The sequence below is a fragment of the Desulfosarcina ovata subsp. ovata genome (assembly GCF_009689005.1).
Taxonomy (GTDB): domain Bacteria; phylum Desulfobacterota; class Desulfobacteria; order Desulfobacterales; family Desulfosarcinaceae; genus Desulfosarcina; species Desulfosarcina ovata.
This window is the reverse complement of the sequence record NZ_AP021879.1, coordinates 288,357-345,440: the sequence shown is the minus strand read 5'-3', so window position 1 is coordinate 345,440 and position 57,084 is coordinate 288,357. Positions and strand designations below refer to the sequence as shown.

General features: G+C 51.3%; 54 protein-coding genes and 1 pseudogene (1 of these 55 cut by a window edge). 26 read left to right on the top strand and 29 right to left on the bottom strand.

Annotated elements, in window-relative coordinates; genetic code table 11:
* The first annotated feature begins 791 nt into the window (after positions 1 to 791).
* From GN112_RS01635 to GN112_RS01625, 3 genes are all read left to right on the top strand, one after another.
* Positions 792 to 1,454: a hypothetical protein gene (locus GN112_RS01635; RefSeq protein WP_155308627.1), complete on the top strand. Its 663-nt coding sequence runs from the start codon at positions 792 to 794 to the stop codon at positions 1,452 to 1,454.
* 110 nt (positions 1,455 to 1,564) lie between these two features.
* Positions 1,565 to 3,019, top strand: coding sequence for a DUF262 domain-containing protein (locus tag GN112_RS01630; protein ID WP_155308626.1), 1,455 nt, complete (start codon positions 1,565 to 1,567; stop codon positions 3,017 to 3,019).
* Positions 3,016 to 5,001, top strand: coding sequence for a DUF262 domain-containing protein (locus GN112_RS01625; protein WP_155308625.1), 1,986 nt, complete (start codon positions 3,016 to 3,018; stop codon positions 4,999 to 5,001). The genes GN112_RS01630 and GN112_RS01625 overlap by 4 nt, the downstream gene beginning before the upstream one ends.
* Positions 5,002 to 5,866: 865 nt before the next feature.
* Here the strand turns inward: GN112_RS01625 and GN112_RS01620 are convergent.
* Positions 5,867 to 6,181, bottom strand: coding sequence for an EF-hand domain-containing protein (locus GN112_RS01620; protein WP_155308624.1), 315 nt, complete (start codon positions 6,179 to 6,181; stop codon positions 5,867 to 5,869).
* 445 nt (positions 6,182 to 6,626) lie between these two features.
* Between GN112_RS01620 and GN112_RS33515 the strand changes: the two are divergent.
* Both GN112_RS33515 and GN112_RS01615 read left to right on the top strand, forming a co-directional pair.
* Positions 6,627 to 6,794 (top strand): annotated as a pseudogene (locus tag GN112_RS33515) (IS1595 family transposase); the annotation flags it as partial.
* 272 nt (positions 6,795 to 7,066) lie between these two features.
* A complete protein-coding gene (locus GN112_RS01615; RefSeq protein ID WP_155308529.1) occupies positions 7,067 to 8,398 on the top strand; it encodes an IS701 family transposase in 1,332 nt (443 codons plus the stop codon).
* Positions 8,399 to 8,732: 334 nt separating this feature from the next.
* Here GN112_RS01615 and GN112_RS01610 read toward each other — a convergent pair whose 3' ends face one another.
* From GN112_RS01610 to GN112_RS01600, 3 genes are all read right to left on the bottom strand, one after another.
* A complete protein-coding gene (locus GN112_RS01610; RefSeq protein ID WP_155308623.1) occupies positions 8,733 to 9,821 on the bottom strand; it encodes an NADH-ubiquinone oxidoreductase chain 4L in 1,089 nt (362 codons plus the stop codon).
* Positions 9,822 to 9,891: 70 nt separating this feature from the next.
* Positions 9,892 to 10,191 carry a type II toxin-antitoxin system RelE/ParE family toxin gene (locus tag GN112_RS01605; RefSeq protein WP_155308622.1) on the bottom strand — a complete coding sequence of 100 codons (300 nt, stop codon included), beginning with the start codon at positions 10,189 to 10,191 and terminating at the stop codon, positions 9,892 to 9,894.
* Between the two features lie 8 nt (positions 10,192 to 10,199).
* Positions 10,200 to 10,460: a type II toxin-antitoxin system ParD family antitoxin gene (locus tag GN112_RS01600; protein WP_155308621.1), complete on the bottom strand. Its 261-nt coding sequence runs from the start codon at positions 10,458 to 10,460 to the stop codon at positions 10,200 to 10,202.
* A gap of 268 nt (positions 10,461 to 10,728) precedes the next feature.
* Between GN112_RS01600 and GN112_RS01595 the strand changes: the two genes are divergently transcribed.
* The 3 genes from GN112_RS01595 to GN112_RS01585 all read left to right on the top strand — a co-directional run bounded on the left by GN112_RS01595 (position 10,729) and on the right by GN112_RS01585 (position 15,681).
* Entirely contained in the window at positions 10,729 to 11,136 is a 408-nt protein-coding gene (locus GN112_RS01595; RefSeq protein ID WP_155308620.1) for an AbrB/MazE/SpoVT family DNA-binding domain-containing protein, read from the top strand.
* 582 nt (positions 11,137 to 11,718) lie between these two features.
* Positions 11,719 to 12,477: a substrate-binding periplasmic protein gene (locus tag GN112_RS01590; protein ID WP_162458731.1), complete on the top strand. Its 759-nt coding sequence runs from the start codon at positions 11,719 to 11,721 to the stop codon at positions 12,475 to 12,477.
* 24 nt (positions 12,478 to 12,501) lie between these two features.
* A complete protein-coding gene (locus GN112_RS01585) occupies positions 12,502 to 15,681 on the top strand; it encodes a hybrid sensor histidine kinase/response regulator (RefSeq protein WP_155308618.1) in 3,180 nt (1,059 codons plus the stop codon).
* Positions 15,682 to 15,768: 87 nt separating this feature from the next.
* Here the strand turns inward: GN112_RS01585 and GN112_RS01580 are convergent, their stop codons facing one another.
* The 9 genes from GN112_RS01580 to GN112_RS01540 all read right to left on the bottom strand — a co-directional run bounded on the left by GN112_RS01580 (position 15,769) and on the right by GN112_RS01540 (position 20,948).
* Complete coding sequence (locus GN112_RS01580) at positions 15,769 to 16,446, bottom strand: COG3415 family protein (protein WP_155308617.1); 678 nt, start codon at positions 16,444 to 16,446, stop codon at positions 15,769 to 15,771.
* 68 nt (positions 16,447 to 16,514) lie between these two features.
* The gene (locus GN112_RS01575) at positions 16,515 to 16,889 is read right to left on the bottom strand and encodes a hypothetical protein (RefSeq protein WP_231716906.1); all 375 of its coding nucleotides are present in this window, start codon (positions 16,887 to 16,889) and stop codon (positions 16,515 to 16,517) included.
* Positions 16,890 to 17,435, bottom strand: a complete 546-nt coding sequence (locus tag GN112_RS01570) for a cereblon family protein (RefSeq protein ID WP_155308616.1) — start codon at positions 17,433 to 17,435, stop codon at positions 16,890 to 16,892.
* A 68-nt stretch (positions 17,436 to 17,503) separates the two neighbouring features.
* Positions 17,504 to 17,788 (bottom strand): HU family DNA-binding protein, encoded by a 285-nt coding sequence (locus GN112_RS01565; RefSeq protein WP_155308615.1) that lies wholly within the window; start codon positions 17,786 to 17,788, stop codon positions 17,504 to 17,506.
* Between the two features lie 286 nt (positions 17,789 to 18,074).
* The gene (locus GN112_RS01560) at positions 18,075 to 18,263 is read right to left on the bottom strand and encodes a hypothetical protein (protein ID WP_155308614.1); all 189 of its coding nucleotides are present in this window, start codon (positions 18,261 to 18,263) and stop codon (positions 18,075 to 18,077) included.
* Positions 18,264 to 18,578: 315 nt separating this feature from the next.
* The gene (locus GN112_RS01555; RefSeq protein ID WP_155308613.1) at positions 18,579 to 19,040 is read right to left on the bottom strand and encodes a hypothetical protein; all 462 of its coding nucleotides are present in this window, start codon (positions 19,038 to 19,040) and stop codon (positions 18,579 to 18,581) included.
* Complete coding sequence (locus GN112_RS01550) at positions 19,030 to 19,524, bottom strand: anti-sigma factor family protein (RefSeq protein ID WP_155308612.1); 495 nt, start codon at positions 19,522 to 19,524, stop codon at positions 19,030 to 19,032. The genes GN112_RS01555 and GN112_RS01550 overlap by 11 nt, the downstream gene beginning before the upstream one ends.
* Complete coding sequence (locus GN112_RS01545) at positions 19,521 to 20,072, bottom strand: RNA polymerase sigma factor (RefSeq protein ID WP_162458730.1); 552 nt, start codon at positions 20,070 to 20,072, stop codon at positions 19,521 to 19,523. The genes GN112_RS01550 and GN112_RS01545 overlap by 4 nt, the downstream gene beginning before the upstream one ends.
* 219 nt (positions 20,073 to 20,291) lie before the next feature.
* The gene (locus GN112_RS01540) at positions 20,292 to 20,948 is read right to left on the bottom strand and encodes a YiaD family glycine zipper/OmpA-like lipoprotein (protein ID WP_155308610.1); all 657 of its coding nucleotides are present in this window, start codon (positions 20,946 to 20,948) and stop codon (positions 20,292 to 20,294) included.
* Between the two features lie 475 nt (positions 20,949 to 21,423).
* Here GN112_RS01540 and GN112_RS01535 point away from each other — a divergent pair, with 475 nt between their 5' ends.
* On the top strand, positions 21,424 to 22,308 hold the full coding sequence (locus GN112_RS01535) for an NAD(P)-dependent oxidoreductase (protein ID WP_155308609.1): 885 nt from the start codon (positions 21,424 to 21,426) through the stop codon (positions 22,306 to 22,308).
* A gap of 52 nt (positions 22,309 to 22,360) precedes the next feature.
* Here the strand turns inward: GN112_RS01535 and GN112_RS01530 are convergent, their stop codons facing one another.
* Positions 22,361 to 22,864 carry a dihydrofolate reductase family protein gene (locus tag GN112_RS01530; protein ID WP_155308608.1) on the bottom strand — a complete coding sequence of 168 codons (504 nt, stop codon included), beginning with the start codon at positions 22,862 to 22,864 and terminating at the stop codon, positions 22,361 to 22,363.
* Positions 22,865 to 23,197: 333 nt separating this feature from the next.
* Here GN112_RS01530 and GN112_RS01525 point away from each other — a divergent pair, with 333 nt between their 5' ends.
* Both GN112_RS01525 and GN112_RS01520 read left to right on the top strand, forming a co-directional pair.
* Entirely contained in the window at positions 23,198 to 24,181 is a 984-nt protein-coding gene (locus GN112_RS01525) for an HDOD domain-containing protein (RefSeq protein ID WP_162458729.1), read from the top strand.
* A 77-nt stretch (positions 24,182 to 24,258) separates the two neighbouring features.
* Positions 24,259 to 24,657 carry a helix-turn-helix domain-containing protein gene (locus GN112_RS01520; RefSeq protein WP_155308606.1) on the top strand — a complete coding sequence of 133 codons (399 nt, stop codon included), beginning with the start codon at positions 24,259 to 24,261 and terminating at the stop codon, positions 24,655 to 24,657.
* A 219-nt stretch (positions 24,658 to 24,876) separates the two neighbouring features.
* Here GN112_RS01520 and hpf read toward each other — a convergent pair whose 3' ends face one another.
* Both hpf and GN112_RS01510 read right to left on the bottom strand, forming a co-directional pair.
* On the bottom strand, positions 24,877 to 25,194 hold the full coding sequence (hpf, locus tag GN112_RS01515) for a ribosome hibernation-promoting factor, HPF/YfiA family (RefSeq protein WP_155308605.1): 318 nt from the start codon (positions 25,192 to 25,194) through the stop codon (positions 24,877 to 24,879).
* 185 nt (positions 25,195 to 25,379) lie between these two features.
* A complete protein-coding gene (locus GN112_RS01510) occupies positions 25,380 to 26,186 on the bottom strand; it encodes a DnaJ domain-containing protein (protein WP_155308604.1) in 807 nt (268 codons plus the stop codon).
* A gap of 86 nt (positions 26,187 to 26,272) precedes the next feature.
* On the opposite strand from GN112_RS01510, the gene GN112_RS01505 reads away from it, so the two are divergent.
* The 3 genes from GN112_RS01505 to GN112_RS01495 all read left to right on the top strand — a co-directional run bounded on the left by GN112_RS01505 (position 26,273) and on the right by GN112_RS01495 (position 29,303).
* On the top strand, positions 26,273 to 27,418 hold the full coding sequence (locus GN112_RS01505) for a glycosyltransferase family 4 protein (RefSeq protein ID WP_155308603.1): 1,146 nt from the start codon (positions 26,273 to 26,275) through the stop codon (positions 27,416 to 27,418).
* Positions 27,378 to 28,739: an ISNCY family transposase gene (locus GN112_RS01500; protein ID WP_414736118.1), complete on the top strand. Its 1,362-nt coding sequence runs from the start codon at positions 27,378 to 27,380 to the stop codon at positions 28,737 to 28,739. Before GN112_RS01505 ends, GN112_RS01500 begins: the two co-directional genes overlap by 41 nt.
* 183 nt (positions 28,740 to 28,922) lie before the next feature.
* Positions 28,923 to 29,303, top strand: coding sequence for a glycosyltransferase (locus tag GN112_RS01495; RefSeq protein WP_155308602.1), 381 nt, complete (start codon positions 28,923 to 28,925; stop codon positions 29,301 to 29,303).
* Between the two features lie 10 nt (positions 29,304 to 29,313).
* Here GN112_RS01495 and speE read toward each other — a convergent pair whose 3' ends face one another.
* Positions 29,314 to 30,174: a polyamine aminopropyltransferase gene (gene speE, locus GN112_RS01490; RefSeq protein WP_155308601.1), complete on the bottom strand. Its 861-nt coding sequence runs from the start codon at positions 30,172 to 30,174 to the stop codon at positions 29,314 to 29,316.
* Positions 30,164 to 30,652 carry an adenosylmethionine decarboxylase gene (speD, locus tag GN112_RS01485; protein WP_155308600.1) on the bottom strand — a complete coding sequence of 163 codons (489 nt, stop codon included), beginning with the start codon at positions 30,650 to 30,652 and terminating at the stop codon, positions 30,164 to 30,166. The genes speE and speD overlap by 11 nt, the downstream gene beginning before the upstream one ends.
* Positions 30,653 to 31,128: 476 nt before the next feature.
* On the opposite strand from speD, the gene GN112_RS01480 reads away from it, so the two are divergent.
* Positions 31,129 to 32,832, top strand: coding sequence for an FAD-dependent oxidoreductase (locus GN112_RS01480; RefSeq protein WP_155308599.1), 1,704 nt, complete (start codon positions 31,129 to 31,131; stop codon positions 32,830 to 32,832).
* A 21-nt stretch (positions 32,833 to 32,853) separates the two neighbouring features.
* Positions 32,854 to 33,270 carry a hypothetical protein gene (locus GN112_RS01475; RefSeq protein ID WP_155308598.1) on the top strand — a complete coding sequence of 139 codons (417 nt, stop codon included), beginning with the start codon at positions 32,854 to 32,856 and terminating at the stop codon, positions 33,268 to 33,270.
* A 142-nt stretch (positions 33,271 to 33,412) separates the two neighbouring features.
* Here the strand turns inward: GN112_RS01475 and GN112_RS01470 are convergent, their stop codons facing one another.
* Positions 33,413 to 34,000 carry an FmdE family protein gene (locus GN112_RS01470; RefSeq protein WP_162458728.1) on the bottom strand — a complete coding sequence of 196 codons (588 nt, stop codon included), beginning with the start codon at positions 33,998 to 34,000 and terminating at the stop codon, positions 33,413 to 33,415.
* Between the two features lie 222 nt (positions 34,001 to 34,222).
* On the opposite strand from GN112_RS01470, the gene GN112_RS01465 reads away from it, so the two are divergent.
* Genes GN112_RS01465 through GN112_RS01450 form a run of 4 tightly spaced genes read left to right on the top strand, consistent with a single transcriptional unit; the run spans position 34,223 to position 40,848 of the window.
* Positions 34,223 to 35,656, top strand: a complete 1,434-nt coding sequence (locus GN112_RS01465) for a DUF3375 domain-containing protein (protein ID WP_162458727.1) — start codon at positions 34,223 to 34,225, stop codon at positions 35,654 to 35,656.
* A 32-nt stretch (positions 35,657 to 35,688) separates the two neighbouring features.
* The gene (locus GN112_RS01460; protein ID WP_155308595.1) at positions 35,689 to 36,303 is read left to right on the top strand and encodes a DUF4194 domain-containing protein; all 615 of its coding nucleotides are present in this window, start codon (positions 35,689 to 35,691) and stop codon (positions 36,301 to 36,303) included.
* A complete protein-coding gene (locus GN112_RS01455) occupies positions 36,287 to 39,661 on the top strand; it encodes an ATP-binding protein (RefSeq protein ID WP_155308594.1) in 3,375 nt (1,124 codons plus the stop codon). The genes GN112_RS01460 and GN112_RS01455 overlap by 17 nt, the downstream gene beginning before the upstream one ends.
* Complete coding sequence (locus GN112_RS01450) at positions 39,658 to 40,848, top strand: Wadjet anti-phage system protein JetD domain-containing protein (RefSeq protein WP_162458726.1); 1,191 nt, start codon at positions 39,658 to 39,660, stop codon at positions 40,846 to 40,848. Before GN112_RS01455 ends, GN112_RS01450 begins: the two co-directional genes overlap by 4 nt.
* 63 nt (positions 40,849 to 40,911) lie before the next feature.
* On the opposite strand, the gene GN112_RS01445 is transcribed toward GN112_RS01450, so the two are convergent.
* Positions 40,912 to 41,367: a tellurite resistance TerB family protein gene (locus GN112_RS01445; protein ID WP_162458725.1), complete on the bottom strand. Its 456-nt coding sequence runs from the start codon at positions 41,365 to 41,367 to the stop codon at positions 40,912 to 40,914.
* Between the two features lie 591 nt (positions 41,368 to 41,958).
* Between GN112_RS01445 and GN112_RS01440 the strand changes: the two genes are divergently transcribed.
* Positions 41,959 to 42,156, top strand: a complete 198-nt coding sequence (locus GN112_RS01440; protein WP_155308591.1) for a hypothetical protein — start codon at positions 41,959 to 41,961, stop codon at positions 42,154 to 42,156.
* A gap of 228 nt (positions 42,157 to 42,384) precedes the next feature.
* Here GN112_RS01440 and GN112_RS01435 read toward each other — a convergent pair whose 3' ends face one another.
* Positions 42,385 to 43,794, bottom strand: a complete 1,410-nt coding sequence (locus GN112_RS01435) for an MFS transporter (RefSeq protein ID WP_155308590.1) — start codon at positions 43,792 to 43,794, stop codon at positions 42,385 to 42,387.
* A gap of 172 nt (positions 43,795 to 43,966) precedes the next feature.
* Here GN112_RS01435 and GN112_RS01430 point away from each other — a divergent pair, with 172 nt between their 5' ends.
* Entirely contained in the window at positions 43,967 to 45,091 is a 1,125-nt protein-coding gene (locus GN112_RS01430; protein WP_155308589.1) for a DNA-methyltransferase, read from the top strand.
* 18 nt (positions 45,092 to 45,109) lie between these two features.
* On the opposite strand, the gene GN112_RS01425 is transcribed toward GN112_RS01430, so the two are convergent.
* A complete protein-coding gene (locus GN112_RS01425) occupies positions 45,110 to 45,376 on the bottom strand; it encodes an EscU/YscU/HrcU family type III secretion system export apparatus switch protein (protein WP_155308588.1) in 267 nt (88 codons plus the stop codon).
* Entirely contained in the window at positions 45,373 to 46,875 is a 1,503-nt protein-coding gene (locus GN112_RS01420; protein ID WP_155308587.1) for a hypothetical protein, read from the bottom strand. The genes GN112_RS01425 and GN112_RS01420 overlap by 4 nt, the downstream gene beginning before the upstream one ends.
* Positions 46,876 to 47,037: 162 nt before the next feature.
* Here GN112_RS01420 and GN112_RS01415 point away from each other — a divergent pair, with 162 nt between their 5' ends.
* Positions 47,038 to 47,340, top strand: coding sequence for a hypothetical protein (locus GN112_RS01415; protein WP_155308586.1), 303 nt, complete (start codon positions 47,038 to 47,040; stop codon positions 47,338 to 47,340).
* A gap of 93 nt (positions 47,341 to 47,433) precedes the next feature.
* On the top strand, positions 47,434 to 47,868 hold the full coding sequence (locus tag GN112_RS01410; protein ID WP_155308585.1) for a hypothetical protein: 435 nt from the start codon (positions 47,434 to 47,436) through the stop codon (positions 47,866 to 47,868).
* A 16-nt stretch (positions 47,869 to 47,884) separates the two neighbouring features.
* Here the strand turns inward: GN112_RS01410 and yjgA are convergent, their stop codons facing one another.
* From yjgA to rlmD, 3 genes are all read right to left on the bottom strand, one after another.
* Positions 47,885 to 48,379: a ribosome biogenesis factor YjgA gene (gene yjgA / locus GN112_RS01405; RefSeq protein WP_155308584.1), complete on the bottom strand. Its 495-nt coding sequence runs from the start codon at positions 48,377 to 48,379 to the stop codon at positions 47,885 to 47,887.
* A 20-nt stretch (positions 48,380 to 48,399) separates the two neighbouring features.
* Positions 48,400 to 49,011: a TetR/AcrR family transcriptional regulator gene (locus GN112_RS01400; protein WP_155308583.1), complete on the bottom strand. Its 612-nt coding sequence runs from the start codon at positions 49,009 to 49,011 to the stop codon at positions 48,400 to 48,402.
* 324 nt (positions 49,012 to 49,335) lie between these two features.
* The gene (gene rlmD, locus GN112_RS01395; protein ID WP_155308582.1) at positions 49,336 to 50,721 is read right to left on the bottom strand and encodes a 23S rRNA (uracil(1939)-C(5))-methyltransferase RlmD; all 1,386 of its coding nucleotides are present in this window, start codon (positions 50,719 to 50,721) and stop codon (positions 49,336 to 49,338) included.
* A 179-nt stretch (positions 50,722 to 50,900) separates the two neighbouring features.
* On the opposite strand from rlmD, the gene acnA reads away from it, so the two are divergent.
* Positions 50,901 to 53,648 (top strand): aconitate hydratase AcnA, encoded by a 2,748-nt coding sequence (gene acnA / locus GN112_RS01390; RefSeq protein ID WP_155308581.1) that lies wholly within the window; start codon positions 50,901 to 50,903, stop codon positions 53,646 to 53,648.
* 13 nt (positions 53,649 to 53,661) lie between these two features.
* Here acnA and GN112_RS01385 read toward each other — a convergent pair whose 3' ends face one another.
* The 3 genes from GN112_RS01385 to GN112_RS01375 all read right to left on the bottom strand — a co-directional run bounded on the left by GN112_RS01385 (position 53,662) and on the right by GN112_RS01375 (position 55,586).
* Complete coding sequence (locus GN112_RS01385; RefSeq protein ID WP_155308580.1) at positions 53,662 to 54,306, bottom strand: hypothetical protein; 645 nt, start codon at positions 54,304 to 54,306, stop codon at positions 53,662 to 53,664.
* 287 nt (positions 54,307 to 54,593) lie between these two features.
* Complete coding sequence (ilvN, locus tag GN112_RS01380; protein WP_155308579.1) at positions 54,594 to 55,082, bottom strand: acetolactate synthase small subunit; 489 nt, start codon at positions 55,080 to 55,082, stop codon at positions 54,594 to 54,596.
* 66 nt (positions 55,083 to 55,148) lie between these two features.
* On the bottom strand, positions 55,149 to 55,586 hold the full coding sequence (locus tag GN112_RS01375; RefSeq protein ID WP_155308578.1) for a DUF3783 domain-containing protein: 438 nt from the start codon (positions 55,584 to 55,586) through the stop codon (positions 55,149 to 55,151).
* 494 nt (positions 55,587 to 56,080) lie between these two features.
* Between GN112_RS01375 and GN112_RS01370 the strand changes: the two genes are divergently transcribed.
* Positions 56,081 to 57,084: the 5' portion of a proton-conducting transporter transmembrane domain-containing protein gene (locus tag GN112_RS01370; RefSeq protein ID WP_155308577.1), read on the top strand. 952 nt of this gene lie beyond the right edge of the window; the window shows 1,004 of its 1,956 coding nt (coding positions 1–1,004); its start codon is at positions 56,081 to 56,083; its stop codon lies off the right edge, out of view.

Here is a 57,084-nt window from a genome sequence, read left to right as displayed (position 1 = left end):
GGCAATGCCGACATTTTTTCCGCTTTATCCTGGACATTGGGCACGCTCCTCCTACGTGCCAATGTAACAAAAGTTGATATTATTTGGGGGCCCGGATTTAGGCAAGAAAATTGGTGAAGAAAAAGAGAAGAAGATAGGTTTTAAACCTATTGTGGAAGAAAATTAAGGCGGGGATAACCTGACATTTTCAGATCGTCAGGAAGAAGACAAAATCAGATTATCGCTGGCATTCAAGCCTAAAGATGCTTTTGAGTTCGAAAACTACGTCAGAGGACTCATGAGTGAACCAGAACATCCTGTGATCATTGAAATGCATAGGAGATTCAGTGAAGGTGAAAATTCGGACGAGGTTCTGAACGATTTAGTTGAGAGAAATTTGATCACTAGAAATGGAAACATTATCCAAATAATCGGAGAATAAAAAATGTTTGACCAGATAACCGATCCGGCATTTATCGACTTTGAGATCAGTAACCTTGTAGACTACGATGCTGCCTCAAGCTATAACAGATGATACGGACGAGATTTGGGAAGAAATCAGTGAAATAATCATTGGTGGTGAACCCGAAGACGAGGTTTACGCTGATATCGTGAAACAAGGTTTGATTAAGCTCTTCAGTACTAAAAACGCAGAAATCTACGAGGTTCGCAAATAGCTTTCCCATGCAATAGCTCTCTGAACATTTTAGTTTGGTATAATTGATCGATTTATGCAGCTATTAAGTTAGGCATTATACCGATAATTTGGAAATTATTCGATTAAAAGATACTCACATAGACGAAAAGACAACATGCAAAAAATCGAGATTATCATACAAGGCTCCATAACAGAACTATCGATACTCTCTGTTCCCGATGATCATCAATTGGATCTCGAAGGATTTTCACGTGGTTGGATTGAAAACTTTAATGGAAAAAAAGTATTCCGTCCTCCATATACAATTGAAAAAGTTTGGCATGAGATCATATTTGATTCTGCCGATTTCGATCCAAAGAAATGGGGGACTAAAGAGTATGAAATTATTGGTACTTCATTTTCAAATATGAATGAACTTTGTAAGGCATTTAATGATGAAAGATTTGGTCCAGACATTACAATATACGCCAATGATAAAGAAATAGATTTAACTAAATATAGAATAAATTTCAAATTTGATAATTTTAACAAATTTCAAATTAAATCATCCAAATTATTTTTGATTTCTGCGATTAATTGGGAGGGAGAGTACTCAATAAAATTCACTACAAATGATACTTTTAATATCCAAAAATTATTATTTCTATACTCATATCTTGGGGCATATGGAATGATTTTAAAAAATGTATATTATGACGATGAAATCATTAATTTCAACGATAATTATGAAATTACAGGTATAGTTGAGTATTTAAATTTACAATACTTTAATCCACCATTATTGTTGAGAGAGTCGCCTATTGTCGCTCTTTGGTAATTGGGTGATGAACATAACATGTCATGCAAAGGAATTTATATGGAGAATGCCAACCGCAACATCTTGTGGTTGGCATTTCATGTTAAGAAAACGTGATTAAGGTCAAAGAAATGGAAATTAAAGAAAAAAACAAAATTGTAGCCGGAACCACCCTGTTTAAAAGCATATTTGCTTTTGAAGGGGGTTACTCTATCAAAATTCCCGACTATCAGCGACCGTATGTGTGGAATGCCGAAAAGGTAGATACCCTTATTAATGACCTACAATACCACGTTGAACACAATAGCGGGCAAATTTACTATATGGGTAGCATCTTGTTTTTTTGTCAAAATGGCGGTTACGAAATAATAGACGGGCAACAACGGCTTACATCACTGCTTATTTTAGACAAAATTGCCAACAATGGGCAAAGTATTTTGGCAAAACATACCGATAAGGTTCAATTCTTTTTCAATTCACCTATTTCAAAAAAGAATATTGTAGAAGTTAAAAACTTTGTAAATTACTATAAAACCGATTGGTTGCAAAATAATTGGAACATAGTAGTGACTGATTTGGCTTTTTCGGTAATAGTTACCAATAGACAAGACGATGCCTTTTCGTTTTTCGAAACGCAAAACAACCGAGGTGTAAAATTGGGTGCAGCCGATTATCTGAAATCGTTCCACCTTTGTGAACTCAGAGAAGAAGAAGGGAAACAGGTGGCTTTTGCTAAGCAATGGGATACCAATAACACCAATCAGTTTTTAAACTATCTATTCAATAAGGTAATATGGCGAGGTCGCTCGTGGAAAGGCAGCAATGTGTGGTACGAATCACAAGACGATGTATTGCTGGAATTTCAAAGAAAAACTCGCACCCCTGAAATAAAAAATCAAGTTCAGATTTTCCCAACGGTAAAAAACAAAATAGCCCACGCTATTCGGTACGATGAATATGACGGCATTTTGCTCGATACTTCGCCCATAGCATTAAAATCGCACGCCATCAATTATCCTTTTTCCTTGCGTCAACCCATTGAAAAAGGAATTGGTTTTTTTCTTTATTCCGAAAGATATGCAGCAATGTATCATTTTTTGTTTAATACTGAACATTCGAAAAATAGCGAGTTATTTAAGTTCAAGGAATTTTATAAAGCCGTTTACAGCCATAGTGGAATGTCGGAGTATTTGAAATCGCTATATCGCTTGTGCATGGTATTGTATTACGACAAGTTCGAATCAAAAGATATTGACAAGTTTGCGAAGTATCTCGATTATTATATTGGCGTGTATCGTGTTGAATTGAGCAGTATTTATGATAAAACTGCCATCCGTATTTTAAGGGATAAAAAGCAAAATTTGCTTGATATTATTTCACAGGCATTTATACCCGAACAAGTCTTTGATTTTATAATAGAAAACACCAACGATACGGTATTCAGGGACGAAACCATTCCACTGTTAAATGAAAATGGACAACTTATTAATGCTGTAAGAAGTAACTATAAAAGAGCCTTGCTTAAATATTACGAAAAAGAAGACCAAACAAGTTTAAAAGCACTAAAAGAGTGGATCAAATTATGATTGAAGATTTAATAGTTACACGCAATCTATCAATAAAATCGGATTTAATTACATTAAAAGATGTAGTTGAAAACGAACGCTTTTATTCCATTCCAATTTATCAACGCTTGTATGTATGGGGCGAAGACCAGGTTACTACTTTGCTCGAAGATTTGGAAAGAGCCACCAAAACACCTGATAATTACTATTTCTTGGGTGGTACAATTATTATTAGCAATCAAAGCAAATACGATTTAATTGATGGACAGCAACGATTTACCACGCTTTGGTTGCTGAGTTATGAGTTGAAAAATGAGTTGGAAGACTTTGCCTATGCTCATATTAACAAGATTTATGTAAAACGAATTTCGTTTACCATCAGAGATTTTGCCAATCAATATTTTTCAAATCCTGATAATTATTCACAGCTTACAAAAGAAGAAAAATTGCAGCTCGAAGGAATTACCCAAGCACAAAAAACGATACAAACATTTTTAAATGCCAAAGAAAGAGGAAACTCGATTGAGTTTAAGAAAAGACTAACAATGTTTCTTTATGAAAAAGTTGCTTTTATAGAAACTGAAATGCCTTCCGGGATTGATGAAAACAGATTATTTGAGGTTCTAAATAACAGGGGTGTTCAGCTTCAACATCACGAAATAATAAAATCAAAACTTATTCAATACCTACCTGATTATGAAAAAAGAAAATACGCTCAGATTTGGGAAGCCTGTTCCATTATGGACAACTATATTGAAAAGAATATCAAAGACGTTTGTGGCTTCAAATGGGGCGATATAACTCAAAAAGAAACAGAAGAAGATAATGAAATTGGTTTGCCCGCAGATATAATAAACCGTATTGCCAAATCAACATCAGATTTTGAAGACAAGCATTTGAACGAAATACTTGAGTTGGATAAATATAGTTTGAAAGAAGATAATGAAGAGTACGACTACGACTCGGGCAAGGTAAGGAGCATTATTAGTTTTCCAATGTTTTTGCAACACTCCTTAAGAATTTTCATATTTAACACTAAATACGAAGGTTTTACATCAGACAAAGTTGCGGAGGTCAACGAAAAGAAATTAATTGAAACATTTGAAAACCATTTTTATCCCTATTATCTTAACCAAACCGATGTAAAAGCATTTATTGAATTACTCTTGAAACTTCGAATAAATTTCGATAAACACGTTATTAAGTGGATTGAAAAAGAAGCAAATCAGGAAATTCATCTTATAAAAAGACTATATCAAAACAAAAAGGTACTACAACGAAAAGAGCCATTAAGTAATGAAGGTCTTGCTTTGTTGCAAAGTATGCTTTATCACTCGCAACAGATAACTACTTTATACTGGCTGACTCCATTTTTAAACAAAACTTTACAAGAAGATAATACGGAAAATTTATACAAGTACCTTTTAAAACTCGATAACCTAATGTTTTGCTCTGAACTATCAGAGGATTTAAGTTTAAGGAGCTGGAATTTGATTGATAATAAATTAAATGTTTTTAACCCCGATATTAAGGCACTAAGCAGACCAAGCGGTACTGTCTTTTGGAGTTATTGGTTTTACAAAACAGATTTTATACTTTGGTATTTAAAAGCAAGTGAACAAGGCGATGACTGGAAAAATTACCGAATGACGAAGAAAAATTCGGTTGAGCATATTTCGCCACAAAACAGAAGGGAGTATGACGAAAACATACTTTGGGATGAAAACGAAACTCTTTCTGATGAAGAAAAAAAGAAACGTCTCGATGATTTTGGTAACTTGGTTTTATTGTCAATTGGTATGAACTCTGAATATTCCAATAAAAGTTTTGCAGAAAAACGCACATCATTTTTTGAAAAGAAAAGATTAGATTCATTGAAATCTGCTTTAATCTTTGAAAATCGGAAATGGAATTGGGCTTTGTGCGAACAACATAGAAATGAAATGATTACTCTTTTTAAAGAATATTTTATAAAAACGATGAAAAGCTGGACAAATGAATGAACACCAGTTGCCAACATTGTATATAAAACATTTGGTAGTCAGTGAGTTATCGAACGTTTCAGTTCGTATCAAAAGTGGTTGTAACTTGACAGGAATGTGCTTCGAAATGCCAAACATTTCATATACATAACCGTTGAGAAGGATAATAATAAGTGTATAATCGTTGCACCTGACATTTTTCCGCTGCGCTTCAAAATGCAGGTGAACTCGAGCGTTATATACAAATTATCTCTTCTAATCTTTCTACCTGGTATGAAAATGGAAATTCCAGATACGTAAATGGGTATCTGGAATCTTGGGGCTACCCAAAATTCGTGGGATAGCTCCAACATATCTGTCGATCAGGAAAACCTGTGATACGGTCGATCAATCTGTATGGAATAACAGATTCGGGAATTGCAGATTAATGAAAATTTTCATCGAGGGGAAACGAGTACAGATACATTAAATTTCCTTCGCCTTTTTTTCATTCCGCTCTGCAGATTATAGAGTCATATCTTGAGTTGCCGCGGACGCCAGATTAATGGCTGATTATCACACGGGTGGCTCGCGTTGTGCTATGTACAGGAAATCTGTAAAGCAATGTAATACCAGATAGTTGGGATATTGTGGTCTATCCCCACGCGTAACAATCCTGTACGAAGGCTGGTAGCTACCGGGAGTACGTAAGTTGCTCTATCAAAAAGATGGGTGCCACGAATTGCTTAATATCGAATAGTTCTGGCCGAGGATTTATGATTCCAGGCCAAGTAACGAATAAAGCTGGCCTATTATCGATTATTCCTGGCCAGGGGCAATTTTTAGAAACGGTTAATCTTGTCCCGGATGGTGCCTTGATATCAGGCCGCTACAGTTAGCCTTCATTTTAATAAGTTCTTTTTCCCTGGCCATAACCCTTGCCACTTTTTTGTCCTTGTCTCTGTCCCTTGCGAGGTTTATCTTTAAAATTATACCACTCGTCATGAGAAATTTTTCCATCATTGTTTGTATCCGCTGATTTGAAGCTTTTTTCATCCATTTCTGGGTAAGACTTCTGTAATTCCTCTAAAGACACTGATCCATCTTTGTTTTGATCCATTTGGATGAATTGTCCGGATACCTTTTGTGAATATCCTGATGAAACACTTAAAACCATAAGAAAAACTGCCAACAAAAGAATTGAAAATAATCTGTTCATCATTTCCACCTCATCGATATTGTAAACAAAATATGAAGTGGCTTGTTGCGGAACTTATTGCAGCCACTTCGTTATGGGGGCAGATTAACCATTTTTAAGCCCAAATCAATTGTGGAGGTACTTCAAATCTTAATTACTGGTGCATTGTTATTTTTTTATGTTACAAAACTATTATATTTTGCTTCAAATTGATTGTATGCCGGATAGGCATGATTGATTGAATCGTTGTTACTTCGTCATAGCGAGATAGAAACCTATTCGGCACTGCAAATTGAGAGCGTCGGATGACTTGGGACCAATATTCAATGGTTTTAAGATCCTGCTCAGAGAACTCGACTTTTATCATTGTTTTCTCCCTGGTCAATTTATGGTTCAATGCGTTCAGGGTAGTATAAAAAAAACGGGGTATCCACTTGACGCAAGCTGATACAATATATAGTACCAGTGCTCTGTTGTAGGTGACCATCTTGATTATTATCTGGATGAATACACGTTCCGTTTCAACCGCCGTAAATCAAAGTCGAGAGGGCTTCTTTTTTTCCGCCTAATGGAGCAGGCAGTATTAACGACACCTTCGCGGTACCGAGATATTGTAAATGGCAAGCGCAATATTTAGGGTTACTTGCGTTAAGTGGACTAAAGTTTCCCCTTTTTGAAAGCAGCCCGGCGGGGTGAGTACTACTGAAGAATATTAATATTTCCTGTAATAACAGATGGTTAGCAAAATGGCGGTCGCCTGTAACCTATTGAAATCATTACAGATATCGGGACCGATTTTTGGCAATATGATCAAATATTTAGTTAATACAGTATGTTAATGTTGATTGCGAGGCTCGGTTGTGGTATGTTTCTTCTTCCACAAACAAACAACCCAACCGGAGGCCTCGCATGCTTATCCTACACGACATCCTTGAAAAACTCAAAAACGAATTTGCTCAGTCCAGTAAAGGTCAGGAACGGGGAATATGGTTCGTATACACGATCGTGGCGATCATTGTTCCTTTCGCCTCATCGAGGACCTCAAACATTCTACGGTGCTTGAAGACGGTGTTCGGCTTTTCCGGGATCAGTCGTAAAAAGTTCTATACCTTCATGGCATCCCCACGGATTCCATGGCAACGGTTATGGCCCACGCTGTGGAAATTGATTCCGCTGCCAACGACCGGTGGGCGGTTAATGCTGGCTCTGGATGACAGTATCAACGCCAAGACAGGCAAGAAGATTTTCGCCTGCGACAAGGTTTTCGATCATGCTGCCAAGCAAAACCAGTCCAGGTATCCGTGGGCCCAGAACATCGTTGCTGTGGGGTTGTTGAAGATGATCAAGGGACGTTGGGCCTGTCTGCCGCTGAGTTATCGTTTCTACCTCCTGAAGAAAACCATCGAACGAATGAACCGTGACAGCAATGGACCGGAAGTGACATTCAAGAGCAAGCTTGCCATGGCGGTCGACATGATCGGTGAGATTGCCGCGGTGTTTCCCAGAAAACGGATTGTCATCATCACCGACTCATGGTTCGGCAATGGCGGCCTGTGGAAGCCATTGAAAAAACAGTTGGGCATATGGGTGGATATGATTTCCAGGCTTCGATCCAACAGCACAATATTTGAACTGCCGCCACCTCCGACCGGACGACAAGGCCGCCCGCGTAAATATGGCCGCAAGCTGGGGAATGCGGCAGCGTTGGCCGTTCGATTCAAATCGCTGGCAAAAGAATACATCGTCAACCTGTATGGCCGCAACCGGAACATCGTAGCCTATGAACGCGTGGTGATGCTCAAGACCATCCGATGTGCGGTCAAGGTGGTCTGGGTCTATCGTAAGACACAGTGGGTGGCACTTTATTCCACCGACCTGTCCCTTTCGGCTGAGCAGATTATCGAATACTATGGGGCCCGCTGGAAGATCGAAGCCTTATTCAAGGAATTGAAAAACGACATCGGCAGCGCTGACACGCAAAGCCGTCATCCGCAGGCCGTCAGCAACCATCTGCACTTTTGCATGCTGGCGACCACCGTCGCCTGGATTTACGCCAGCCGGGTCGAGAAAACGCCATCTCGCCGGCATGCCGTCGGCGGCCGCCGTCATTTTGCCTTTTCGGATGTCCGCCGATCCGTTACAAAGGCCGCGATGGACAAGGATTTTGGTAGGCTCTTCCCGGTGCCACGCAAATCCGTCTTTAATTCTCTCGTGGACGTACTGCTGCGCATGGCGGCTTGATTGAATTTAGGAAACTTTAGGTTAAGTGGATACCCCGTTAAGAAAATAAAAGCCCAATTTCGGACAACTATAGCGGCTATCTGAAATAGTGCAAGATAAGATTATTTTTTTTAAAAATATTAATATGTTGTATCTTTCTACGGTCTTTCGGCGTTTATTCACGTCACTCGTACTTGTGATTTAGTAACCACCGGGAATTCGAAACATAGCCCACCTATCGATTGCTGAGCCAACTCGACAAGGCTTAGAATCCCATAAAACCATTACCGGTGATGAAAATAAAAAGTGGCAACGCTCAGAGAAAAAGCGCCGCCACTTTTATGATTGAGTGTTTCTATCCATTCGGTCTTGTTGTCGATACGACCGAAGCCTTAATCCATTTTTCAGCGGCAGTTTTTATTTGATCCTCCATCAGGCGATCGTCCTTATCAAAAGGATGGCGATATTGTATTTCGAGAATACACTTGTTGTCAGTTTTGTCTGCTGTTGTGACAACTTGCACATTTTCAATATACACATAATCACTTCCGATCGATTGCTGCAACGCTTCATGCAACTGTCGAATTTTTTCTTGTGAACAAGCCATCCACTCCAGATATTTATTATGATGCTTGTCAAACGTCAGTTGTACGATGTTTCCGACAGTTGGCTTTCCCTGAATTCTCAAGCCCGGACGCCCGAAGGCAACTTCCTGGAAAGGCAGCGCGTGTTTGCTGTCGTTGATTCCTTCCACCACCAGCCTTAGGGCGATGGCCTCATCAATGATATTGAGGCCCTCTACTTTTTCAATCAGCCCTTTTTGATACAGAAGGCGATATCCTTCGCTGGTTTGCTCAGGCGTACAACCGATATCCGTTGGCAAGAAATTCTTGTTCAGAACCGCGATATCTGTATATTCGGACGCGCCGAGATTGAAAAGCGCCCAGGCCAGTAAGGATTTCGCCGGGTCATTAAGGCCACCATATAACATTTGATATGCCATATGATGGTGAATTTCCAGTTCAAGCGTTAAGCTGTGTTCGTAGTCATTTGTTAAAATGGTCGGCTCAACGGCTTGGCGTTTTTCGGTGGTTTCGTCCCCGTCTCTTTTGCTGGCGGTTACACTTTCAGAAAAATGATAAGGGTTGGCAACCTTCCACTGGCGGCACCATTTGGTAAGCGCGAAAGTGCCTTTTTCCACAATACCTTTCCATTGGTCGAGTTCGACTGCTTTGGCTTCAGTACCGTGCAATAGCGCCGTCATTGGTAACAGACGAGCAATCAGGTGCTCTGCCATGCGCTTCAAATTTTTTTCATACCAGGTGGTTGTGTCGGGTTCGTTGGCAAGATCAACAAGTTTTACAGCGATTTCAAGAGCCGCCAAGGACTTTTCCCGCATCCAGTCAGTAGGATCAAATCCTGATGTCCGATCGAAAATCGACATATGACCTCTCTTTTATTCTTAGTTGCGGTGGTTCAAAAACGGGGCAATGCACACCAAGTGCTCCTGTTTATCATTCCCCAAATATGCTTGGAATATCACGGGCCCCGTGCAGGATGCGTTCTATCCGGACGCTGTCGCTGACCGTGTAGAAAACCAGATAATGACGAAATGCAACCATTCGAATATCTTTGCCAAGCTCCCGGCGTAACGGGAAGGCTTCCGGTGCTGCCGTTATTTTGAAACACAGCTCCCGAATTTCCTGAATAAAAGAAATAATAAAAGAAATCGCTCGGGAAGGATTGTCACGGGCGATATAATCGCCAATCTCCTCAAGGTCCAATTCCGCGCGAGGGGAAAAGGCGCATTGCATGGTGTGGTCTATGATTCTTTTTCTAAGCGGCTGTATTTGGTTTCAAGCCGATTGAAGACATCGGCCGCCAGCGTTCCCGGACCGCTGTTTTTGCCCTCGTTGATTTGTCGGCGAAGCTGTTCGATCCTGACGGCGCGCAGTTCTTCTTGTTCCTCAAACAGACGCAAAGCATCCCGAATGACTTCGCTGGCACTGCTATAGCGGCCGCTTGCAATTTGACGTTTTATGAGGTCCTCAAAATGAGTCCCGATGACATAACTGGATGGCATGACGCCCCCCCTGCTATTAATAACTGATAATTATTGATAGCTCAACGAAAAGCGATATGCAATCCTTTGTTTGAGGTAACCCCGATATTTGTGTACCAACCGCTCGCTGTTACATGTGTTAACATATGATTATCTGAAGATAATGAACAATCATCAACCGGGATATTGAAAGTAAAGGCGGGATGATTAAATTTTTAAGGGGGAAAGATTCTTTCCGCAACCCATTCTTATAAAAATGTTTACCAATCGATTTCGAAAAGGAATTTCTGTGGCACGAAAAAAACTGGTGGAGCATAATGCCCTGGTTCAGGCTGTCGAAATGGGCACACCACAAGGCGAGATAATGGAAAAACACGGTTTTAAAACCGTGTCCGCCTTAAAAACGGCGTATTACAATGGACTGGTGGCCTTGGGAAAGATTGAAGATGTGAATACCAAGCGCAAAAAAAAGAACGTTGATACGAAAATATGTGTCAACGGCAGAGGAAGCCTGGTCATTCCCAAAAAGCTGGTCGATCATTTGGGGATCGATCCAGAGGATATTTTTGAGGTTGTGAAAAACGATACCGGGTTGGAACTGAGAAAAGCTGAAAAACCTCCGAAGACCATCCTCAGAAAACGTGTCCAGCCTCTTATGCACCGAAAAGCATCAGATTATGCCCGCCTGCCGAATTAAACAATCGAATCGCAATTTCAATCAACGGATATCGGCAACAATGAATGCGGAATAGGGAATCGCCCCGGACTTACAATAGATCGCCAGACATGCGGCATTGTACTTACTCGATGTATCTGCAATAGTAGCTAAGCTGCGGTATTACTTAGGCTATGAAGGACTTTGGGTGAATGGAATCTGGGCATCTGTATTGAAACATACAGGGACATTGATACCGAATCTGTCGGAAAGAAAGGCTTGCGTCTTTAGCGAGTGCAGCAGCGTTTCAGCTGGGGCGGCTACTGGATTGCACTTCAGCGTTCTCAGGAATTACAGCCAGGTAAAGTAGGACAATCCGCTCTCATTAGGGATCATTCCTGACCATCAGCTGATGGAAACTGTTTTCCCGTTTCACAACGCCAGAGAAGCCAATCATTGGCTACGTTCGCCAAGCCTGGCAAAACGGGGTAATCCCCCCCGGAAAAAGGAGAAGTCATGCAGAACGATCATATAAGAAACATCGTGGCCATGCTGTCCTTGACCTGTGTTTTGGTTTCCCTCCCCTTCAATAGGCCAGCCTGGGGAAGATCCTTGGATGAAATAATGAAAAGCGGGGTTATTCGCATCTGTTTGGCCGGCACCAAGCAGAACTTTTACCAGAAAAACGCAATGGCCTATGTCGACTCTCTTGGAAGCGGGGTCAAACCGGAATTTACACATTTTGAAGCCTGGGATGACCAGTTCAGGAACAATACCGGTGAGGTTCTGCGAGATGAAGCATACACCCCCGAACCACTGGCTTCCGGCAAGTGCGACATGTACCCCAATGATTTGGTTAAAGTGGAATGGCGCGAAAAGAAGCTGGCGTACGTGCCGCTTTACATTTCCCGTAACACCATCATCGTGAACAAAACCAGAAAAGAGGAATTCAAGGAAATCAAAGATCTTGCCGGGAAGACGGCTGCCGTGATGAAAGAAACCTCCTACCATACGTGGCTTGACGACATGAACCGTAGCGCTTTCCAGGAAAACCCCGTGAAGATTGTCTTCCTGCCCCAGAAGGACGCGATTCTGGCCGTGGATGCCGGCAAGGCTGATTTCAGCATCATCGGCGCGGATGGCGCGCTTTGGTCAATAAAAAGTTTTGCCGGAAACGTTTCGGTTGCCTTCCCGGTGGGCGAATTCACTGAATATGGTTGGTGCTTCAGGAAAGCGGATAAAGACCTGCAGGAGGCCGTAGCCCGCTTTTTCGATCAGCAGAAAAAACTACCCGATTCCGAGCTCAACCGGAACTGGAAAGAAAACACGGGTATTACCTTGGATGATTTCATTATGTTTGTCAGCCAGGCTTCCAAACCATAAAGAACCCTCATAGCGCCAAATCCGATGATAAACAGAAAGTATTCCATTAAAGCGTATCTGACCGCGATGACCATTGCCCTCATGGTGGTGATTATCTTTTCGCTAACCCTGTTTGCGGCTTGGAGTTCCGCCAGGATCCAAAGTGAAAGTTCGCACCGGGAACTATCGTTGATGGTGAAGCAGGGTTCCGTCGTCCTCCAGAATTACGTCGAAAGGAAACAGGCCAACCTGGAGCTATGGTTATCCCAGCCCATCGTGGGTGTCTTCTTCAGGGCGCCGGAACTCGCAGCCATGTCGGTACCAGGGCTGCGAGGATTCTTTTCCCGAATAAGTACCCGGGATGCCGATATCGCCACGGTGCTCTTCGTTCACGATGGAAAAGTCGTGTTTGATAGCTCAGGGATGATGAATCAACTAATGGGCCCGAAGGCTCAAAGTCGTGTTCAAGGTTTTATTCAGGATTCCAATTTGTCCAATATTGTTGTGGCTTCTAACGAACAGAAGGACGGGCAGGCGGCAACGCTCTTTATAAAATCTCCCTTCAAAAAACAAGATGGCCGGCAAACAGGTGATTACGGAATTGTGGGCATCAATCTTGATAAAGTCCAGAAGGATCTTTTTGCCAACACAACAATCGGAAAAAGCGGGTTCACCTGCCTGCTGACAGATACTGGGTCCGGCTTAAGAGCGTCTGGCGTAACGGGCCCGGACAAGGAGAAACAGGATTTCGTTGAAGGCTGCCAGACATGGCGCAAATGGTCCGACGTGCCATCGTCGTATGAAATGTTGAACATCAAGGTCAGCCCGCTTGATGGTTTTCCATTGGCCATGGTCGGCGTTTCATCTGAAAAAGAGACCCACCGGGAAATAGGGTTTGCCATCCTGATCTGCCTGGTGGCCGGCAGTGTAGCCGTCATCATCGGTGCCACCGGAGCGATGTTGATTTCCAAACACCTGTCACGCTCCCTGATGGATTTCGTGGCTGGAATTCAGAGGCTTGAATTGGACCACCTGGATAATTTTCGCATTGACCAGGTGGATACGCGGATCGCAGAAGTTTCCATTCTGCATGGCGCATTTGAAATGATGGTCAAAAGGATCATCGCCTCAAGGGATGAGATCCAGACAAAGAACCGTAACCTGGAGGAAATGGCGGGATCCCTGCGACACCAGCGCAATCTGTTGCAGGCCACCTTGTCCAGCATCGGTGACGGGGTCATCACCACCGATATGGATAGGCGGATCACTTTTATGAACCGGGTCGCCGAGATGCTATCGGAGCACGACCTAGCGTCGGTGGTGAATTGCCGGCTGGAAGAGGTTTTCACCATCGTCAATGAATTCACCCGGCAGCCGTTGGACGATCCGATTAATAAGGTTCTTCGTCACGGTGCCACGCATGGATTGGCCGACCATGCGCTCCTGATAACCGGTAAAGGTCGCGAAATTCCAATTTCCAACAGCGGTGCCCCAATCCTGGACCATGAGGGAAACGTATCGGGTGCCGTCTTTATTTTCAGGGATGTCACGGAACAAAAAGAACAGGAAAAAGAACTGAAGGAAAGCGAGGAAAGGTTTCGCATCCTATTTGAAAGCAACCCCGCTGCGCTTTGGCTCATCGATTTTTCCGGTGTGCGTGGTGAATTTGACGCGATACAGGAACAGGCGGCCTACCTGGCCAGCTATCTGGAGCAGCACCCAGACATCCTGGAGCGCTGCACGAAGACCATCCGGATCCTAAGCGTGAACTCGGCGGCGTTCTCGCTGTTCAAAGCCGACACCTTTGAACATTTGATTGAGAAAATAAACGCCAGCATTTCCACAGAAGCCTCAGATGCATTCAGAGCGCTTCTTGTGGGCCTATGGAAGGGAGACACGCGGATCATGTTGGACAGTGTCGTGAAATCGGCCGATGGTGAACTGTGCTCAGTGACCGTGACATGCGCGTTTGTTCCCGGATATGAGGATCCGCTTTCCCGCGTTCTGATTGTCGTTAACGATATCACGGAGCGCGTCGAGCTTGAAGAACAGCTTCACCAGGCACAGAAGCTTGAATCCGTGGGCAGGCTGGCCGGAGGGGTTGCCCATGACTATAACAACATGCTTAGCGTGATCCTGGGTTATGCGGAACTGGCCGAGGAAAAAGCGGTACAACACGAATCCATCCGTAAAGACCTGAAAGAAATTCGTACCGCAGCCCAGCGATCCGCCGATATTACGCGTCAACTGTTGGCATTCGCCCGTAAGCAAACCATTGCCCCGCGGGTTATCGATTTGAATCAGACGGTAGAGTGCATGCTCAGCATGCTGAGGCGGTTGATCGGTGAAGACCTGGATTTAACATGGCACCCGAAAAACATGTTATGGCCCATCGAGATTGATCCAACTCAGGTTGACCAGATCCTGGCCAATCTTTGCGTGAATGCACGTGATGCCATATCCGGAACGGGAAAAATCACCATCGAGACGGACTTCCGTACTTTCGATGAGAAATATTGTCGCTTCCATAAGGGGTTTATTCCTGGTGATTTTGCCATGCTGGCCATCAGCGATGACGGATTCGGGATGGACAAAGAAACCCAGAAGCTGATTTTTGATCCGTTCTTCACGACCAAAGAAATCGGGCAAGGTACAGGCTTGGGGCTGGCCACGGTTTTCGGCATCGTAAAGCAAAATGGCGGCTTCATTAACGTGTATAGTGAGCTCGGGAAGGGAACGACATTCAAAATATATTTCCCCAGGTATACGGGTGAAGAAGTGGGCCACCGGTACCAGCGCCCTGACAGAATACCTTTCGGACAAGGCGAGAAGCTTCTGGTCGTTGAGGACGAGGCATCGACCCTGCAGTTGCTTCGCATGATGCTTACCGGACTAGGATATAGCGTGCTGGCGGCGAATACCCCCAGGGAAGCCATCGAATTGATAAAGGAAAACAATAGTGATTGTGCATTGATGGTTACCGATGTGATCATGCCCGAGATGAACGGCCGGGATTTGGAAAAACATATTCGATCGCTTTGCCCTGGAATCAAAACCCTTTTCATGTCCGGGTACACCGCCAATGTCATCGCGCATCACGGGATCCTGGATGAAGGTGTCAAATTCATCCAAAAACCTTTTTCAAAAGTAGAGCTGGCAATCCAGGTCAGGTCCGTGCTGGACGAACCGGATATGTCTGACGACAATCCGTGGACGACCGCTTGAGCGATTTGAAATCTCATTTTCACCTGTCTCCCCGAAAGACAGCAAAATGCTTTCCCCGGTGGGCCAGGCAGAGGTGAAATTATGGGTTTAAATGAACCAGTGCCTGAATCTGTTGGATGGTGGATATCGGCTTCTTTTGCCATTCAATTTTTCGGGCTTTTGAATCCATGGCCCATCATCGTCGTAGTACCATACGAAATCATTACTGTGATTTTTGTTCACATACGACTCGTCCAGATAAACTTCAGGACGAACCGTCCCCTTGCCCTTTCTATTTGCAATTTTTCTCCTGAGGTAGCGTTGTCTGGCTACCACTACATGGTCTTTCTCTTTAAACCGCTGGGTACGTATCCCTTTACCAAATGTAAACCCCCAACGGTCAAGGGCTCGGCCCAATGTCCGGATGCTAAATTCCTGTTCAGGAGCGACATCTTCAAGGTACTGACACAGCATTTCAAGTGTTATATACGCACCTTCTTTGTTGGCCTTACGTATGTATTCTCGGACAATTGTCTGTACTGAATCGGAAAGCGCTTTTTGTGGTCGCCCTCTATATATCTTCTCCACTTTATCGAAATTTATGCCACGGCCATGGTCCGCCATAGTCCTTTTCACCGTTGCTATGCCAAATCCAAGAGCATTCGCCACCCTCTGCACACTAAGGGTTTCCTGCTCCTCAAGGTCATCTATAGTACGGTCAAAATATTCTTTCAAAGCCACTATTACTTTTTTCTCTTCCGGTGTAAGTGCTTTGCCTTGAGCCATTGCCTCGCTCCTTTTTTTGGGCAAACTTCGGAGTGATTATAATACATGAAATTGAATGAAGTATTAAGTCATTTGACTGGTTTTAGAAGATATTCCAGGGCAAGTGAAGCCGGAGCCTGCACGTAACTCGGTTGTTTCTCGGGAAGAAAAATAACGGTTTTTCCGTAATTGGGAAGCCTTCCTTCGCGGTTACAGCGACCGGCAGCCTGTGCAATAGAATCGAGACCGGCCAGCGCCCGATAGACTACCGGGAAGTCAAGGTCCACACCGGCTTCGACCAGTGAGGTACTTACCACATAAAGCGGTTTTGCCTCTGTCTTTAATCTCTTCCGTATATTTTCAATGGGTTGCAAACGAAACACTTGCGCGGTCTGCTCAATGATGCTGGTCCCCCGGCAAAGCCGGGGGTTTACCTTTGTTATAATTACAATTGCTGATGGCATTCATATCTTGGGAAAGATGAGTCGGCTGGTAATCAACCCATGAAAAAAGTTGCCGTCCACCGCAATGAACCGCCATCCCAGGTGAATCAGGCAGTTGGTACATACCGCGATGCGCCACACAAATCCGGGAAACCAGGTGAATTCGGCGGATGTGGGTCCGATATAGCCGCATCCGCTGGCATTCCGGTAACAGGCAATCTCGAACAAGATTCCGGAGGGGTTGGCAAAGGTGTGGACATGGGCGCTGTTGATCACCCGCTGTTCCACCACGGAGGTGATGGGGTGGAGGCATTGACGGCACACGACGGCTTCGTCGGGACGCGTTGCGGTTTCGTCATCTGGGGAGGCGTGCGGGTCACCATCACGACGCTTCTGCGGCCTTGAATGGGGGCGCAGGAGGAGAAAACAGTTGGGCAGGGATGGCGGCAGGTTAAGCGGGCCAACCGGTTTCGGCACAGGGTTCATCATGGTTTGCCCATGCATTTCCGGAGCCTCCTCGCATCTCTGCTGGCGTGGCGCACGCCGGCGCGGAACCGGGGTTCCCATGCAGCCGCCTTTTTTGCAAACGGTTGCCATTCATGTGGAAAAACCGGGGTCATCCCCGGAAAATCCAATCAGCGCTTAAACGTATCGACCCGTTCCTTCAGTTCCTTCCCGCACCTGAAAAACGGCAGCCGCTTGGATTTTACGATCACCGACTCACCGGTTTTGGGGTTACACCCCCTGTAGGATCCGTAGTCCTTAACAAAAATACTGCCAAAGCCTCTGATTTCCACCCGGTCTCCGTTAACCAGGGCATTGGTCATTTCACCAAAAAAAAGGTCAATGATCTGCTCCGCCTTTTCACGGGTAAATCCGTTTTTTCTTTTCAGCGCCTCGATCAGGTCCCCTTTATTCATGTCCTGCCCCCTTGGTATCGTTAATTATATCAGCATCGTAAAAGTAAATCAGCGCCTTGTCAACGGAGGTGAACGATCGTGGGTGGTTTTTCCGATAATCCTGAGCGCAAAAGGAGGCGCTTTTTTTTGCCGGGCCTCAAAAACGTTCGCGGATCATCCCATTAAACCGGACTACCGCTTGACCAGCGGGAGCAATTGTTTGCTGAAATATAAATGCATGCCCATGAGGGATGGCGGGACAATCGGTTTAGGGAAGCAAAATAATGGTACCGGCATTGGAAATGATTTAATTTTTCAACATGCCGGTGAGGACCTCATTGACGATATCCCGGCAATACGCTTCTCCGACAAGGTCAATGGTCCCCCGCTCCTTGTTGTATTTCACACGGCATCCATAATCCTGAACCATGCTGTCCGTAATTTTGGCTACCACTTCAAGGGTTTCATTTTGCCTGCTGATCTTGAACGGTCCCATCTGCCACACCTCTGTCAACGATTCTCTTTGGCGCTTTATTGCCAACGGGCAACAAATTTGCGCGGCCATGGACGGCTTGTCTTCTCGTCAAGATCGTAGCACGGATTGTGCCACTGTTTAATACTATTCGCTTTCCATTGATTTTAAAAGCAAATTCTGGAAATTAGATAGTTTTTCACCCGAAGCATTGAGAATTTAATGCGATACTGAATATATCATTTATTTCTCAATTCCTTACTCAGACGACAGGCTGACCCAAAAAGAGTCCCCTGAGCGGCGAACCCTTCAGAGAATCTTGTAGGAATCTGATTTGTTTCAGTAGGAACTGGAGATCTTGAAAATGAGATTACCGTTGAGGTATTGGGGGCCGCCAACGAACAGGCTGCCCCGGTTGAGGAGCTGGATCTGGGTCTGGAACACCGCACGATTCTGTTTTATCATCTGCATGGCAATCTCGGCACGTTTCTCGCGGATTTTCTTGGGCGTGATTTTCAGCCGACGATCGCCGGGCAATGCAACCGTGCCCGTCTGACCGACCGCCAGATCGAGCGTTTGGCTGCCGATTAAGCGGTAGGAGGTATAGTTGAACATGGATTGCAATTCATTGACGTGCTTTCTGAGCTTCGGGTCGATCACATTATCCCCCCGTGCGGCCAGAATGGTATCGACACTGATCCGGCAGTGCGCTTTTGCCAGTGCCGTTCCCGGTGTTGCGCAGGTAACCAGCAGTGCCAAGGCCAGGCAAAGGAGAATCAGGGAGGCGTGTCTATACCGCATCTTGTTCGCTTTCAGCATCGGTGGTTTCATTATACCAGAGAATGGTTTGGTGCGTATTCGGGGTTTCGAAAATCATAACAGATGACATGGACCCTGTAAAAGAGTTTATGATCGCACTGGGACCAACGTCCGGTTTGGCCAGAAAATGGGAATGGGCAAAAAACAGCAGCACGCCTGCGGTGGCGGCCATCGGAACCAGAAATTTCATGGCGGCCAGCAGCGGATTCCCGCCAACGGCGCGACTCGGCCGCAACGCCTTGATCACGACCTCTTTTTCAAGGGCGGAAAAGTCCACGGTTTCGGACGCCTGTTCAATCCTCCGGCAAAGTCCCCGGGAAAAACCCGACAGGATGGCGACCTGGCGGCGGCATTCCCGGCAATGCGCCAGATGGGATTCCATACGCTGCTGTTCCATGGGATCCAGTTGACCGTCAAGATAACGGTTTAACAACGCTTCATCGCAGGGCATGCGGGGTGTGGTCATTTTTCGTCCTCCATCAACGGCGCCAGAATCTCTTTGAGCCGCTTGCGGGCATGGAAAAGACGGGATCTCACCGTTCCCAATTTGACTCCCGTGACATCGGCAATCTCTTCATAGGAAAGGCCTTCAACTTCCCTGAGTACGAAAACCGTCCTTGCATGATGGGGCAACTGCTTCAATGCGGCATCGATCTGCGCTTGTGTCTGTGCATCGGAAACGTGCGCTTCCGGTGACGGCAAGTCGCTCTTGGGATCTATTCGGCTTTCATCATCGTCGCTGCCCAGCGGCAAGTGCAGCCATTTGAAACGCCTCGCCCAGCGTCGCTTCCAGTTGAGGCAGCGATTTACAGTGATGCGGCGCAGCCAGGTCGAAAGCGATGCGTCATTTCTGAAATTGTGGATGCTTCGATAAACCTGGAGAAAAACTTCCTGCACAATATCCTGACTCTCTTCGGCATCCAGGGTGATGCCGAACGCAATGGAAAAAATCTTCTTGCGATACCGACGGACCAGCAGTTGAAAGGCCCAATCGTCGCCCCGCTGCAGCTTCAAAACCAGCTCATGATCATGAACAATTCGGCTTTGTATAATCTTAGACACCAGTCAAAAAATAAAGTTCAGTTGCTTGTGTTAAAAAAAGGGCGGCATATTGCCGCCCCGGTATATCAAAAATGACAAATGCCTGCCACGACTCATCTTCGATGGATGACGCCGCTCATGCATGCATTTATGTTGGGCGTTTCACGGCCTTGGAAAACGGCATTCCGCACATCATCCCTGCGCTGTCGGGTTGATGCGGATTTCCACGCGGCGATTCATTTGGCGTCCTTCAGGAGTCGCGTTGTTGGCCACCGGACGGCTCTCACCATACCCGATGGAGTTAATCCGGTATGCCTGAACGCCCCGTTGGACGAGCAGATTTTTCACATTCCCGGCTCGCCGTTCGGAAAGCTGCTGATTGAAGGCTTCCGAGCCGACGCTGTCCGTATGGCCTTCCACCACAATGGTGGTCTGGGGATATTTGATCATGATCTGAGCAATACGATCCAACTCGTTATACAGTGCCGGTCGGACGATATCGGAACCGGTATCGAATGAAACATCACCCTTGAGAGTGATGGCCAGAAGTTCTCCTTCCCGTTGGACCGCAGCCGCTTCAGAAGCCGCCAATGCATTGCGCATTTCAGCTTCCTGGTTGTCCATCATCTTGCCAACGCCGGCACCGGCGGCAGCACCCACGGCAGCCCCCGCAGCAGCACCGACCAGTGTCCCCTCGGTATCGCCCCCGATGGCCTGCCCCAATAGTGCACCCGCAATCGCGCCACCTGCAGCGCCATAGGCGGCGCCCTTGCCCGTGTTGGTCTGGGGAGTTGCACAGCCACTGAGTACAAACATGCCCAAAACACCGATCAGAATTACCTTTTTCATTTCTTGCATACCTCCTTTTTGGCTGACGGCTTGACCGACTTCAAGTTATGGAAACACCACCATCGACAGTACGAAGGTTGAACGTGTTCCTACAGAGTTTATATAATGCAGGTAAACATCTATGTCTAAATATTTTTCCCGGAAGGACAAAAGCCGATAATGATTCACGAGAAACCATCGGCACATCCCATAAAGGATCGGCCATCTCGATTTTTCGAGATGACCGATCCTTAGACACCGGCAACACAAAGACGTTCAATTTTTATTGCTTGCGACATTCGATCTAAAAAAATGCCAGATACAAACGATGAAAGGTCGGGAAGTCCAACCGGATAATTGCGGAACTATGGAAATCCGAAAAATTGCATTTGATCCGATATTCGGATATAAGCCGTGGTTACCCGATCTATGAGTTGACGGCAGCCAACAATGCCTCGTCTGTATAAATTTTCACATGCATTTAAAGGAGCTTGGAATGGCCGAAAAAAGAATCGGCTGGATCGGTACCGGCGTCATGGGCGCCGCCATGTGTGGCCACCTGCTCTCCGCCGGCTACCCGGTAACCGTCTTTAACCGCGGTCGTGAAAAGGCAGATCCGATTATCGCGAAAGGGGCCGTCTGGGCCGACACTCCCAAAGCGGTTGCCCAAAAAAGTGACATTGTATTTACCATGGTGGGCTTCCCCGATGATGTCCACGAAGTGATCCTTGGCGATGACGGCGTCCTGGCCGGGGCAAGCGCCGGAAGCACCGTGGTGGACATGACCACATCAAGTCCGGATCTGGCCCAAACCGTATACCGGGCCTGTTTCGCCAAAGGGGTCAACGCCCTGGATGCCCCGGTTTCCGGTGGCGATATTGGCGCGCGTGAAGCCACGCTGGCGATTATGGTGGGCGGTGACAGCGCCGTTTTCGATGCCATTCGACCGCTTTTTGAAATCATGGGCAAAACCATTGCCCTTATGGGAAACGCCGGCGCCGGTCAGCATACCAAAATGACCAACCAGATTTTGATCGCCGGCACCATGATCGGCGTAGTGGAATCGCTGTTGTACGCACGCAAGGCCGGCATGGATCTTGACCAGGTGATTGACGTCATCGGCAAAGGGGCCGCCAGTTCCTGGTCCATCAACAACCTGGGTCGCCGGATAGCCGATGATAACTTTGACCCTGGCTTCTTTATCAAGCACTTTGTAAAGGATATGGGCATTGCTCTGGACGAAGCCGGTCGTATGCACCTTTCGCTGCCGGGACTGGCCCTTGTCCATCAGTTCTATGTGGCGGCCATGGCCATGGGATGGGAAAATCTGGGGACCCAGGGACTGTACCGGGTACTGGATCGGATGAATCAAAAAACCTGATCAACGTGAAAAGGGGTAAGGATCGGGGATGACCAGGCGGATGGGATTCGATTTACCGGAGGACCCGGTACCGCAGGCAAAGGGTATTGTCGTCCAGTTGCCAGAACTTCTTCAGCGCTAGTTTAAGGTTCACGGCATCGGAAAAAATGGAAAGGCCGCTGCCAAAGGCGTAGGGTGAAACCGTCAGAATCAGTTCATCGATCAACCCTTTTTCGGCAAAAAGCTGATTAATTTTGGCTCCGCCCACCACCACGGCCTCCTCATAACCCTGTGAGGCCAGATCACCCAGAATCTGTTCGGGCGGATCCTGAGTGAAGACCAGGTCTTCCCGATCTGACCGGCGGTTGGTATTGCGGGTCATCACAACGGTTTTACGACCCGGCAGCACCCGCCCGATGATATCGAAGGTGGTGGAGCCCATTATCATCACCCCGGCCTTCTTGGTAATCTCGACATACAACCGTTTATCGGCTTTACCGGTCCAGTCGGGATAGTGATCTTTGGCCTTTGCAATCTTTCCATCCACGGTAATGGCGACCATCAGGCTGACATGCATGCTTCTGTTATCCCAATTTTGAAGTGGCTGTCTTTTTTCTCTTCTCATAGCACAACCGCGGGTTGCTTGAAACCCGTCTGGATTGAATTTAAGTTTTCCTGGACCGGGACGATGAATAGGGCGAGCTATTTTCACCTCGGGCCTTGAAATGCAAGATTATTTGAATCTGGTCAATTTTTTCAAAAACAGATATAATACCGTCTCGGTAGACTGATCATTCTGGACGACAGGAGCCTTGAAGCATCTGAGAAAGGTGTGCCCATGATAGTTGAATGCGAAAATTGCGGAAAATCGTTGGATCTCCCCGACAACCGCCTTCCAGCAGGAAAAAGAGTGTCATTCCCCTGCCCCGGCTGCAAATCCAAAATGACCATCGACCTCAGAAAAAAAACGGAACCGGTTAAGGAAGCGGCGGACGCGTCCTCGGGCAAAGTGGTGATCACGCCGATATCTGAAAAATCGTCCGGAGAGCTGGACGGCACCGATTTGAGACGCAAAATACTAAACAGTCTCAAGGACTTGCCGCCCATGCCGAAAATAATTTACAAAGCCCGCGAAGTTATGGGTAACCCCAAATCCGGGTTTAAGGACATTGCCGAAGTGATCGAAACGGATCAGGCCATTGCCGCAAAAGTGCTTCAGGTCGCCAACTCGGCCTATTACGGGCTTTCCGGGATGGTCTCTTCCATTCACCAGGCCTCTGTCGTTCTCGGGCATAAGACACTTGAGCAGCTGATCACCATGGTTTCGGCCACCAGCTTACTGGGCAGCCATCTGAAAGGATACCGCATGGGGGCCGGTGCCTTGTGGCAGCATTCCCTGGCCGTGGCCCTATGCTCGCGACTGATTGCCAAGGACCGTGCACCGGCCATGGAAAATGACGCTTTTTCCGTGGGCCTGATTCATGATGCCGGCAAACTGGCACTGGACCGATATATTCTGGAACGTAATGACCAGGTGGAAAAGGCTTTAGCAAAAGGGGTTAGTTTTCTTGAAGTTGAAAAGCTGGTCCTCGGCTTCGATCACACCGAACTGGCTTCCGATCTTTGCACCAAATGGAAACTTCCCGAAAACCATGTGAGTGCCATGCGTTATCATCACAACCCCAGCGCCTCAGACGGCAACCAACTGGCCTTTATCGTCCACACGGCCGACCACATCGCCCGGCAAAACGATATCGACAACAGTGCCGATTCGGCCTTGTACACGCTGGATCCGCAAGCCCTCGACGTCCTCGCCCTGGATGAAAACGATCTGGCCGGTTATCAACAGGCAACCCTCGAAGCTGTCAACCAGATCACCCAGAGCATGGCCTGACCGATTACAAACGGAACCCAACACCACATGACCCGAAAATGGATCGACGAATCGGGTTTTTAAAGGAGTTTGATGGTATGACCGACACTGCTAAGACATTGACGACCGCCGAATTTTCTAAAATAACGGGTATGGCTGTTTCCACCATTACCCAGATGCTGCGTCAGGGCAGACTCCACGGGGAAAAAAGAAGCGGCAAATGGGCAATTTTTGAAAGTGAGCTTCCAGACAACCCCGTAACCGAAAATAAGATCCCAAAAAATGTATCCTCCCAGCCATCTCCGGCCGAACCGAAAAAAAGCATCGAAAGCTATACTGTCGAAACCTTTGCCCGGATGACCTATCTGACTGAAAAAGGCGTCCGCCAGTGGCTGAAAACCGGCCGGCTTACGGAAAAATCCGACGAGAACGGTCAGAAACAGGTGGATGCGGTCAACCTCGAACGCCCCGAGTTGCAGCATCTGCTCAGAAAATAGTTGCTGCTCAAATAAAGAAGCCTTCCACCTGCAGTCAGGTGAAAGGCGTCATGGTGTAAAGCGCGTTCAATTCACGACATGACTCAACTTCATCTGCGTTCATAATCTTTATTTTCGCCGTGGTTCACTGTGGACGGCGAGGATGATCCATTCAAATGAAGAGGTGATGCGGGTTAGTCTTTCTCGTGCGAACGCCGATGTACTGGGCTATCTGTAAAATCATACGATTCCAGGTGGTTGCACATCCGCACGATGCGCCTGGATTTTTTCTTTGCTTTTAATCAGTTGCTTTTTGGCTTTATCCACGACCAGATCGATCGCTTCGTTCCACGCTCCGCTCTCTTCTCTGGCGTGAACCTCAACGCCCTTGCCACTCAAGTTGACATCGACGATCTTGCGCAGTTTTTCCTCCTGGAACACCACATCGGCCATTCCTGGAGCGATCATGATTTTTTCAAGGCGTTGGAGTTTTTCTTCAAGGTAGGATTTCAGGTAGTCTGAGGAATCAACATTCTTAAAGGTGACCAAAATTTGCATAAATTGCCCTCCTTTTGCGGTTGTCCGGCCCGCTCACCACTTGTCAATACAATCCCCTGTCGCCTGTTGGACCGGTGGGGAGGAAAAAAACGATCGCTGACACTTCAATTCCCGGGCAAAAAGCCTCCTTTCAAGGTTCGTGACTGATTATCCCTTTGGGGAGCAGTGATCTTATTTACAATTTATCACTTGCCAAAGGTTGAAACAATAAAATCCTTGGCCTTTTCCAGTAACGGCTTTTTATATTTCACTTTAAGATAGAGATCGCCATCGGAACCACCATGTTTTCCGCTGGCGCCCATCTGCGAGAGCCGGATCTGTTGGCCGTCACGGGTACCGGCCGGTATGGTAACCACCAGCTTTTTTGATCGCTGACGATGGTAATAGGGAAACGGCCCGCCGCTATTGGCAAACTCCGGTGCCAGATGAATGGTATCGTAAATATTCTCTCCCGGCTGGGGCAAACGGGCACCGGTCATTTTTTGGAACAGGTAATTGACAAAACGGCCCAGTTGCGGTGGCCCACCACCGGCCATGGATTTGCCGCGACGCTTGCCAAACCCGCCGCGATAGATGAACCCCCTGCCATGCAGGCCATGACCTTTCACATCAAAACGCTGGTATCCCGGCCCGTAAAAATCACTGAAGATGGAATCCACCCCCCGAAGTCCGAACGACCGGGCCATCTCTTCGAAAATCTGGTGAACATCGGACCCTTTGAAAATATCCTGCTCGCTGTAAGCGTTGCGGAACTGGCCGTATGCATTCTCACCGAAACGATGACGCATGGCGTCGTACTCCCGCCGCTTTTCCGCGTTGGACAAGACGGCATAGGCCTCATTGATCTTTTTCATCATTTCGGCACTGGAAGGATCTTTCTCGTTACGGTCGGGATGATATTTGAAAGCCAGTTCCCGGTAAGTGTCTTTTATTTTTTTTGCATCCGCATTGCGGTCCACACCCAAAATCTGATAGTAATCCTGCTGTGACATGTTCCTTTGATTTCCCTCTGTTTCTCATTGTCCAACCCCCACCCGGTTGCCTGAGAAATAATATAGTCATCAATTGATGGTTGGCGATGCCTAAAAATCTGCCGTACTGTAAAAAACCGTTATCCATCCGTATCTTGCATGTGCTCAGCCAGCGGCCCGACTCCACTGGCAGCGGTATTTACATCCAGGCCATGCTGCGGGAAGCCGAAAGAAAGGGCCATCGCAATTTTTTGGTGGCCGGTGTCCAATCCGACTGGCCGCCGCAGTTACCCTGCATCGACAATGACCACTGCCGGATGGTCACCTTCGGTGAAGGGGATCTCCCCTTTGCCATCGCCGGCATGAGCGATGTAATGCCATACACGAGCACACGGTTCTGCGATCTCTCCGCGGATGCGATTAACGCGTATAAAGCCGCGTTTACCCGTCACCTGCGGGAAGTCGTCGACATCTTTCAACCCGACCTGATTCACAGCCACCACCTTTGGCTGGTCACCGCCCTGACCCGGCAGCTCTTTCCGCACATTCCCCTTCTGACCACTTGCCATGGGTCCGACCTGCGGCAGTTTCAAAATTGCGCCGATCTGCGGTCCCACGTGATATCCGGCTGTCAAGGCATCGATGCCGTCATGGCCCTGAGCCATGCGCAAAAGCAGACGATTGTCAAGCTTTACGATATGGTACCGGAAAGTGTTCACGTGGTCGGTGCCGGCTACAATGCGGAACGCTTTACCCAAACGGTCAAACCCCTGCCTGAACCGGTCCAGCTGGTTTACGCCGGGAAACTGAGCCACGCCAAGGGGGTCCCCTGGTTGCTGCAGGCCCTGTCCAGCATCGACACGCCTGACTGGCATCTGCATCTTGTGGGCGGTGGCAGCGGTGAAGAAAAGGAACACTGTCTGGCGTTGGCCCGCCAATTGGGTGATCGGTTGACGGTCCATGGAGCCGTCCCACAGCAGCAATTGGCCGAAATTATGGGACAGGCCCATCTTTTTGTGCTGCCTTCCCTGTTTGAAGGCAGCAATTGTAATTTTGAAATGGCTCTCTTTGCTACCCAAACAGAAGTTTTTTTCAATCAAAGTTCGATGCATTTATTTTCTTTATTATTTCAAAATGTTCTGGACACAGAAGCTTGTAATGGATATAAGAGGGTGAATACTCATCCACTTTTACCAAAAGCGAGCCAGGGCCATGCGATTGCCAGAACAAGAAGAAAACCGCATCCTACTTGAAAGGAAACATGCAGAATTCACATTTGACAAAGTGATCCAATTTTTTCGCCAAACTATTTCTGCATTTCCTGACCGGCGCATCGGCACTAATACCAGCTACAGCATAGAAGACGCAGCCCTGGGAGCTTTTTCTGTTTTTTTTACCCAAAGCCCATCCTTTTTAGCCTTTCAATCCGCTATGCAGCAAACAAAAGGCAAAAACAATGCGCAATCACTTTTCGGCCTCACTCAAATTCCCTGTACCAACCACATCAAAAGTTTAATGGACGAGGTCCATCCCTCTTATGTCACGCCCGTGTTCAAATATCTTTTCGACGGATTGGAAAAATCCGGTCATCTGGACGGGTTTCGCTCATACGACAACAATTTATTGGTTGCCTTTGACGGAACGCAGTATTTTGCTTCAAATACAATTCATTGTGATAATTGTAGTCGCAAGCACCATAAAAATGGAACCGTAACCTATTCGCATTCAGTCGTGACCCCGGTGATTGTGGCACCGGAAAACAATAAGGTGATTGCTTTGCAACCGGAATTTATTACCCCCCAGGATGGCCATGATAAACAAGATTGCGAAAACGCGGCAGCAAAACGCTGGATCGATCAATATGCGGCGGAGTATCAACCTTTTGGCATCACTGTATTGGGCGATGATCTATACTGTAAACAACCGATTTGCAAAAAACTATTAGATCAAGAACTTGATTTCATTTTGGTCTGTAAACCCGATTCTCATAAAACCCTTTACCAGTGGCTGGATGAATTGGACGCCATGCAGACCATCGAAACCGTGGTGGAGAAGCGCTGGACCGGCAAAACCCATGAAATCGATACGTATCGCTTTGCCAACAAACTGCCGCTACGTGATAGTGAAAACGCCATTGATGTTAATTGGTGCGAACTGACAACAACCCTGCCCGATGGAAAAATCGTGTACAAAAACGCATTTGCAACCAATTTTGAAGTTTCAAAGAGCAACGTCAAGCAAATTGTCAAAGATGGCCGAGCACGCTGGAAAGTCGAGAACGAAAATAATAATGTTTTGAAAAACAGAGGCTATAATATTGAACACAACTTCGGTCACGGGAACAAGCACCTTTCATCATTATTGCTGACCTTCAACTTGTTAGCCTTTCTGTTCCATACCGTTCTTGAACTGATGGATGAGAAGTACAGCTTGGTTCGTGCTGAGTTACCAACGCGCAAAACCTTTTTTGACGATGTGCGCGCTTTGACGCGATATATGTATTTTCCCAGTTGGGAGGCGATGTTAACTTTTATGATGCGAGGCCTGGAGATCGAATACGTAGACACCAGTTAAAATCCTTGGCAGATTTTCACATCAAACCGTACGAGTTCCTTTATTAACCAATGGATAGGTTTGATCAAAATTTCTGATACAGAGAGCCAAAAATGAAAAAATTCATCGGCTGGCTAATTGCGTACAGTTTTGTTTCACTTTTTGATCATAACCTGAACTAAATTTTTCGAAGAACTGATCGAATTGCCATGCTGGTACAAACCTGAACCGCATAATTACAATTGCTGGTTTGAAGGCCTGCCCCTGGTGGTGCTCGAGGCGCTGGCCAGCGGCTGTCGGGTGGTCGCAACCGCCCTTCCCGGGGTGACTGAAATCCTGGGTGAAAGGAAAACTGACTTTATCGACCTTGTCCCTACCCCGCGTCTGCAGGAGGTGGACAAGCCCGTTGCAGCGGACCAGAAACAATTCACCCAAAATCTCGGCAGCGCCCTGCAACGGCAATTATGGGCCGCCCGAAAGCACCCCCAGATCGATCTCAGCCCCATTGCCGATCGTATGGCCGCCTTTTCCTGGAGTGGTGTATTTAGAAAGGTTGAAGCGCTTTATTTGACGCATGCAGGGTAGAAGGCGTTTCCTATGCGGATGTTTTCCCGATGGCATCGAGGATGTATTGGGGAAGGGCAAATGCAGCGCCATGCAACTGGGGGGTGTAGTAGCGCGTGACAATACCACTGTGGGTGAACCGCTCCTGCAGGGTCTTCCGGTCGGTCTGTCGTGGCCGTGGGTCGTCGCTGGCCCAGCCAAAAGTCATGATGCCGCCCACGTAAGTGGGCACCGATGCGCCAAAAAAGTGCCAGTCCCGGAACAGGTGGTTGAAGTGGCCGGCTGAGACACGCACCTCGTCGAGTTGCAGAAAGGCGACGCCGTTCTGGGTGACCAGGATTCCGCCGGGCGCCAGACAGCGCTGGCAGGCGGCATAGTAACGCCGGCTGAACAGCACCTCGGCCGGCCCTTCAGGGTCGGTGCTGTCGGTGAGAATCACGTCGAATCGCTCATCGGTATGCTCCAGGAAATGCATTCCGTCGTCAATGACCACCGTTGCCCGGGGATCGTCAAAGGCTCCCTGGGAATGATTAGGCAGATAGCGGCGGCACAGATCGATCACTGACGCATCGATCTCCACCTGTACCACCCGCCGGATATCCCGATGGCGCAGCACCTCCCGGAGCAAACCGCCGTCACCGCCGCCAATGATCAGTACCCGGTGCACACGTCCATGGGCCAGCAGCGGCACATGGGCCATCATTTCGTGATAAATGAACTCATCGGCCTCAGTGGTCTGGATCACGCCATCTAGCGCCAGCACCCTGCCAAAATAACGATTCCTGAAAATAATCAGATGCTGATGGTCCGTCTTGATTTCATACAGGGGGTCATCAATGGAAAACCGCTGATCGCAACCGTCACAGATTTCTTCCCGGTATTCAGCTTTCACCGGACACGCCTCTCAGCTGTTCCACAATCGATACTCGTTCGGGGGCAAATACCGCCTTGAGTTCGTCAACGGCCTTTTCGGGATGAGCATCTCCGCACATGAAGATGTCAAATGCGGCAAAATCATTTTCCGGCCAAGTATGGACACTGATATGCGATTCGGCCAGCACGGCAACACCGGAAAGACCACCACTGGGTGAAAATCGGTGCAGGTGAATGTGCAGGAGCGTGGCACCGGCGGCCTGAACACAGCGGCGCAGCACATTTTCCATCAGCACCGGATTGTCCAGCGAGCGGGCGCCCCAGAAATCCAGAATCAGATGCTTGCCGGCATAGACCCTGTCTCCGCGGGTGATAAAATGATCCTTGGCGACATCCGCGGCATCCTGGTCAACATATTCAGGCCAGCGCTGCCCGGTCACGTCGTTATTGAAATCGACAAGATTACTGTATGGTGCTCTCTTTTTCTGGGCCATCATCGCCCCCCTTTCAAAATCCGTTCGGCGCTGGGGAAATCGCCTGAGCTAAATGATTACCATGGTATCGAATGGATGTCAGCAAACTCGCCGCACGGCGGTGCGCTGTAAATGGACACGAAGAGGTGTGGCCGCTGATTCAAAGACAGAGGCTTCTTATACAAGGAAAGTCGGGAGGGTCAAGCAAAAGTTGGCCGTGCATTCATCAAAGCGGATTCATAGTCAGAAAAACGATCATACCTTCAATCGGATTTTGTATTTCGGCGTGCAAATCCGGTACTGGGGATTCCGGCGGGATTTCCTTTGAGATGGGTCTTGACAAAACAAAAAAAAACGATAAATTGTTATTCCTTATGGGAGATATCTCGTTAAGAGCCAATACTCGCAAGTCAGACGGCGGCCTGGGTGCATGACGCAGACAAAAAAAACCATTTGCACCCATGCCGTTCACCGATAACCGGTTAGAGGAAAGGTTTAAAATGGCCCAAAACATTCTCATTGTTGGCGGAGTGGCCCTCGGGTCCAAAGCGGCTTGCCGTTTCAAACGGCTGGAGCCGGAATCCCATGTTACGATCATCGATCAGGACATGTACATCTCCTATGGGGGTTGCGGAATCCCCTTTTATGTTTCCGGCGATGTCAGCGACGTCCACGATCTGCGCAAAACCAGCTTTCACATGCTGCGCGATGAGGTATTTTTTAAAAATTGCAAAGATATCGACATAATGACCGAAACCCGGGCGGAAAAAATCGACCGCGAAAACAAACTGCTGCACATCCGCCGCAAAGATGGCTCGACCGACACGCTGGCCTATGACCAGTTGGTTCTGGGAACCGGCAGCAGCCCCCGCCGTCTTCCCATCCCCGGCGTCGACCTTCCGATGGTCTATACCGCGGCAAACCTGAGGGATGCCGAGGCGATCAAGGAAGTGGTCACCAAGGGGCAGGTCGAACGGGCGGTGATTATCGGTGGCGGGTTCATCGGCCTGGAAATGGCCGAAGCCCTTGCCGACATGTGGGAAGTGGAAACGACAGTGGTCGAATATTGCGACCAGATTATGCCCGGATTCGTCAGCTCCATGTTCGCTCGCATGGCCCAAGGACAAATGGAGGAGCATGGCGTTCATTTTTATGTCGATGAAGAGGTCAAGGCCATCGAAGGCACGGATACGGTAACAGCCGTGGTCACCAACAAACGGCGTCTGGAAGCGGATCTGGTGATTATGTCGGTTGGCGCCGTCCCCAATTCGGATCTGGCTCGTGATGCAGGCCTTGAGATCGGTAAAACCGGTGCCATCCTGGTGGACGAACACCTGCGCACGACGGATCCGCTGATTTACGCCGGCGGTGACTGTGCACAAATTCCCAATCTGGTCACCGGCCAACCTGCCTATTTTCCACTCGGTTCCATGGCCAATCGCCAGGGCCGGGTCATCGGAACCAATCTCGCCGGCGGCAACGCCAAATTCAAGGGCGCGGTCGGCTCGTTTGTCGTAAAAACGTTTGAGGCGGCATTGGCCGGGGCCGGACTGAGTCTCAGCAGTGCGCTGAAGGCCGGCTTCGATGCGATCAGTGTCCAGGTCGCTCAACTCGACCGGGCCCATTTCTATCCGGACAAGGGGATGATGTATCTGGAACTGGTCGTGGAGAAAGAGACCCGCCGCATCCTGGGGATCCAGGGCTTTGGTGAGCAAGGCGACGCGGTCGTGGGCCGGATCAATACCGTGGCGGCGTTCCTTGAAGATCGTCCCACGGTTGACCGTCTCAGCAATGTGGAACTGGCGTATTCGCCTCCTTTCTCTTCCGCCATGGACATTCTCAATGCCCTGGGCAACACGGCGGAAAACCTGCTCGATGGCCGCTACCGCCCCATCGATGTCGATGGGTTTGCGGAAAAATGGTCCTCCAACGGCGACGGCCAGTGTCTGGTTCTCGACTGCCGGGCACGGCAGGATGGGGAACCGTTTGCCCAGAAATATCCGGAGCGTTGGATCAATATTCCGCAGGATGAACTGCGCCAGCGGTTCAAAGAGATTCCGCCGGGAAAAAAGTTGATTCTGGTCTGCAACACCGGTGTGCGTTCCTACGAAGCCCAGCTGAATCTGAAAGAAATGGGCTTGGATGACCCGGTCAGCGTTCAGGGCGGCATGGTGACGTTGAACAAATGCGGTCTGGATCTGTAACCCTTTATTAAGGATGAATTCATGGCAAATAACGGACTCCAGGAACTTTCCGCTTTTATTGAAGAGTGGCAGGACACGGAAGAAAAAAACAAAGCTGCGTTTTTACGCTTGAAATCGAATCTTGAACAAAAGGAAGGCGTCCTGCTCGATTTTATTCCGCGGCCGGGCGTGACCTATTCCCTTCGCGCGACGCATGCCGACCAAAAGGAGAAATCCCTCTTTGTCATGGTTGACGTGATTGAGGATGCGCCTCGATGGCTCTCGGTCTGTTTTTACGGTGAGATGATTTCGGATCCGGAAGAAGCAGGCGATTTCGTTCCGGAGGGCCTGCTCGGTGAAGACGCCATGTGTTTTGACATCGACAGTTGGGACGATCACTTGATCCAGTATGTGGAAGCCCGTATGGACGAGGCTTGGCAGCATGCGGGCAAAGGTTAGGCGACTATTACGATCCAGCCGGTATTTGATTTTTTTACATAGTTGACATACGCGTCCACGGGGCCATTGAACCAAATGGCCCCGTGGATGGCCATACCATATATGCGAAACGCGAATCGCCGTTCAAGGGTCGGCTCGTCAATTATGCGTCACTCTCTTCTCGGTAATAGGTCAACCCCTGGCAGGCACTGCAAACATCCCCGCACTTGAGGTTGTACGATTCCCCGCATTTCTCGCAGATACCGGTTTTTTTCTTTTCAAAAACATTGTTCGGCGACACGATGCGGACACGCTGCACCCCGATCAAATCCTCGCGTGCAGCAAAAAATTCCTCCACCAGGTCTTCAAATTCCGGTGCCTCCCCCGTTCGCTGGGCGGGATTGAACCAGTCGTTGATCAGCGGCCATTTGGGCACCGCATCGGCAACGACCCATGTGCGCACACCGCTCATCTTCTCCCGGTTGTAAGCGGTCAGGGCAAATTTCCCCCAATCGTAAACCTTCATCCGCCCGTTGCCGGTGGTGCATGAGGTCAGTACCTGGACCGCATCCGGCAGGCAGGTATAGGTTTCCACGGCCACCACCAGTTCCGGCGATTCCGGAACCATCGCGATGACCGTATCCAGCATCAGCGCGCCCACGATGATTCCCGGAGCCCGGGCACCGTGGAAATCCTCCATATCGAATACGAACTGTTCAAAATCCATTCCGCAAATCGTCTTTTTACTCATCATCGTCTCCTGCCATTTGTTGGTTATGCCGCTGGCGACGGTCCATCACTGGCGGCAATCGAAAAAGATGGGTCAATTGGATTTTTTGAATTGTGGGCGTAAGCTCGGAACAGGGTAAAGAATCGCTGCAAAAAATGCAAGATGGTTTCTTTTCCATGAATTGTGGGCCATATTGTTCCTGTCTCAACAATGAAGGAGAAGGGGAGGACGAAGCCAAGCAAAATGGAATACGAATACATCGTCGGTCTGAAGAAACACCCTGCCTGGCGCCTGCTGAACGCCGATTCCGCACCGTTGATCATCAGTTTTTTCCACCGGGTCTTCACCCGGGAGAACCGTCGCACCGTCCCGTCCGAGGAGATGACCGCTCGGCTGGAGGACACCCTCTTCCACCTGCGTCGCGTACTGGGCGAAAGTGCCTATCCGCGTTCGGCCAAAGCCTACCTGGACGAGTGGTCCAGCGGCGAGGCCGGCTACCTGCGCAAGTTCTACCCGGCCCGGGGCGAAGAGGAAGTCTATGACCTGACCCCGGCCAGTGAAAAGGTGATTGCCTGGCTGTCGACCTTTGCACCGACACAGTTCGTGGGTACCGAGTCGCGCCTGTTGACCATTTTCCGCCTGCTGCGGGAGATGGTCAAGGAAGCGATGGTTGATCCCGAGGCCGAAATCCGGCGTCTCGAGGCTGAAAAAAGCCGTATCGAGACCGAACTGGCCGATCTCAAAGCCGGCCATTTTGCCCCGTCGGACCGCACCCGCATCCGGGAACGTTTCCTGGAGGCCCGGGAAACCGCCCACCGACTGCTTTTCGATTTTCGCCAGATCGAGGAGAATTTCCGTCATCTGGATCGTCAGACCCGCGAGAAAATCGCCGTCAGCGATGCGTCCAAGGGCCAGCTTCTGGACGACATCTTCGGTGAGCAGGACGCCATCAACGGATCGGACCAGGGCAAGAGCTTTCGAGCCTTCTGGCAGTACATCATGTCACCGGTCAGCCAGGAGGAACTGGAAACCCTGCTCACCCAGGTGCTGGCATTGCCTGAAATCGAGGACCTGGACGAGGGTGATCGTCTCGGTCGCATCCGTTTTCAACTCATCGATGCCGGGGAACGGGTCAATCAGACCTGTGCCCAGTTGGTGGAGCAGTTGCGCAAATACCTGGACGACCAGGCTTGGCTGGAAAACCGCCGCATCATGGAGATCATTCGCAAAATCGAAAAAAAAGCGGTTCAGGTTCGCGAAACCGTCCCGCCAGAAAGCGATTTTGCTCACCTGACGCACGTCAAGCCGGACATCGGCCTGCCCATGGCCAGGGGCCTTTTCCAGCCGTCGGCACGAATCACGGTGGACGATCGGGTGGAGATGGGCTCGGGCCATATGGAAACGGACATCCTCTACCGCCAGCAGGTGGTGGATGAAAAAATACTGCGCCAGCGAATCCGCAGCATGCTCAAGGGCCACTCCCAGACGACTCTTGCCCGCATCTGCGAGCAATACCCGGTGGAAAAAGGCATGTCAGAGATACTGGCCTACTTGCACCTGGCCTGCAAGGATGATAACGCCATGGTGAATTCGGATGTCAGCGTACCCATTTTCTATCGGGATCAAAACGGCCGCACGTTAAAGGCCATCATGCCGGAAGTGATCTTTGTACGCTGACCGGCAGACGCAAAAAGGACACGCGCAGCAGAATGAACACGTTGGACGATAACCGGGCCGCCGATACATCGACACCCCCCCTGCCCAATTTGGGGCCGGTGGTCATCCGGCTGATGAAGGGCGTGGTCTACCGCGACGAGCAGGAGACCACCTGGCAGGACCTGATGCTTTTACAAAGCCAGGTCAGGGATTACGTTCAGGTGATCGGCCTTACGCTGGTCCTGGACGAGACCGACGGTTACGCTTACCTTCACCAGGGCGATTCCGATGCGGATGGGGAAACACTGCCCCGCCTGATGCAGCGCCGCCCGCTGAGCTACCCGGTGAGTCTGCTGTGCGTCCTGCTGCGCAAGAAACTGGTCGAGGCGGATGTGGGCGGCGAAGAACCGCGTGTGGTGCTGACCCGTGACCAGATGGCCGACATGATGCGCGTTTTTTTAAAAGACCAGCCCAACGAGGCGAGGATTGTGGACCGAATCGACACCTATATCAACAAGGTTGCCGAACTCGGCTTTTTACGGCGCTTCAAAAAGGACACCGGAACCTTTGAAGTGCGCCGCATTTTAAAATCACTGGTGGATGCCACCTGGCTGATCCAACTGGATGAGAAGCTCGAGGCCTATCTGTCCCATGCAGCAGCTGATTGACGTTTCCGAATCCAACGCCCATGCCGGATTCCGGCTCCAGACGTTCGATGTGCTCAACTGGGGTACGTTTCATCGGTATGTCTGGACCCTGCCCACCGGCGGCAGCAACAGCCTTCTGACCGGAGACATCGGCTCCGGCAAATCGACCCTGGTGGACGGGCTCACCACCCTTTTGGTGCCGCCCCAGCAAGTCATTTACAACAAGGCGGCCGGTGCGGAAACCCGCGAGCGGGATCTTCGTTCCTACGTCATGGGATTTTACAAAAGTGAAAAGAACGCCCAAACCCTGGAGGCCAGCGCCGTGGCCCTGCGCGACCAGAACAGCTTCAGCGTTCTTTTGGCGGTCTTCGCTAATGCCGGCTACCGCCAGGCCGTGACCCTGGCAATGGTGCTCTGGCTGCCCGACAAGGGCCGTCCGCCAGAGCGATTCTATGTGGTCGCCGACGAGGTTCTCAGGATCAAGGATGATTTCAGCGGGTTTGGCGAAGATATCCGCGAGCTGAAAAAAGGCCTTAAAAAAAGGAAAAAGGTTCGGGTTTTCGACGCCTTCACCAAGTACAGCGCCGCTTTTATGCGGCGCATGGGCATCGAAAGCAGCCAGGCCCTGCATCTTTTTTTTCAGACCGTTTCCATGAAATCGGTGGGCAACCTCACCGATTTCGTGCGCCGCCACATGCTCGAGGCACCGCCGGTAAAAGAACGCATCGAGGCCCTCTGTCACCAGTTCGAAGACCTCAACCAGGCGCATGCCGCCGTGTTGCGTGCCCGGGATCAGGTGGCCCAACTGGAGCCCCTGGTGGCCGAATGCGATGCCCACGCCAAAATCACCGCGGAGATTGCCGTCCACACCGAATACCGGGAGGTACTGCACGCTTTTTTTGCGGCCAAGAAAGTTCGCCTTCTGGATGAGCGCATCGCCATCTACGAAACCGAACAGCACAAACGCACCGCCCAGCTTGAGCGGGTCAGACAGCAGCTGGAGGCCCTGAAGCAGCACGAACATCAGCTTCGCCAGGCGATCTTTGAAAATGGGGGCAACCGGCTGGCCGAACTGTCCGCCACCATCGAGCGGCTGACCATCGACCGCACGCGCATCCAGCAGCGCGCCGAAGCCTATCTGGCCATCTGCCGGGAACTGTCCCTGCCCCGACCCAACAATGACGAACGCTTTCTGGCCAACCGCACGGCGGCCCAAAAACGACTGGCCGATGTGGACGCCCGGGTGGCGGAAACGGAAAACCGGCAGGTGGAAACCAAGGTGCGCCTGAAGGAACTGGGCGCCGGCATCTCCGATTTGGAAGCCGAACTGGCATCGCTGAAAAAGCGCAAGAGCAATATTCCGCTGAAAAACATCACCATCCGCAAGCGCCTGTGCGAGGCACTGGGGGTCCCCGAAGCGACGATCCCCTTTTGCGGGGAACTGCTGCGGATACGCGAGACGGAAAAAGCCTGGGAAGGGGCGGCCGAACGACTTCTGCGCAATTTCGGGTTGAGCCTTTTGGTCCCCGAAAAATGGTACGGCCCGGTTGCCGACCATGTCAACAGCCACCATCTGGCCGGCCGCATCGTCTATTACAAGACCGTGATCCGTCAGGTGCCGTCTGAGCAAAGCGTCGATCCCCGGGCCCTGTGCCGCAAGCTGGAAATCAAGCCCGACACCCCTTTCTACGATTGGCTGGAAGCGGAACTCTTCCGCCGCTTCAACGCTATCTGCTGCGACGATCTGACCGACTTTCAGCGTCTTCCTTTTGCCGTGACCCGCCAGGGGCAGATCAAAAGCGCCGGCAAGCGCCACGAAAAGGACGACCGCTTTGCCATCCACGACCGCAGCCGCTTTATTCTGGGCTGGCAGAACCTTGAAAAAATCGCTTCGCTGGACCGGGATCTGAAACGCCTTCAGGACCAATGGGACGCCGCCATCGATGCCCTACAGAAGAGCGAAACGATCCGCCAACAGCTGCGACGGGAAGAGGACCAGTTGCGCAGCCTGCTTCGCATCGACCGTTTCGGTGAGATCAACTGGCAGATTCTGGCCATGGAAATCAACCGTTTGAGCCAGGAGAAAGCCGCCCTGCAAGAAAGCGCCGACATACTCAGGACGCTCCACGCCCAGCTGTCCGAAAACCAGACCGCCATGGCCGGTTGGGAAGAGAAAAAAGAGAAGGTCATCGCCGACCTCAGCCGGATTCAGGACCGGCTCAAAACCGGACGGGATGACCGCAGGGAGGCCCGGACGAGACTTGATGCCGTTCCGGAGGCGCGCCGCAGGGAGCTTTTCCCGGCGTTGCGTCAGCTGCAGGCCGAGGCCCTGCCGGATGTCAAAATCACCGCAAGGAACTGCGACGCCCGCCAGACCGACATGCGCGACTGGCTCCAGACACGCATCGACGCCCTGAACAAAAAACAGGAACGCCGCTCACAAACCATTGTTCGGCTCATGCAGGCCTACAAAAATGCGTATCCTTTGCAAACCCGCGAAACCGATGCCGCAGTGGCCGCGGCCGGCGAGTACGCCCATATGCTGGAAACACTGGTCCAGGAGGACCTGCCGCGCCACGAACAACGGTTCAAGACCATGCTCAACGAAGGCACCATCCAGAACATGGCCCTGTTCCAGTCCAAACTGGAGAGCGAACTGGCCGACATCCGGGACAAAATCGATGTCATCAACGGCTCCCTGTCGGCCATCGACTACAACGACGGCTCGTACATCACCCTGATGGCCGACCAGAGTCGCAACACCGATGTACGCCAGTTCCGACAGGACCTGAAGGCCTGCCTGGGCGGCACCCTCACCGGCAATGCCGACGAGGACTACAACGAGAACAAATTCCTGCAGGTCAAGGCCATCATCGACCGCTTCCGGGGCCGGGACGGGCGCACCGATCTGGACCATCGCTGGACCCGCAAGGTGACTGACGTTCGCAACTGGCTGGTCTTTTCGGTAGCCGAACGCTGGCGCGAAGACGATGCGGAAAAGGAGTTTTTCTCCGACACCAGTGGCAAATCCGGCGGCCAGAAGGAAAAACTGGCCTACACGATCCTGGCAGCGGCCCTGGCTTATCAGTTCGGCCTGAAATGGGGGGAGAAGCGTTCACGCGCATTTCGTTTCGTGATGATCGACGAGGCCTTCGGCCGCGGATCGGACGATTCCACCCGTTACGCCCTGGAGCTGTTCGGCCGCCTCAACCTGCAGCTTCTCATTGTCACCCCCATGCAGAAGACCCACATCATCGAAGACTACGTCAGGTCGGTCCATTTCATCCACAACGAAGGCGGCTGCAACTCCATGATCCGCAATTTGACCATCGAGGAGTACCGGGAAGAGAAAGCCGCCTTTCAACGAGTCGGAACGTGATCACCCAGGCTCAGCTGCGCAAAAAGGCATTGGTTCCCTGGAACAGCGGTGCGTTTCTGGCCGGCTGCATCACCGGCGCCTCACTCTTTCCCCTTGAGGTCCGCTTTCGCACACCCGCCGGCCGGGAAATTCTGGAAAAATTCGATCAGGTGCGCGCCTGGATTCAGACCCTGGTCGGTCACAGCGCCGCGTCGGGTCATGGCGGCTACACCATCGTCTGGCAAACCATCCGCCACCGCAGTCTCGGCGAGCAGCAGATTCCCCGCCAGATCCTTTTCGAGACATCGGATGGCTGGCTGGCCTACGTTGAGAAACAGGCCGAGTGCAACACGTTTCTGGAGCTGGTCGACCAGACGCAATCCGTTTTGCCCGGGCTGCTGGCCTATCTGGCCGACGCGCCGCTCAAGGCCCTGGGACACGCCGCCGCCTGGCCCCAAATTCTCACCGTCTGCCGGTGGTTCCGGGATCACCCCCGTCCGACCCGCTACATCCGGCAACTGGACATTCCTGGAGTCGACACCAAATTCATCGAAGCCCACAAAGCCCTGCTGATGGATCTGCTGCCCCGCATCCTGCCGCCGCAGGGCCTGGACGCCACCATCAGCGGTATGAGCAAACATGGATTTGAGCGTAAATTCGGACTTTATTACGACCCGCCGCTGGTGCGCCTGCGCCTCTTGGACCCCGCTCTGGTGAGCGCCGGTTTTGCGGATCTCACCGTTCCCCTGGCCGATCTGGCCCGCAACGACATGGGGGCCCGCAACGTGTTTATCACTGAAAACAAAATCAACGGGCTTGCCTTCCCGCCGGTGGCCGGGGCACTGGTGATCTTCGGTTTGGGGTACGGGGTCGATATGCTGCCGGAAATCCCGTGGCTGGCGAACCGGAAAATCTTCTACTGGGGAGATATCGACACCCATGGGTTTGCCATCCTGTCACAAATCCGCCGGCATCTGCCCCAGGTGCAATCGATCCTCATGGATCGCCGGACCCTCCTTGATCATCGCCCCCTGTGGGGCAATGAATCGGCGGTCAAGCGGCATACCGGTCGTCTGACGCATCTCACCAGTGAAGAGGCGGCCCTCTACGAGGACCTGATTAACAACTGCCTGGGCACGAACCTTCGTCTGGAACAGGAGCGCATCCGTTTTTCAGCGCTGCTGGAAGCGCTTTCACCAATCGATTAGGGCGACGCGCAGCCATTTCTCTCTGGTGCGCAAATGGCTCTCTCCCGGCAATTCAAGCGGGAATTACCCGCCGTGCAGCACTTTCATCTTGGCGTCGATCAACTGCTGGTGGGAAAGGCGCAGCAGATGGGACAGCTTGTTCATCAGGTAGCGCTCGTGCTGGTCCATCCGCCCATCGACGTAGACCACCTGCCACAGGCGTTCGATCAGTTTCTCTTTTCTTTCATTGCTGAAATTCTCGTTGATCACCCGGGCGAACTGCCACAGGTCGACACTCTCTTCGAGCGCCCGGTCCGCCTCTTTGATCAGGTCATCGACATCCTGGCTGGCAAGGCCGTATTTCTGGGTTAAAATGGAAACCACCTGGTTGGTTTCCGCTTCGCTAAACGTCCCGTCAATCCGTCCCATTTCCAGGAACAGGGCGCATACGGCCACGATCACGTCCTGTTCACTGTCTGGATGAACAGAACCGCCACCACCGGCGGTACCACTGAAAAAACGTTTCAATACATTGATCATATTACCTGCCTCACATAAAGAATTTGTACCGGTGGCCATCCTCGAATAACCCTTTTGCCTGTTTCCGGATAGCCACTACCTTGTCAATATACGCGTCCTTGCGCGATTGTCCAGCAGGCCCGGGAGCAACCGCAACATCCGGTTTACAAAAGAGAGAAAAACAGGTTGAAGTGTCGGGTAGTATTGAGGAAATATCGATTTCAAAATCACCGATGTCCGATCCCTGATCGCCCCGCTGGAATAAAATCAACCCATCCCCAAATTACCGTTTGGTAATTTTCCGGTCAGCTTGACGCAAGCTCCACAGGCTATGCTGCATCGTATTGACAGGTTGCTGAACCAGCCTGCCAATGCTGCCTTCTTCCTTGATAAACCGGGCCACATGGTGTGGCCCGGTTTCCCTCAGAGCCTGTTTGAGAAGTCTGGATCAGGCTCGATAACAAGGCGGAAAGTGGCTCAAAAGCGGAGCATATAGGTAATATGTGAGCATTTTGAGGCACTTCCCAACGCCGTTAGCGGGCCTTAGACGGATTTATCAAACTGGCTCTCAGGCAGCCGGCGTTTCGCAAACATGGACATGGGAGGATCGTCATGCAGGCAAAAACGGAGTACGTCGACCAGATGGTAAAAGAAATTCTGGCAGACATATCCCGCAGAGAGACAAACCCATCCCCGAAACAGACGGGTGCTTCGGTGGCTGAGATGGAAGATGCCTTCGACATGATATTTCACGATGAGGATGAACTCAGCAAGGCGGTGATGCGCAAAATATTGAAGGAACTTCTCTAAATTCATTCCCCCTGACTGACAAGCGAAACAAAAGGTAGGCCCCTGTAGTGGTAACCACTACAGAGGTCCGAGGAGAAGGGATACTGCGAGGGTTTTATGAAGGGATCTGGTGTTTCCACCACGCATAAAGAGACGGAATGACCGTTTCGGTTACATCTTAAGCCAAATCTGCACCCGCTGATGGAAATTGTTCCGGAGACAATGCAGAATTCTTCAGTTTTTGGTGAGTTACGAATCGGTGGGGGGTGTTCCTCTGAAGAGGGTCAGCAGCCAACCGGCTGCGACCAGTCCGGCGCCGGCCAACATGGACAGATGAAAAGCCCGCAGGAAAACCGGCTTTAACAGCGGTTGATACGAATTGGCATTCAATCCGCCACTGAGTTGACTGAACGAATGACTGAAAATGAGACCCGAAAGTGCCACGCCAATAACCATGCCGAAATTTCGCGCCGCAGCGATAATTCCTGAAGCAATCCCCCTTTTCTGTGGAACCACGGAGCCCATGGCCGAAGCGTTGTAGGCGGGCAGGAAAATCGCCACACTGACGCCGGCAAGGCCCAGTCGCCACATTTCGGCAAGCCGGCCGGCAGAAGGGGTTAAATCGCCAAATGCGATCAACGCGGTCGTCAGGCCGCCCATCCCGGCAAAGCAGAGCAGTTTTGAGCCGATACGATCGGACAACCACCCGGACAGGGGGCTGAAAAAGAAAAGAAAGACAAATGGAATCATCATCAGGTAGCCGGCAGCCTGGGCACTGAGTCCGGCCGGCCGCATCAGATAGAACGGCATCAGAAAAATGATGCTGAACAGGCCGGCAAAGAGAATCATTGCGCAGCCGACCGAGACAATGAAAAAACGATTCTTTAAAATGCTCCCATCCAGGATGGGATAAGGGCATTGCCGTTCAACCCATACCAGCAGAATCAATCCGGCCATTGCCAACACAGCCAGCGCCAGCATCCGCAAGGAGGAGGCCGGCCATTTACCGACATGCAGCATGAATGTCATCAGGCTAAACAGCGTGACGGCCAGCCAAATGGCGCCCCACCAATCGAAGGGTTCTCGTGAAGCCCGGTCGGCAGTTGTCCCGCTGAGAATCTTTTGGGCCGCCACCACGGCGGCAATCCCGATGGGAATGTTCAGGAAAAAAATCATCCGCCATGAAAAATGGGCCAGGATCAGCCCGCCAAGGGCCGGGCCGGCGGTCAGGCCCGTGGCCACGACCGTGCCCACCAATCCCAGGGCCTTTCCACGTTCTTTGTATGGAAACGTATCCACCACCAAGGCAGGGGAACAGGCCATGATCATGGCCGCACCGACCCCCTGAAACGCCCGCGAAAAAATCAGATGCCAGGCCTGTGTGGCAAGGGCGCAGAAAAGCGATCCCAGGGTAAAGCCGATAAATCCATAGCAATAGACCCAACGTCGGCCGCGAATGTCGGACAGACGGCCAAAGGCAAGCAGGCTCGAGGAGATCGTGAGCAGGTAGATGACAACGATCCATTGAACGGTTTCAAAGGGTGCCTTGAGGCGCTCCATGATCACGGGCAGCGCGATATTGACGATACTACTATCCAGGGTGGTCATGAAAACGCCGGTTGCCACCAGCACAAAGGAGATCCATTTTCTGTCGCTCATCCGGTTCGCACTCACTGTTTGACGGGTTGTCAAATGACTGCTGCCGCATCAGGCTTACCTCAATCTGCTTTATTATTAATAACATGGTCTCGGCATTGAAAAAAGTCGCTTTTTGTGAAAAGAGAGGCTCACGCCAATCGTACGAGCACCCCCATCCAAGGAGCCCGAAACCATGATTACCGACCACCGTATCCACTTCAGCGACGCCGGACAGATGCGCGCCCTGGATTCCGAGAGCGTTCATCTGGTGGTGACGTCACCGCCCTACCCCATGATTGAAATGTGGGATAACCTGTTTCGCCAGGAATCCGCGATTGACAAGGCCATGCGACGCCCGCATGGTGCCCAGGCGTTTGAGCTGATGCATTGCCAGCTGGACCGTGTTTGGAACGAACTCTGGCGGGTACTGGTTCCTGGCGGAATCGCGTGCATCAATATCGGTGATGCCACCCGCACGCTCGATGATGAATTTGCCCTCTATTCCAATCATAGCCGCATTCTTACCCATATGCTCTCCCTTGGGTTCATCAATCTGCCCAATATCCTGTGGAGAAAACAGACCAACGCGCCCAACAAATTCATGGGCTCGGGCATGATGCCGCCGGGCGCCTACGTGACCCTCGAACACGAATATATTCTGATTTTCCGCAAGGGCGGCAAACGGATTTTCAAAACCGCCGAGGAAAAAACCAATCGGCGCCAGAGCGCCTTTTTCTGGGAGGAACGCAACAACTGGTTTTCCGATGTGTGGATGGATCTTAAGGGAACCCGTCAGAAGACCGGTGACAAACAGCTCCGGGCACGCAGCGGTGCCTACCCCTTTGAACTGGCCTATCGCCTGATCAGCATGTTCTCCGTGATCAACGATACCGTTCTGGATCCGTTTCTGGGCACGGGCACCACACTGACGGCAGCCATGGTGACCGGCCGCAACAGCGTGGGATATGAAATAGACAAGGCCTTTCAACCGCTTATCGCCGAAGGTGGCCTTGCAGCGGCCCCACTGGGTCAGCAGCGCATCAACGAGCGCCTGGAGGCCCACCGCCAGTTTGTCGAGGATCGGCAGGCCTCTGGCAAGGCCATTAAATACACCAATCAAACCTATGGCTTTCCGGTGATCACCCGGCAGGAAACCGAACTGATGTTTCTCCGGCCCGTTACGGTCAAGGAGATGAAGAAAAAACACTTTCAGATGGCATATGCGATGCCACAGGTCTCGTCCACGGATCCGCCGCCTTCGGCGCTGACCGAAACCGGCCATACCCCGAAAACCGGACAGATGAGTCTCTTCGGCTGACGGACCGGAAACGATATTCTACAGCTTGCCGTTGAGCCGGTAGATAAATACCAGCACTTCGGCAACGGCGCGGTAAAGTTCGGCCGGGATGTGGGACTCCAGTTCCAGAGCCTCCAGAACGTTGACCAGGTTCGGATCCTCGTAAAGGGGCACATCGTTGCGGCGGGCAAGTTCGACGATTTTCTCGGCGATGACCCCTTTTCCTTTGGCCACGACCCGTGGGGCCATATTCTGGGCCTGATCGTAATGCAGGGCCGCGGCTTTTTTTAACCGTCGGTCGTTCATATGGTCACATCCACCTGGCTGCGTGTCACCGGCATCAGGTCCTCCCCGTCAAATTGGGCAATTTTCTTTTCACTGACCACCACACTGACCGCCACGGTGTTAAATGTGTCGCTTAACATCGCTTTGATCTGCTGATGGGTGGATTCGATGGCGGTCTTTATATCCGCATCCTTGACAAAAAAAGTGATATTCAGATCCTTGCCCACCATCCATAAGTCGCTGCGCACGGTTCCCATACGATCCATATCGAGCAGCAGGGAGACCCGCGGCGCTTTCTGGTCATCATCACGCCCCTTCCTGGCATAGTAAACCTTCAGCCGTGCATTTTTATTCGGATCGGTCAGAAAAAGCAGATGGGAAAAGGACTGAAAAACATCCGTGGAAACCGGCTTTTCCGTGGCAGTCTGGTGTTGCTGCTCAATGTTGGCGAGAGCCCGGTCAACCACACTTTTCATGGTCTCCAGCATGGCACGATCCGCCCCTTTCGAAGTTTCCGCCTGAGAATCCAGAAACTGCTTCAGCACCAGCAGGTTGGGCTTCAGATCGGTCACCATCAGGGTACGGATGGCCGGATGGTCGGGCGGCGGTCCGGATGACGGAGAGGATGGTCGCTCCGGCTGCAATTCCCGAATAATGGATTCAAGTCGTTTTTCAAAATAAATTCCAGAGTTTTCGACAAAACTCTTCACCCTTCCCATAAGGGTTGACAAACCGTCGCCAGGAGATACCGGGCGTAAGATCTGTTGCAGATTCTCCAGCGCGGACTGGACCGGTACCGATACAACGTCACTCCTTGCCGCTTGTGGAACGTCGCGCAGCATGGCGCCGATCGCCTCGCGCAGTGCGTTCATTTCCGTGGCACCGGGGGCGGCCGGCAGTCCGGCAGCAACCGTCGTGCCGGGCGTTGGGGACGGAAGCGGCGCGGTGGCATCTGCCACAGGCATCCCCGGAGCAGTCTGCGGACCAGCCACGCTCAGGGAGAGGCCCTGATCACTGGGATTGACACTGAGCGTCAGGGTCTGCCCTTGCCGAACGGGGATGTCAACTTTGGCAAAGGCCTTGAATTCGCCAAAATCCACCAGCAACTGGCCGTCTTTCGCAAAACCGGTGATCCGGCCCTGAAGGGTGCTGCCGGGGGTCAGCGCACGCAACCCGTTGGAAATGGACGACTTTTCGGAAAGCACCTCAAACGAATCAACGGTCAGCGTGCCTGCCGCCGGGGTGCTTTTGGTTCCGCCATCGGGGGGGGCCATGACCAGGCGCAGGCCTTGTCCGGCTGAGATCACCTGCAGGTTAATCTCCTGTCCGGTAACCACGGGAATGGGCAGGCGTGCATAGGCCTGAAAACGACCGAAAGCGATCATCGCATCGCGACCATTGTCGCCCACCTCCAGCACGGCCGCCGAAAAACGGTCTCCCTCACGCAGCGAAAGCGTCGGATCGGTGGTCCGGGTCAGGTCTCTGGTATTTGGGGACAGGTGCAGTTGATTAATATCCATGTGATTGCTTTCTGTCAGCCTCCCCTTCCACGATAATCGGTAATGCCATGCATTTCCACTTTTATATCGAATCGATAGGGCATTGTCCATTTGCCTAACCCCATGGCTTATGCTAAAAATTTCTTTCGCAAACCGTGTGCGGCAGCAGACCAAAGGATACTCATGTTTTCAGGGATACAGGAAATTCTGATTATTTTGCTCATTGTTCTGGGGATTTTTATGATTCCCCGGATGCTCTCTCCCAGGCATCCGCCGCAACAAACGATTGTCAGGCGCAGCGGCCCGACGCTATCCCGCCCCATGCGTTTCGCGATTGTTTTGTCTTTGCTCTGGCCGGCGGCCTGGGCCGTTTGCTTCAAACCCTGGCAAAATGGTCTGGCTGCATTTTCCCTCTGGGGCATCGGACCGGTTGTCCTGGCATGGAGTCTCAAATGGGTACTTGCCGGAAAGAAAAACAAGCGCTAAAGTAATTTTCTCAGCCACCAGCCGCTGTTTCGCCGGGCGTTTTTACCCGCTTTTACCAACAACAGACGATTACTGAATTGATGCGAGGTTTTTATGACACATGAAGATGCCGGCCATTACGCCGCCAAACATCCTGGCGGAGAAATTGATCCGACCATTGCCGAAGCGATTGCCGCCAAAGAGAAAGATGGAAAGATCACCTGCTCAGCCGCCCACGCGATTGCCGAGAAACATGGTTGCACCCCGCAGACCGTGGGCATGACCATTGATTTGCTGGAAAAGCGTATTCATAAATGCCAGCTGGGACTTTTTGGTTACGGCGATAATAAAGAGAAAGCCATAAAAGCGACCTCGACCGTCGCCGAACCGCTCAAACACGCCATTGAAAAAGCCGTGGATAACGAACGAATTTCCTGCGCCGCGGCCTGGACGGTGGCCAAAGAGATGAATATGTCCAAGCTAGAGATTTCGTCGGCCTGTGAAGCCATGGGCATCAAAATCACAAAATGCCAGTTGGGGGCGTTTTAGCCACCCGGTTCTGTATTCAACCGCTGGTCAACTCCTGAAGATAACGGAAAAGATGGCGCGCCGACCGTTTCGGCGCCTCTTTTCCGATCTCCTTGCGGGCGCTGCGCACCAGTTGCCCCAGACGCTGGCGGTTAGCATCGGGGAACCGCTCAAGGATTTCATTCATCAATTTATCATCACCGGTCACCAGCCGGTCGCGCCAGGACTCCACCCGCTGAAACGCCCGGGCCTGCTGATGGGCCCCCTGCTCAATGTCCATGAGTGCCTGTTCGATGGGGGCGACCGCCACCTGGCGCATCAATGTGCCGATATACTGCATCTGGCGCCGGCGCGCACCGTGGGACCGCATTGACCGGACATCCCGTATGGCTTCCATCAAGTCGTCCGGCAAATTCATCCGGCCCAGTTGATCATCCGAAAGGGTGGCCAAGCGCACGCCGATCTGCTGAAGGGCCTTGGCCTCCTTTTTCAGCTGAGTGCGACTTTTTTCATTATTTGCAAGCGGTTCCATGGGTCACCCTATGTTGATTTTTATAGATCTTGGGGAATCTGACCGGTGGCAAACACACTGCTGATAATACGGATCAGGCGATAAATGTGGCGTTTGATCTCTTCGGGCGATCGTCCCGGATAGTTCTTAAACGCCATGACCACACCGGTAATGGAGGCATAGATGGCATGGGTCACCAGACGGCTGTTCGCTCCGACTTCGGTCTGATGGTGAACCCGTTCCAGCAGGTCAAGAAACCGGCGCTGGACTTCATTGTACCGATCCATGGCTTTGGGTTGGATCTGCCCCGTAACCATAAAATGACCCATCATCTGAAACACCGTTTTGTTTTCAAGAAGATAATCCACACTGAGCAAGGCCATTTCTTCGAGGGAGGTTTGACCGTCCTGAATATTTTTTTCGAAAAGCGCCTCGACGATGAGCATATGGCGAACCAGTGCCTCGACAAACACATCGTCCCGGCTGGGAAAATAGCGGTAAATGGCAGCGGCAGAGATGCCGGCCCGCTTGGCAATGTCGCGCATGCCGATTTTATGAAAATCCTTCTGGCTGAACAACTCCATGGCCGCGTCGACGATCAGGTTTTTGCGAGTTTCGCGTTCCTCTTTTCTTAATTTTTGAAACGTGGACATGTTTGAACTCCTATGCAACGATCACCCCTGCCCGGTGAAAGGTAGTAATTCGGAGGGCTGCCTTGGATCTGTTTAATTAACGCAGTTCACTTGATTTAACAATAATTTTTACCAAAACGTCAATTATATTCGAGGCATGGGGGCTGGCCGGTGGACCAATGCACGCCTTAGCGTTTGATGGTCTCGCAAAAAGTCGCCGTTTAGACGGATTTGTAAAAAGTCCGAGATCAAGGCTTGCGAATCCTGAGGAATGAGGTGTACTTAGCGTACTCCGCAGTGACGAAGGATACGCGTAACGCCGATATCGGGATTTTTACGAATCCGTCACCGTTTGACCAGCCGGGCCACCGACTCAACATGAAAAGTGTGCGGAAACATGTCTACCGGCTGAACCTCTTTCAACGCATAGATTTCCTTCAATGATATCATATCCCTGGCCAGGGTGGCGGGGTTGCAGGATACATAGACGATGGATGGCGGCGCCATGCCCAGCACCTGAGTGACCACATCTTTGTGCATCCCGATCCGTGGCGGGTCGATTACCAGCATATCCGGTACCGCCGGGATCGATGCCAGGGTCTCCTTGATGTCGCCAAGGATGAACCGGCAGTTGTCGATGCCGTTGGCTATGCAATTTTTGCGTGCGTCGGCCACGGCACTCTCCACCAGCTCCAGGCCGATGATCTCACGGGCGTGTGACGCCAGCCAAATGGCGATCGTTCCGGTGCCGCAGTACAGGTCCACCACGCTTTCGTTGCCGTCCAGGTCGGCGTATTGAGCCACCGTGTCGTAGAGCGTCTTTGCACCGCGCGTGTTGGTCTGGAAAAAGGAGTTGGCAGAGACGTCAAATGCATATGGGCCGATACCGTCCCGCAGAACCGGTTCACCGGCAAGGAGTATCTCCCTCTCGCCAATGGCCACACCCGACTTTCTGGCGGTGATGTTGTTGATCACGCTGGTAACCTGGGGAAACCGGTGCCCGATCATCTCAACCAACGGGGCCACGGCGTCCCGGTCCTCTTCGGAGGTAACCACATTGACCATCCACTGGTCTTTGGCAACCGAATGGCGCAGCATGAGAAAACGCCAGAATCCCTCGTGACTGCGCAGTCCGTACACCGGCCGCCGGGAAGCGCGCATGAATTCACGAACCATATCGAGGATCTGATTCCCCGGCTCCGGTTGCAGCAGGCAGGCACGCGTGTCGAGCACCTTGTGGAAGGTGCCGGGCACATGCAGCCCCAGAGCAAACCCCATATCCGTTTCAGTGCCCAGTTCATGGGGCATCAACCAACGGCGATCAGAACAGGAAAACTCCATTTTGTTGCGGTATCCGAAAATCCGTTCCGAGGGGATGGTTTCATGAACGGTTGCATCGTCGATCAAGGCGATGTGCGCCAGGCAGTCTACCACATGCTGGCGTTTCAGCGCGATCTGCTCGGCGTAATCGATAAACTGCCACTTACAGCCCCCGCAATAACCGCTGTACGGACAGGGTGCCGTGACCCGCAAGGGCGACGGGCGTAAGAGCTCCTGAACCACGGCTTCGGCGTAATTGCGTTTTTTGCGGACAATCCTGGCGGCCACCCGATCACCGGTAACGGTCTGGTCGATAAAGACGGCAAACCCGTCAATTTTGGCCAACCCTTTCCCGCCAAAGGCCACATCGGTGACCTCACATTCAACAATCTGCTTTTTCTTTACGGACATTCGTATTGGATTCCTATTTTTGCTTGCCTATACGGCTATTTTTCATTAATTTAGTAAATTTTGGCGGAAGTTATCACCAGTCCCGACACCGTATATGCCAAATTCGGCGTAGATCCGTCATCTCTTTTTTTTCGTTCGATCATTTTCCAATTTCATCATAACCCGAAAAAGGACCAACCATGAAAAACACGGATTATGCGAAACCCCTTCAAGTCGATGAAAAAACATTCACCTATTTCGATTTCCCGCAATATGCCGCCGACGCGGGCATTGCCATTAAGACACTGCCCTTCTCGATTCGGATTCTGTTGGAAAACCTTTTACGGAAATTCGACAATCGGGTGGTCAAACAGACGGATCTGAACAACATTGTCGGCTGGAAAAAAACCTATGATGCGCCCGTGGAGATCCCCTACCATCCGGCACGGGTTCTCATGCAGGATTTTACCGGCGTACCGGCCGTGGTGGATCTGGCAGCCATGCGCGATGCGGTGAAAACCCTGGGCAAGGATCCGGCACGGGTCAACCCGCTGGTTCCCACGGAACTGATTGTGGATCACTCGGTCCAGGTGGATTTTTTCGGTACGGACGAGGCCCTGGAAAAAAACGTCAATCTGGAATACCGCCGCAACAGTGAACGCTACGAATTGCTCAAATGGGCCCAGAAAAGCTTTGCCAATTTCAAAGTCGTTCCGCCCAATTCGGGTATCTGCCACCAGGTCAATCTCGAGAACCTCGGCCGGGTGGTGATCAGCCAGGATGGCGGCGATGCCCCCGTTGCGTATCTGGATACCGTTGTAGGAACCGATTCCCACACTCCCATGATCAACGGCATCGGTGTCATGGGCTGGGGCGTGGGTGGTATTGAAGCCGAAGCGGTGATGCTGGGCCAACCCTATTACATGTCCATCCCCGAGGTGATTGGGGTCAAGCTGACCGGTCGGCTGAAGGAAGGGGTCACGGCCACCGACCTGGTACTGACCATCACCGAAATGCTGCGCCAGGTCAAGGTGGTCGAAAAGTTCGTCGAGTATTTCGGCCCCGGGATGAAAAGCCTCTCTGTCACCGATCGGGCGACCATTGCCAACATGACACCGGAATACGGTGCCACCCTGGGGTTCTTCCCGGTGGACGAAAAGACCCTGGCCTACCTCAAACTCACCGGGCGTGGCGAGCGGGCAAAACTGGTGGAAGCGTACACCAAGGCAACCGGGATGTTCTACACCGGCGACGCGGACCCTGAGTTCACCCAAGTGGTCGAACTCGATCTATCAACGGTCGAGCCCTCCCTGGCAGGTCCGGCCCGCCCCCAGGATCGGATTGCCCTACCCGACCTGAAACGCGCGTTTGCCGATATTCTCGGCTGTGCATACGACCGGAATGCCGAAATCAAACAGATCTCCGAATTCCACGACGAGTCGGGCAACCAAAACTCACGCGCCCGGCAATGCCGTCCCCTGGCCCCGCGCCAGTTCGATCTGCAGTTGGGCGGCCAACCGGTAAAACTCGGCGATGGCAACATCGTCATTGCCGCCATCACCTCCTGTACCAACACCTCCAACCCCCATGTGCTCATGGGCGCCGGACTGATTGCCAAAAACGCCGTTTCCAAGGGACTGCGGGTCCCTCCCTTTGTAAAGACATCGCTGGCGCCGGGATCCAAAGTGGTTATGGATTACCTGCAGGCCGCCGGGTTGATGCCCTATTTCAAGGCGCTGGGATTTCACCTGGCCGCGTTTGGCTGTACCACCTGCATCGGCAACAGCGGTCCCCTGAATCCGGACATCGAAGCGCTGATCAAGGAAAATGATTTGAATGTCGCCGCCGTGCTTTCCGGCAACCGCAATTTCGAGGCCCGCATCCACCAGAACATCAAATCCAATTTCCTGGCATCCCCTATGCTGGTGATGGCCTTTGCCCTGGCCGGACGGGTGGATATCGATCTGACCGTCGAACCCGTGGGGATCGATCCCAACGGCGAGCCCGTCTATCTGGAAGACCTGTGGCCGGCCCACGAGCAGATCGACGAGTTGGTCAAGGCCCATGTAAACAAGGAATTTTACGAGCAGGAGTACGCCCGGATTTTTGACGGGGATCAATTCTGGGAGGCGCTGGATACGGCCGAAAGCACCACGTTTGCCTGGAACGCGGCATCCACCTATATCAAGAATCCACCCTATTTCGACGGATTTTCGATTACGCCCCAAATACCCGGTGATATTAGCAACGCCCGCGCGTTTCTGCTTTTGGGTGATTCGGTCACCACCGACCATATCTCCCCGGCCGGGGCCATTCCCGAAGATTATCCGGCCGGACAGTATCTGATTGCAAACGGGGTCAATCAGGGGGACTTCAACTCCTACGGCTCCCGTCGCGGAAATCATGAGGTGATGATGCGCGGCACTTTCGGCAATATCCGTATCAAGAACCGGCTCGTGGATCCCAAACAGGGCAGTTTTACCGTGAAGTTTCCGGAAAACAAACAGATGTATAACTTTGATGCAGCCATGGCCTATAAACGCGAAGGCACGCCGCTGATCGTACTGGGGGGCAAGGAATACGGCACCGGCTCCTCCCGGGACTGGGCTGCCAAGGGCACCAACCTGTTGGGAATTAAGGCCGTCATCGCCGAATCCTATGAGCGCATCCACCGCAACAATCTGGTGGGCATGGGCGTTTTGCCCCTGGTCTTTGCCGATGGGGAAAGTGCCCAGCATCTGGGGCTGGATGGTTCGGAGACCTTCAGCATCTCCGGTATCGGGAATATGATACCGCGCAAAACGCTCTCCGTGAAGGCCGTCAAGGCGGATGGAAGTGAAATCGATTTCAATGTCACCTCCCGCCTGGATACGGAGGTGGATGTGGAGTACTTTGAGAACGGCGGTATCCTGCCCTGTGTCATACGCAAGATGATGGCCGATTCTTAGCTATCCCCACCCTTCAGGCGGTCGGCACTGCCGGTCCGCCTGAAGGGTCCAACAGCCCGGCTTTGCGTTTGACGTTGAGCAGGCCCGGGCTGAAGTTCAGGTGCATGAGTGACGAACGCAGGCCCAGATTCAAAAACGCTTTTTCCAGATCATCGAAAAGCACCGGCCGGTCCGGCCATTTGAACCCGCGTTCCTGACGGCGCAACGCTTCCCACCGCGATTTTAGATCGGGTTCTTTTTCGAAAACCGTGTCCATGGCCCGGTCGCACAGAAACATGGCGCAGACCACCGGCCGCACCGACCACAGGCAGCCGTCCGGTCCCAGATAGATACAGCGATGCCCGGCATTTTTCCGGCGCAGGATCGTCTCCAGATGATCCAGTTGCGTAGCAGTTGAATTCAGCGCATTGACCACCGTATCGGCAAAAAAAGTAATGATCCCATCTTTGCTGCAACAAGCACTGGTCTTGCTGTCGTAGCAGGTACGTGTGCATATACCGCTAAAATGACGCTGCAGAAACCGATCCACGGTTTGCCTGAATGCCATGTAAGGCTGGATCTGTTCACGCAGACGCTGCCTGCCGCCGGCTTTGATCCGCAAAAGTCCCTGGCGAACGGTTTTGAGGGTGTCGAGTTGTTCCCTCTGGTAATCGCTCATTTTTGTCATTTCCTTATCACCGGTGAGAACAGAGCCACACCGGTAATGCCCGCCGGTGCGGCCTGGGCCGCATAGGTGGCGAACGACTGCGGCCAGCTGCGGTCCATGACGCCGCAGTGGGCGTAGGCGTCGATGATGGGCGGACGGATAGTTCTTTCGGGAAGTCGGCCTATGGGTAAGGTCTACAGCATTCATGAGATCGCCCGCGCTTCGCTCTTTGTCACCTAAACAGTTACACCGTATTTGACAAATGTTTTCCGGATCTTGGTCTTGGATGTCCCAAGGCCTCATCCAGGTTCGCGATAAAGCGCCAGGATTCCTGATCGGGCCACTTTTTTTATCCCCATGGGCTCAAGCAGGCGCAACAGGGCGCCGATTTTCTCCATGCTTCCGGTCGCTTCAATGATATAATGACTTTGCCCCGTATCGACAACGCGGGCTCTGAAGTTCTCCACAATGCGCTGGATCTCTGCCCGGTGAGGCTCCTGGGCCTTTACGCAGATCATTGCCATTTCCCGTCGCACCGCATCATCGCCGGTCATGTCCCGAACCTTGATCACGTTGACCAGTCGCCGTACCTGTTTCATGATCTGTTCCACCTGCTCCGGCGAAGCGTTGGTGGTAATCGTAATCCGCGACATCTCCGGATTGGCCGTCGGGGCTCCGCAAATCGTCTCGATGTTGTAACCGCGGCTGGCGAACAGTCCGGTCACGCGTGCAGTCACTCCGGGTTCGTTCTCCACCAGCATGGTAATTGTGTATTTTTCAGTCTGCATGCAGCGTTCTCCGGCAACCAGTCAAATCGTTTCGGGCAGGGCTCATACCGAGGATCGGCGGGTTCGTCAAACCGGAGGTTGGGTTTTGCGCCGGGAAAGCGCCCGGCGTTCGGATTGCAATTCACCCAGCAGCCGGCCCAGGGGCCAAGTCTCGGAAGTCGGGGTCAGTGCCGCCCACAAGGCCTGTTGCATACCGGTTTTACGGCAGGTATCCATCAGTTCATGCAGCTGGTTTTCGGTAATTCCGGAAACAATCACAGCCCGGGGCAGAGTCGAGTCAACGTCTCTGCCGCTGTCATCGGGCAGTGCCAGCAGCTCTTTGAGGGGGGCCTGCCGGTCGGCCTCACTAGCCCATACGACCGGCACGTGCCCAAGGCCGGCCATTTCCAGGACGATTTTGAATTTGCCCTGGGACGGGGCAGGAAATCCACATAACAAAAGCCTTGAGGGCCCGTACATGGGAGTATCGGAATGCTGAACTTTTTCAAAGGTCGCATCAGTCATCTTGTCGCTCCGGTTAAACGTACGCGGGGGGGTGCGTCACTCCCGCTTGGAAGTGGGTCACGGCCACAGTAATAGGCAACCTGTCTCGCACGTCGGCACAATTGCATTTCAGGCCAGTGTTTTCGCGTCCGGTTTCCGGCTGTCTATACGATATTTTCAGGTGTGATGCAAACGGCCGGCAAAGCGCAGAGGCCGTGATCGGCAACGCTCCAGTTGTAATACTACTGCGACGACCGATAACGCAGCCCAAAAGCATTATTTTGAATGCGATAGGCTCGTTTGCACCCGAATCAGGCGATTTGCCCCCTGCCAAACTCGGAGGTTGACTTGGCGTCCGGTTTTGAAATAATCTCCGCTACTGTCCATCGACAACAATCTTGACCGCAGCAACGTCATATTCCATACAAAACGCACGTGATCGTCAAACAGGCGGGCGCCATGGACGCGGCAATATTGCCCGGTAACATGGCCACAACCGGTTTGAAAGGGAATCCATGAATCTGTTCCTCCTCTCTGTTTTGATCATCGTTTCCGGTGGCACGCTGGCCGTTTTCCTTTCCAGACAATTTGTCATGATGCGATGGGTGGCCGTTCTTTCCATTGGCAGCGGCTGCTGCATGGGCATGCTCGATGCGTTGTCGCGACTGATCAGCGATGCCCCCCTGGCGTTTTCCATCGGGCACCTGTCAACCCTTGGCCTCGAATTTCGTATTGACGGTCTGTCGGCGTTTTTCCTGCTGGCGATCTTTGGCATCTGCCTGATGGCTGCGGTTTACAGTTTCAACTATTTGAGCCATGTAGAAAACCGCCTGTCAACCGCCGTTTCCTATCTTTTTTTCAGCCTGCTCACCGCCTCCATGGCCCTGGTGGTCACCGCCGCCAACATGCTGACCTTTCTACTGGCCTGGGAGCTCATGTCACTGGCCTCCTTCTTCCTGGTCGTGCTTGATTACCAGGACCCTCAAAACCGGAAAGCCGGTTATCTCTACTTTGTTTTCTCCCATGTGGGCGCCATGTTCATCATCGTCGCCTTCGGTTTGATCTACCGGGATACGGGCAGTTTTGCATTTGACGCCACCGCCCTTGCGCCACCGATCAAACTGCTGGCCTTTGTCTTCGCCTTTATCGGCTTCGGCTCCAAGGCCGGCGTCTTCCCCTTCCATGTATGGCTGCCCCATGCCCATCCGGCGGCACCCTCGCACATCTCCGCCGTGATGTCCGGGGTGATGATCAAAACCGGTATCTACGGCATTTTGCGCATGTACGTCATTTTGGATCTGCACACACCGGCCACGGGAAGCCTGGTAGTGATTGCCGGCGTGGTTTCCGGCATACTGGGCGTGGTATACGCCCTGGGCCAGCACGACCTGAAGCGGCTTCTGGCCTACCACAGCGTGGAGAACATCGGGATTATCCTGATCGGCATCGGCATCGGCATGATCGGCGTGGCGACCCAAAACCCGATCATGGCCGTACTCGGTTTTGCCGGCGGGCTTTT

What these genes read in the sequence shown, in the direction of transcription:
- GN112_RS01635 (WP_155308627.1), top strand. Translation starts at nt 792, where the DNA reads ATGCAAAAAATCGAGATTATCATACAAGGCTCCATAACAGAACTATCG.
- GN112_RS01630 (WP_155308626.1), top strand. Translation starts at nt 1,565, where the DNA reads ATGGAAATTAAAGAAAAAAACAAAATTGTAGCCGGAACCACCCTGTTT.
- GN112_RS01625 (WP_155308625.1), top strand. Translation starts at nt 3,016, where the DNA reads ATGATTGAAGATTTAATAGTTACACGCAATCTATCAATAAAATCGGAT.
- GN112_RS01620 (WP_155308624.1), bottom strand. Translation starts at nt 6,181, where the DNA reads ATGATGAACAGATTATTTTCAATTCTTTTGTTGGCAGTTTTTCTTATG.
- GN112_RS01615 (WP_155308529.1), top strand. Translation starts at nt 7,067, where the DNA reads ATGCTTATCCTACACGACATCCTTGAAAAACTCAAAAACGAATTTGCT.
- GN112_RS01610 (WP_155308623.1), bottom strand. Translation starts at nt 9,821, where the DNA reads ATGTCGATTTTCGATCGGACATCAGGATTTGATCCTACTGACTGGATG.
- GN112_RS01605 (WP_155308622.1), bottom strand. Translation starts at nt 10,191, where the DNA reads ATGCAATGCGCCTTTTCCCCTCGCGCGGAATTGGACCTTGAGGAGATT.
- GN112_RS01600 (WP_155308621.1), bottom strand. Translation starts at nt 10,460, where the DNA reads ATGCCATCCAGTTATGTCATCGGGACTCATTTTGAGGACCTCATAAAA.
- GN112_RS01590 (WP_162458731.1), top strand. Translation starts at nt 11,719, where the DNA reads ATGAAAAGCGGGGTTATTCGCATCTGTTTGGCCGGCACCAAGCAGAAC.
- GN112_RS01585 (WP_155308618.1), top strand. Translation starts at nt 12,502, where the DNA reads ATGATAAACAGAAAGTATTCCATTAAAGCGTATCTGACCGCGATGACC.
- GN112_RS01580 (WP_155308617.1), bottom strand. Translation starts at nt 16,446, where the DNA reads ATGGCTCAAGGCAAAGCACTTACACCGGAAGAGAAAAAAGTAATAGTG.
- GN112_RS01575 (WP_231716906.1), bottom strand. Translation starts at nt 16,889, where the DNA reads ATGCCATCAGCAATTGTAATTATAACAAAGGTAAACCCCCGGCTTTGC.
- GN112_RS01570 (WP_155308616.1), bottom strand. Translation starts at nt 17,435, where the DNA reads ATGGGAACCCCGGTTCCGCGCCGGCGTGCGCCACGCCAGCAGAGATGC.
- GN112_RS01565 (WP_155308615.1), bottom strand. Translation starts at nt 17,788, where the DNA reads ATGAATAAAGGGGACCTGATCGAGGCGCTGAAAAGAAAAAACGGATTT.
- GN112_RS01560 (WP_155308614.1), bottom strand. Translation starts at nt 18,263, where the DNA reads ATGGGACCGTTCAAGATCAGCAGGCAAAATGAAACCCTTGAAGTGGTA.
- GN112_RS01555 (WP_155308613.1), bottom strand. Translation starts at nt 19,040, where the DNA reads ATGCGGTATAGACACGCCTCCCTGATTCTCCTTTGCCTGGCCTTGGCA.
- GN112_RS01550 (WP_155308612.1), bottom strand. Translation starts at nt 19,524, where the DNA reads ATGACCACACCCCGCATGCCCTGCGATGAAGCGTTGTTAAACCGTTAT.
- GN112_RS01540 (WP_155308610.1), bottom strand. Translation starts at nt 20,948, where the DNA reads ATGAAAAAGGTAATTCTGATCGGTGTTTTGGGCATGTTTGTACTCAGT.
- GN112_RS01535 (WP_155308609.1), top strand. Translation starts at nt 21,424, where the DNA reads ATGGCCGAAAAAAGAATCGGCTGGATCGGTACCGGCGTCATGGGCGCC.
- GN112_RS01530 (WP_155308608.1), bottom strand. Translation starts at nt 22,864, where the DNA reads ATGCATGTCAGCCTGATGGTCGCCATTACCGTGGATGGAAAGATTGCA.
- GN112_RS01520 (WP_155308606.1), top strand. Translation starts at nt 24,259, where the DNA reads ATGACCGACACTGCTAAGACATTGACGACCGCCGAATTTTCTAAAATA.
- hpf (WP_155308605.1), bottom strand. Translation starts at nt 25,194, where the DNA reads ATGCAAATTTTGGTCACCTTTAAGAATGTTGATTCCTCAGACTACCTG.
- GN112_RS01510 (WP_155308604.1), bottom strand. Translation starts at nt 26,186, where the DNA reads ATGTCACAGCAGGATTACTATCAGATTTTGGGTGTGGACCGCAATGCG.
- GN112_RS01505 (WP_155308603.1), top strand. Translation starts at nt 26,273, where the DNA reads ATGCCTAAAAATCTGCCGTACTGTAAAAAACCGTTATCCATCCGTATC.
- GN112_RS01500 (WP_414736118.1), top strand. Translation starts at nt 27,378, where the DNA reads ATGCGATTGCCAGAACAAGAAGAAAACCGCATCCTACTTGAAAGGAAA.
- speD (WP_155308600.1), bottom strand. Translation starts at nt 30,652, where the DNA reads ATGATGGCCCAGAAAAAGAGAGCACCATACAGTAATCTTGTCGATTTC.
- GN112_RS01480 (WP_155308599.1), top strand. Translation starts at nt 31,129, where the DNA reads ATGGCCCAAAACATTCTCATTGTTGGCGGAGTGGCCCTCGGGTCCAAA.
- GN112_RS01475 (WP_155308598.1), top strand. Translation starts at nt 32,854, where the DNA reads ATGGCAAATAACGGACTCCAGGAACTTTCCGCTTTTATTGAAGAGTGG.
- GN112_RS01470 (WP_162458728.1), bottom strand. Translation starts at nt 34,000, where the DNA reads ATGAGTAAAAAGACGATTTGCGGAATGGATTTTGAACAGTTCGTATTC.
- GN112_RS01465 (WP_162458727.1), top strand. Translation starts at nt 34,223, where the DNA reads ATGGAATACGAATACATCGTCGGTCTGAAGAAACACCCTGCCTGGCGC.
- GN112_RS01460 (WP_155308595.1), top strand. Translation starts at nt 35,689, where the DNA reads ATGAACACGTTGGACGATAACCGGGCCGCCGATACATCGACACCCCCC.
- GN112_RS01455 (WP_155308594.1), top strand. Translation starts at nt 36,287, where the DNA reads ATGCAGCAGCTGATTGACGTTTCCGAATCCAACGCCCATGCCGGATTC.
- GN112_RS01445 (WP_162458725.1), bottom strand. Translation starts at nt 41,367, where the DNA reads ATGATCAATGTATTGAAACGTTTTTTCAGTGGTACCGCCGGTGGTGGC.
- GN112_RS01440 (WP_155308591.1), top strand. Translation starts at nt 41,959, where the DNA reads ATGCAGGCAAAAACGGAGTACGTCGACCAGATGGTAAAAGAAATTCTG.
- GN112_RS01435 (WP_155308590.1), bottom strand. Translation starts at nt 43,794, where the DNA reads ATGAGCGACAGAAAATGGATCTCCTTTGTGCTGGTGGCAACCGGCGTT.
- GN112_RS01430 (WP_155308589.1), top strand. Translation starts at nt 43,967, where the DNA reads ATGATTACCGACCACCGTATCCACTTCAGCGACGCCGGACAGATGCGC.
- GN112_RS01425 (WP_155308588.1), bottom strand. Translation starts at nt 45,376, where the DNA reads ATGAACGACCGACGGTTAAAAAAAGCCGCGGCCCTGCATTACGATCAG.
- GN112_RS01420 (WP_155308587.1), bottom strand. Translation starts at nt 46,875, where the DNA reads ATGGATATTAATCAACTGCACCTGTCCCCAAATACCAGAGACCTGACC.
- GN112_RS01415 (WP_155308586.1), top strand. Translation starts at nt 47,038, where the DNA reads ATGTTTTCAGGGATACAGGAAATTCTGATTATTTTGCTCATTGTTCTG.
- GN112_RS01410 (WP_155308585.1), top strand. Translation starts at nt 47,434, where the DNA reads ATGACACATGAAGATGCCGGCCATTACGCCGCCAAACATCCTGGCGGA.
- yjgA (WP_155308584.1), bottom strand. Translation starts at nt 48,379, where the DNA reads ATGGAACCGCTTGCAAATAATGAAAAAAGTCGCACTCAGCTGAAAAAG.
- GN112_RS01400 (WP_155308583.1), bottom strand. Translation starts at nt 49,011, where the DNA reads ATGTCCACGTTTCAAAAATTAAGAAAAGAGGAACGCGAAACTCGCAAA.
- rlmD (WP_155308582.1), bottom strand. Translation starts at nt 50,721, where the DNA reads ATGTCCGTAAAGAAAAAGCAGATTGTTGAATGTGAGGTCACCGATGTG.
- acnA (WP_155308581.1), top strand. Translation starts at nt 50,901, where the DNA reads ATGAAAAACACGGATTATGCGAAACCCCTTCAAGTCGATGAAAAAACA.
- GN112_RS01385 (WP_155308580.1), bottom strand. Translation starts at nt 54,306, where the DNA reads ATGAGCGATTACCAGAGGGAACAACTCGACACCCTCAAAACCGTTCGC.
- ilvN (WP_155308579.1), bottom strand. Translation starts at nt 55,082, where the DNA reads ATGCAGACTGAAAAATACACAATTACCATGCTGGTGGAGAACGAACCC.
- GN112_RS01375 (WP_155308578.1), bottom strand. Translation starts at nt 55,586, where the DNA reads ATGACTGATGCGACCTTTGAAAAAGTTCAGCATTCCGATACTCCCATG.